The sequence below is a fragment of the Shewanella sp. SR43-8 genome, assembly GCF_014163775.1.
In the GTDB taxonomy this organism is placed as follows: domain Bacteria; phylum Pseudomonadota; class Gammaproteobacteria; order Enterobacterales; family Shewanellaceae; genus Shewanella; species Shewanella vesiculosa.
The window spans coordinates 230,687-288,357 of the sequence record NZ_JACJDX010000008.1 but is presented as its reverse complement, the minus strand read 5'-3'; the positions used below and the strand labels follow the sequence as shown (position 1 = coordinate 288,357).

At 42.0% G+C, this 57,671-nt stretch carries 44 protein-coding genes, 4 tRNA genes and 1 other RNA gene (2 of these 49 running past the window's edge); 21 read left to right on the top strand and 28 right to left on the bottom strand.

The window, feature by feature from the left end; translation table 11 throughout:
* The 6 genes from H5114_RS12690 to H5114_RS12665 form a co-directional block, all read left to right on the top strand.
* Positions 1–10, top strand: partial view of a type I secretion system permease/ATPase gene (locus tag H5114_RS12690; protein ID WP_182697797.1) — the end only. Its footprint begins 2,168 nt before the window's first position; the window shows 10 of its 2,178 coding nt (coding positions 2,169–2,178); its start codon lies off the left edge, out of view; the stop codon is at positions 8–10.
* On the top strand, positions 7–1,389 hold the full coding sequence (locus H5114_RS12685; protein ID WP_182697796.1) for an HlyD family type I secretion periplasmic adaptor subunit: 1,383 nt from the start codon (positions 7–9) through the stop codon (positions 1,387–1,389). The genes H5114_RS12690 and H5114_RS12685 overlap by 4 nt, the downstream gene beginning before the upstream one ends.
* A gap of 22 nt (positions 1,390–1,411) precedes the next feature.
* Entirely contained in the window at positions 1,412–2,824 is a 1,413-nt protein-coding gene (locus tag H5114_RS12680) for a TolC family outer membrane protein (RefSeq protein ID WP_182723120.1), read from the top strand.
* The gene (locus H5114_RS12675) at positions 2,824–3,429 is read left to right on the top strand and encodes an OmpA family protein (RefSeq protein WP_182723119.1); all 606 of its coding nucleotides are present in this window, start codon (positions 2,824–2,826) and stop codon (positions 3,427–3,429) included. Before H5114_RS12680 ends, H5114_RS12675 begins: the two co-directional genes overlap by 1 nt.
* An 86-nt stretch (positions 3,430–3,515) precedes the next feature.
* Positions 3,516–4,166 carry a transglutaminase-like cysteine peptidase gene (locus H5114_RS12670; protein ID WP_182697793.1) on the top strand — a complete coding sequence of 217 codons (651 nt, stop codon included), beginning with the start codon at positions 3,516–3,518 and terminating at the stop codon, positions 4,164–4,166.
* Between the two features lie 7 nt (positions 4,167–4,173).
* A complete protein-coding gene (locus H5114_RS12665; protein ID WP_182723118.1) occupies positions 4,174–6,096 on the top strand; it encodes an EAL domain-containing protein in 1,923 nt (640 codons plus the stop codon).
* A gap of 430 nt (positions 6,097–6,526) precedes the next feature.
* Here H5114_RS12665 and H5114_RS12660 read toward each other — a convergent pair.
* The 4 genes from H5114_RS12660 to H5114_RS12645 all read right to left on the bottom strand — a co-directional run bounded on the left by H5114_RS12660 (position 6,527) and on the right by H5114_RS12645 (position 6,969).
* A tRNA-Pro gene (locus H5114_RS12660) sits at positions 6,527–6,603 on the bottom strand.
* A gap of 59 nt (positions 6,604–6,662) precedes the next feature.
* Positions 6,663–6,739 (bottom strand) — tRNA-Pro (locus H5114_RS12655).
* A 26-nt stretch (positions 6,740–6,765) separates the two neighbouring features.
* A tRNA-His gene (locus H5114_RS12650) sits at positions 6,766–6,841 on the bottom strand.
* A gap of 51 nt (positions 6,842–6,892) precedes the next feature.
* Positions 6,893–6,969: transfer RNA gene (locus tag H5114_RS12645), tRNA-Arg, on the bottom strand.
* Between the two features lie 252 nt (positions 6,970–7,221).
* Here H5114_RS12645 and H5114_RS12640 point away from each other — a divergent pair.
* Positions 7,222–9,846: a diguanylate cyclase domain-containing protein gene (locus H5114_RS12640; RefSeq protein ID WP_182723117.1), complete on the top strand. Its 2,625-nt coding sequence runs from the start codon at positions 7,222–7,224 to the stop codon at positions 9,844–9,846.
* 23 nt (positions 9,847–9,869) lie between these two features.
* On the opposite strand, the gene rep is transcribed toward H5114_RS12640, so the two are convergent.
* Complete coding sequence (gene rep, locus H5114_RS12635) at positions 9,870–11,882, bottom strand: DNA helicase Rep (RefSeq protein ID WP_124017537.1); 2,013 nt, start codon at positions 11,880–11,882, stop codon at positions 9,870–9,872.
* 143 nt (positions 11,883–12,025) lie between these two features.
* On the opposite strand from rep, the gene H5114_RS12630 reads away from it, so the two are divergent.
* Positions 12,026–12,274: a ubiquinone biosynthesis accessory factor UbiK gene (locus H5114_RS12630; protein ID WP_124017536.1), complete on the top strand. Its 249-nt coding sequence runs from the start codon at positions 12,026–12,028 to the stop codon at positions 12,272–12,274.
* Positions 12,275–12,351: 77 nt separating this feature from the next.
* Here the strand turns inward: H5114_RS12630 and H5114_RS12625 are convergent, their stop codons facing one another.
* The 6 genes from H5114_RS12625 to ilvC all read right to left on the bottom strand — a co-directional run bounded on the left by H5114_RS12625 (position 12,352) and on the right by ilvC (position 21,416).
* Positions 12,352–13,488: an alanine--glyoxylate aminotransferase family protein gene (locus H5114_RS12625; protein WP_124017535.1), complete on the bottom strand. Its 1,137-nt coding sequence runs from the start codon at positions 13,486–13,488 to the stop codon at positions 12,352–12,354.
* 424 nt (positions 13,489–13,912) lie between these two features.
* Positions 13,913–15,484 (bottom strand): threonine ammonia-lyase, biosynthetic, encoded by a 1,572-nt coding sequence (gene ilvA, locus H5114_RS12620; RefSeq protein WP_124017534.1) that lies wholly within the window; start codon positions 15,482–15,484, stop codon positions 13,913–13,915.
* A gap of 1 nt (position 15,485) precedes the next feature.
* A complete protein-coding gene (gene ilvD / locus H5114_RS12615) occupies positions 15,486–17,345 on the bottom strand; it encodes a dihydroxy-acid dehydratase (protein WP_182723116.1) in 1,860 nt (619 codons plus the stop codon).
* Positions 17,346–17,424: 79 nt separating this feature from the next.
* Positions 17,425–17,682: an acetolactate synthase 2 small subunit gene (gene ilvM, locus H5114_RS12610; protein WP_182723115.1), complete on the bottom strand. Its 258-nt coding sequence runs from the start codon at positions 17,680–17,682 to the stop codon at positions 17,425–17,427.
* Positions 17,679–19,364 carry an acetolactate synthase 2 catalytic subunit gene (gene ilvG / locus H5114_RS12605; protein WP_182723114.1) on the bottom strand — a complete coding sequence of 562 codons (1,686 nt, stop codon included), beginning with the start codon at positions 19,362–19,364 and terminating at the stop codon, positions 17,679–17,681. Before ilvG ends, ilvM begins: the two co-directional genes overlap by 4 nt.
* Before the next feature lie 570 nt (positions 19,365–19,934).
* Entirely contained in the window at positions 19,935–21,416 is a 1,482-nt protein-coding gene (gene ilvC, locus H5114_RS12600) for a ketol-acid reductoisomerase (protein ID WP_124017531.1), read from the bottom strand.
* Between the two features lie 197 nt (positions 21,417–21,613).
* Here ilvC and ilvY point away from each other — a divergent pair, with 197 nt between their 5' ends.
* Positions 21,614–22,486: an HTH-type transcriptional activator IlvY gene (ilvY, locus tag H5114_RS12595; protein ID WP_182723113.1), complete on the top strand. Its 873-nt coding sequence runs from the start codon at positions 21,614–21,616 to the stop codon at positions 22,484–22,486.
* 40 nt (positions 22,487–22,526) lie between these two features.
* Here ilvY and H5114_RS12590 read toward each other — a convergent pair whose 3' ends face one another.
* Entirely contained in the window at positions 22,527–23,834 is a 1,308-nt protein-coding gene (locus tag H5114_RS12590; RefSeq protein ID WP_124017529.1) for a hemolysin family protein, read from the bottom strand.
* 367 nt (positions 23,835–24,201) lie between these two features.
* Between H5114_RS12590 and H5114_RS12585 the strand changes: the two genes are divergently transcribed.
* The 4 genes from H5114_RS12585 (at position 24,202) to H5114_RS12570 (ending at position 32,358) form a co-directional block, all read left to right on the top strand.
* Positions 24,202–25,725 (top strand): YifB family Mg chelatase-like AAA ATPase, encoded by a 1,524-nt coding sequence (locus tag H5114_RS12585; RefSeq protein WP_182723112.1) that lies wholly within the window; start codon positions 24,202–24,204, stop codon positions 25,723–25,725.
* A 79-nt stretch (positions 25,726–25,804) separates the two neighbouring features.
* Complete coding sequence (locus H5114_RS12580; protein WP_182697785.1) at positions 25,805–26,701, top strand: acyltransferase; 897 nt, start codon at positions 25,805–25,807, stop codon at positions 26,699–26,701.
* Between the two features lie 6 nt (positions 26,702–26,707).
* Positions 26,708–27,610 carry an acyltransferase gene (locus H5114_RS12575; protein ID WP_124017526.1) on the top strand — a complete coding sequence of 301 codons (903 nt, stop codon included), beginning with the start codon at positions 26,708–26,710 and terminating at the stop codon, positions 27,608–27,610.
* A gap of 287 nt (positions 27,611–27,897) precedes the next feature.
* Positions 27,898–32,358: an EAL domain-containing protein gene (locus H5114_RS12570; protein WP_182723128.1), complete on the top strand. Its 4,461-nt coding sequence runs from the start codon at positions 27,898–27,900 to the stop codon at positions 32,356–32,358.
* Between the two features lie 55 nt (positions 32,359–32,413).
* On the opposite strand, the gene H5114_RS12565 is transcribed toward H5114_RS12570, so the two are convergent.
* Both H5114_RS12565 and H5114_RS12560 read right to left on the bottom strand, forming a co-directional pair.
* Complete coding sequence (locus H5114_RS12565; protein WP_124017525.1) at positions 32,414–33,505, bottom strand: branched-chain amino acid aminotransferase; 1,092 nt, start codon at positions 33,503–33,505, stop codon at positions 32,414–32,416.
* Between the two features lie 211 nt (positions 33,506–33,716).
* A complete protein-coding gene (locus tag H5114_RS12560; RefSeq protein WP_124017524.1) occupies positions 33,717–34,082 on the bottom strand; it encodes a RidA family protein in 366 nt (121 codons plus the stop codon).
* Positions 34,083–34,254: 172 nt separating this feature from the next.
* Here H5114_RS12560 and H5114_RS12555 point away from each other — a divergent pair, with 172 nt between their 5' ends.
* Positions 34,255–34,476: a cell division protein ZapB gene (locus H5114_RS12555; RefSeq protein WP_124017523.1), complete on the top strand. Its 222-nt coding sequence runs from the start codon at positions 34,255–34,257 to the stop codon at positions 34,474–34,476.
* On the opposite strand, the gene H5114_RS12550 is transcribed toward H5114_RS12555, so the two are convergent.
* The 7 genes from H5114_RS12550 to H5114_RS12520 all read right to left on the bottom strand — a co-directional run bounded on the left by H5114_RS12550 (position 34,473) and on the right by H5114_RS12520 (position 40,231).
* On the bottom strand, positions 34,473–34,685 hold the full coding sequence (locus H5114_RS12550) for a DUF1107 domain-containing protein (protein ID WP_124017522.1): 213 nt from the start codon (positions 34,683–34,685) through the stop codon (positions 34,473–34,475). The two genes, H5114_RS12555 and H5114_RS12550, sit on opposite strands and share 4 nt — an antisense overlap.
* 581 nt (positions 34,686–35,266) lie before the next feature.
* Positions 35,267–35,884 carry a thiol:disulfide interchange protein DsbA/DsbL gene (locus tag H5114_RS12545; protein ID WP_124017521.1) on the bottom strand — a complete coding sequence of 206 codons (618 nt, stop codon included), beginning with the start codon at positions 35,882–35,884 and terminating at the stop codon, positions 35,267–35,269.
* Between the two features lie 129 nt (positions 35,885–36,013).
* Positions 36,014–37,015, bottom strand: coding sequence for a serine/threonine protein kinase (locus tag H5114_RS12540; protein WP_124017520.1), 1,002 nt, complete (start codon positions 37,013–37,015; stop codon positions 36,014–36,016).
* Positions 37,008–37,328: a DUF3630 family protein gene (locus H5114_RS12535; protein WP_124017519.1), complete on the bottom strand. Its 321-nt coding sequence runs from the start codon at positions 37,326–37,328 to the stop codon at positions 37,008–37,010. Before H5114_RS12535 ends, H5114_RS12540 begins: the two co-directional genes overlap by 8 nt.
* Positions 37,329–37,354: 26 nt before the next feature.
* On the bottom strand, positions 37,355–38,836 hold the full coding sequence (locus H5114_RS12530; RefSeq protein ID WP_182723127.1) for a YdiU family protein: 1,482 nt from the start codon (positions 38,834–38,836) through the stop codon (positions 37,355–37,357).
* Positions 38,826–39,086 carry a hypothetical protein gene (locus H5114_RS12525; RefSeq protein WP_124017518.1) on the bottom strand — a complete coding sequence of 87 codons (261 nt, stop codon included), beginning with the start codon at positions 39,084–39,086 and terminating at the stop codon, positions 38,826–38,828. The genes H5114_RS12530 and H5114_RS12525 overlap by 11 nt, the downstream gene beginning before the upstream one ends.
* 179 nt (positions 39,087–39,265) lie before the next feature.
* A complete protein-coding gene (locus H5114_RS12520; RefSeq protein ID WP_182723111.1) occupies positions 39,266–40,231 on the bottom strand; it encodes a hypothetical protein in 966 nt (321 codons plus the stop codon).
* 358 nt (positions 40,232–40,589) lie between these two features.
* Here H5114_RS12520 and H5114_RS12515 point away from each other — a divergent pair, with 358 nt between their 5' ends.
* From H5114_RS12515 to H5114_RS12505, 3 genes are all read left to right on the top strand, one after another.
* Entirely contained in the window at positions 40,590–40,982 is a 393-nt protein-coding gene (locus H5114_RS12515) for a nitrous oxide-stimulated promoter family protein (protein ID WP_182723110.1), read from the top strand.
* A 64-nt stretch (positions 40,983–41,046) separates the two neighbouring features.
* A complete protein-coding gene (locus H5114_RS12510; RefSeq protein ID WP_182723109.1) occupies positions 41,047–41,985 on the top strand; it encodes a hypothetical protein in 939 nt (312 codons plus the stop codon).
* Positions 41,986–42,126: 141 nt separating this feature from the next.
* Positions 42,127–42,708, top strand: a complete 582-nt coding sequence (locus H5114_RS12505) for a lipid-binding SYLF domain-containing protein (RefSeq protein WP_182697782.1) — start codon at positions 42,127–42,129, stop codon at positions 42,706–42,708.
* Between the two features lie 508 nt (positions 42,709–43,216).
* Here H5114_RS12505 and H5114_RS12500 read toward each other — a convergent pair.
* The 4 genes from H5114_RS12500 to H5114_RS12485 all read right to left on the bottom strand — a co-directional run bounded on the left by H5114_RS12500 (position 43,217) and on the right by H5114_RS12485 (position 48,454).
* The gene (locus H5114_RS12500) at positions 43,217–43,639 is read right to left on the bottom strand and encodes a hypothetical protein (RefSeq protein WP_182723108.1); all 423 of its coding nucleotides are present in this window, start codon (positions 43,637–43,639) and stop codon (positions 43,217–43,219) included.
* Positions 43,640–44,725: 1,086 nt separating this feature from the next.
* Complete coding sequence (locus H5114_RS12495; RefSeq protein ID WP_182697781.1) at positions 44,726–45,328, bottom strand: hypothetical protein; 603 nt, start codon at positions 45,326–45,328, stop codon at positions 44,726–44,728.
* 206 nt (positions 45,329–45,534) lie between these two features.
* Entirely contained in the window at positions 45,535–47,856 is a 2,322-nt protein-coding gene (locus tag H5114_RS12490; protein ID WP_182723107.1) for a YgiQ family radical SAM protein, read from the bottom strand.
* Positions 47,857–48,058: 202 nt separating this feature from the next.
* The gene (locus H5114_RS12485) at positions 48,059–48,454 is read right to left on the bottom strand and encodes an MAPEG family protein (protein WP_182697779.1); all 396 of its coding nucleotides are present in this window, start codon (positions 48,452–48,454) and stop codon (positions 48,059–48,061) included.
* Between the two features lie 163 nt (positions 48,455–48,617).
* Between H5114_RS12485 and H5114_RS12480 the strand changes: the two genes are divergently transcribed.
* The gene (locus H5114_RS12480; RefSeq protein WP_124017546.1) at positions 48,618–49,838 is read left to right on the top strand and encodes a threonine/serine exporter ThrE family protein; all 1,221 of its coding nucleotides are present in this window, start codon (positions 48,618–48,620) and stop codon (positions 49,836–49,838) included.
* A 262-nt stretch (positions 49,839–50,100) separates the two neighbouring features.
* Positions 50,101–51,759 carry a ShlB/FhaC/HecB family hemolysin secretion/activation protein gene (locus H5114_RS12475; protein ID WP_404948348.1) on the top strand — a complete coding sequence of 553 codons (1,659 nt, stop codon included), beginning with the start codon at positions 50,101–50,103 and terminating at the stop codon, positions 51,757–51,759.
* Between the two features lie 224 nt (positions 51,760–51,983).
* Here H5114_RS12475 and H5114_RS12470 read toward each other — a convergent pair whose 3' ends face one another.
* Positions 51,984–54,113 carry a TonB-dependent siderophore receptor gene (locus tag H5114_RS12470; protein ID WP_182697777.1) on the bottom strand — a complete coding sequence of 710 codons (2,130 nt, stop codon included), beginning with the start codon at positions 54,111–54,113 and terminating at the stop codon, positions 51,984–51,986.
* A 471-nt stretch (positions 54,114–54,584) separates the two neighbouring features.
* On the opposite strand from H5114_RS12470, the gene H5114_RS12465 reads away from it, so the two are divergent.
* On the top strand, positions 54,585–55,283 hold the full coding sequence (locus H5114_RS12465) for a dienelactone hydrolase family protein (RefSeq protein WP_182723105.1): 699 nt from the start codon (positions 54,585–54,587) through the stop codon (positions 55,281–55,283).
* Between the two features lie 59 nt (positions 55,284–55,342).
* Here the strand turns inward: H5114_RS12465 and rnpB are convergent.
* Both rnpB and rsmI read right to left on the bottom strand, forming a co-directional pair.
* Positions 55,343–55,696: RNase P RNA component class A (rnpB, locus tag H5114_RS12460), an RNA gene on the bottom strand.
* A 54-nt stretch (positions 55,697–55,750) separates the two neighbouring features.
* Positions 55,751–56,593, bottom strand: coding sequence for a 16S rRNA (cytidine(1402)-2'-O)-methyltransferase (gene rsmI / locus H5114_RS12455; protein ID WP_124017508.1), 843 nt, complete (start codon positions 56,591–56,593; stop codon positions 55,751–55,753).
* Between the two features lie 89 nt (positions 56,594–56,682).
* Between rsmI and H5114_RS12450 the strand changes: the two genes are divergently transcribed.
* On the top strand, positions 56,683–57,671 hold the 5' portion of the coding sequence (locus tag H5114_RS12450) for a penicillin-binding protein activator (RefSeq protein ID WP_124017507.1). 835 nt of this gene lie beyond the right edge of the window; only the first 989 of its 1,824 coding nucleotides appear in the window; the start codon lies at positions 56,683–56,685; its stop codon lies off the right edge, out of view.

Here is a 57,671-nt window from a genome sequence, read left to right as displayed (position 1 = left end):
ATCTTCATGAGTAAATATCTGACAACGAAAGATTTAGAAATGGTCGATGATGTTTATGGCGCCATGATGACCGATGCCCCGTCAGGGCATCGTCTTATTATTTGGTCGCTCGCTGCAATGATGATGTGTTTTTTTATTTGGGCATATTTCTCAGAATTAGATCAGGTGACGACAGGAACCGGTAAAGTCATTCCCTCTTCACAACTGCAAGTTATTCAAAGTTTAGATGGTGGTATTTTACAAGAGATCTATGTTCAAGAAGGTGGATTAGTGACTAAAGATCAACCTTTAGCTCGTATTGATGACACACGATTTCGCTCAGACTTTGACCAACAAGAGCAAGAGGTCTTTGGGTTACAGACAAATATTATTCGCATGCGCACTGAGTTGGACAGCATCATTATCTCTGACATGTCCTCAGACTGGCGCCAACAAGTGAAAATTACTAAGCAAAATTTAGTTTTTCCACAAACAATTATTGATGAAGAACCAGAACTGGTTAAACGCCAACAAGAAGAGTATTCCATTCGACTTGATAATTTAAGTAACCAATTAGAAATTTTAGCGCGTCAAATTCAACAACGACAACAAGAAATTGAAGAATTAGCTTCTAAAATCAGTACACTTACGACAAGTTATCAATTAGTATCTCGCGAACTCGAATTGACTCGACCGCTTGCTCGTAAAGGCATTGTGCCTGAAGTAGAACTCCTCAAACTTGAGCGCACCGTAAACGATATTCAGGGCGAATTACAATCTGTTAGACTCTTGCGCCCAAAAGTGAAAGCCGCTATGGATGAGGCCATTTTAAAACGTCGCGACGCAGTGTTTGTTTATGCTACCGATCTACGGGCACAGCTTAATGAAATGCAAACGAAATTATCGCGCATGAACCAAGCGCAAAAAGGAGCATTTGATAAAGTCAGCAAAGCTGTCATTACCTCTCCTGTTATTGGCACCATTAAAAAGATTAACTTTAATACTTTGGGTGGAGTTGTTCAGCCAGGCGAAGATATTATGGAAATTGTTCCTTCAGAAGATAAATTACTGATAGAAACCAAAATAATACCAAAAGATATTGCTTTTTTACATCCAGGATTACCTGCAATAGTCAAAGTGACTGCCTATGACTTTACTCGGTATGGTGGGCTCAAAGGAACGGTTGAGCATATTAGTGCCGATACGTCACAGGACGATGAAGGTAACAGTTTCTATATTGTAAAAGTAAGAACACAAGAATCCAGTTTAATGAAAGACGATGGTACAGAGATGCCAATTATTCCTGGAATGCTCACTTCGGTTGATGTCATTACAGGAAAAAGATCCATACTTGAGTATATTTTAAATCCAATTTTAAGAGCCAAAGATACAGCTCTTAGAGAGCGCTAAGAAGAACCAGGAGGGTTTTTTAATGACTATTACTACAACAAAACAGCAAAACAAGTTAACTGTTATAGCACTAACTTTGTCAATGCTGATAGCCCCGACAGCTTCAAGTCAAACACTTGAGCAAGCTGTTGCATATACACTAGATACAAACCCAGATCTACGTATAGCTTTTAATCGCTTTAAAGCACGTGAAGAGCAAGTTAATCAAGCTCAATCAGGATACATGCCGACACTTGATATCACAGCGGGTTATGGCTGGGAACAAACAGATAGTCCTTCAACACGTCGCCGAGCGGGTCAAGGTGATGTTGATAGTGACGGTATGATTGATTTAGAACGTGGCGAAGCCGGTGTTAGCATCAAACAAATGCTTTTTGATGGTTTTTATACCAGTAGCGAAGTCGATCGCTATTCATTTGAAGCGAGTGCAGATCAGTGGGCATTATTTTCTGCTGCTGAAGATACCGCATTGGATGTGACAAAAGTCTACTTAAACTACATCCGTAGTGAGCAAGTATTACTGCTGTCTGAAAAAAATCTCGCGAGTCATAAAGAGATATATGACCAAATAAAACAGCGTACTGATTCTGGATTGGGATCAACAGCAGATTTATCGCAAATTGCAGGCCGTCTCGCCCGTGCAAATGCCAATGTTATTTCAGCTAAAAACAATCTACAAGATGCCCGCGCAGCCTTTGTTAGAGTGGTTGAAGCACAGCCTGTTGACTTAATTCTACCTGTGCCTGATGCCGATTTGCTGCCTGAAAGTTTAGATAAAGGGATCATGTTAGCTAAAGCAAAACACCCAATATTAAAATCAGCAGAAAATGACATTAATGCTGCTAAAAAAGAGCGTAGTTCAGCCCAAGCTAACTATTATCCAAAATTAAGTTTAGAGCTTAACGGTAACTGGAATAATGATACCTCTGGTGAAGACGGCTATAGCGCGATTAATAGCCAGAACGTCAATGGCTATAATAATGACTTAGTCGCCATGGTTAGGATGAAATACAACCTGTTCTCTGGTGGTAAAGACACCTCTAAAGACAGAGAGAGCGCCTATAAAATCAATGAGGCAAAAGAGGTCCAACAACGCGCTTATCGTGAAGTTGTTGAAGGTATTTCTTTAGCTTGGAATGCCTATGAAATGTTAGCACCGCAAAAACAGTTTATTCGTGAACATGTTGTTGCAGCAAAACAGACTCAAGTCGCTTATGAACAACAGTTTAATTTGGGTCAACGTACCCTTCTTGACTTACTCGATACCGAAAATGAACTATTTGAAGCTCGTAAGGATTACTTACAAACTGAGTACGATGAAATTGCCGCTCGCTATCGAGTACTAAATGCAACTGGCGATCTACTTGACTCACTTCGAGTAACACGTCCAGGAGAATGGCGTGGAGAGCAGGATTATGAAGGAGGAGTAAAATAATGAAATACTTACTAGTTTTATTCGCATTGATAACGACTGCAGGCTGTTCGGTAACCGATATTGTTGAGTCGAATCCATCTACAACTCAACAATTTGATCTTAATGATAGTGACCGTGATGGCGTGATCATGGCCCGTGAACGTTGCGCTGGTACTGTTGTGGGTGCTGCGGTTGACAACTATGGTTGTGGCAGAATAACAAATATCAATGAACGCCAAGACTTAAAAATTCTATTTAGTAATAATTCTACGGTTATCGAACCTCAATATTATAACCAAATTGAAAAAGTAGCTAAATTGATGGAAACATATCCGACCACAAGGGTGACAATTGAAGGTCATACAAGCAAAGTTGGCAGTTATGAGCTAAATTTAGCGTTATCTCAACATCGTGCTAAAGCTGTCACTGATGTGTTAAAAACCACCTATGGTATCAATCCAAGCCGCTTAACGGCAATTGGTTATAGTTTTGATCGTCCTATCGATAACAGTGGCACACCAGCAGCAGAGGAACGTAATCGACGTGTAATCGCTGAAGTGACAGCTGATGATACTATTCCAGCAATGCGATGGAATATCTACACTGTAGATGAAGAAATTGACTAACGGACATACAAGGCATTGATTCTTTGAGTCGCGAAAGCAGCAAAGTAACCATATCGCTATATAAAAGGGTCTGCCATGTTTTTATTATGGCATCGGCCCTTTTAGTTTCATGTTTATTTGCCGCTCCGACACAAGAGTTAAACCAAGACAAAACCGTCGCTGCATTATCGCAACGCTATGGCGATCGCGCCGGATTACGGGCCAATGCTTGGTTTAATATCGTCAGAGATTCGCAACAACTTGCTGATATAGACAAATTAGAAAAAGTTAATCAATTTTTTAATTTATTTAGATTTATTGATGATCAAACATTGTGGGGCGACTCCAATTATTGGGCATCGCCAATGGAGTTTATTGGTGCCAATGGCGGGGATTGTGAAGACTTTTCAATAGCAAAATACTTTACGCTACTCCAGCTTGGTATTCCTGAAGATAAACTCAGAATAACCATGGTAAAAGCAACATCTTTAAATCAGTATCATATGGTTTTAGCGTATTATGAAAAACCAAATTCAATCCCGCTAGTGCTTGATAATTTAGATAAAACCATAAAGCTGGCAACAAAAAGAACAGATCTTCTGCCTGTTTACAGTTTTAACGGTAAACAATTATGGTTAAACAAAGAAAAAGGTAGAGGTGTGTTAGCTGGCTCATCATCACGCCTTGAAAAATGGACTGACCTTAAACTTAGATTAGGTGTAGATCGCCTACGCCAACCAAAACTCAACATGGAGTAGTAACAACATGACCCTGTTCAGGCAGATCTATGCGTTACTTTTTGGGCTTTTCTTGCTAACAATTGCAAGTGTAGCCTATGTACAATTTTCAGAGACCCAAGGTTTCTTATCTAAACAGATGGAATCTGATCTTAATAATGCCAGCAACTCATTAGGACTGATGCTAACGCCTGTTTTAGAAGCGGGTGATGATGCCGGAGCCGAAACATTAGTCAATGTTATTTTTGAGGGCGGCTACTACCAACAAATTAAGTTAACTTGGTTAGTGGGTGGCAAGCAACAGGTGTGGAATAACGCGGTACAAGTCGACAATGTTCCTCAATGGTTTATTGATCTTAATTTGTTTAAAACAATAAAAAAACAAACTACGATTACTTCAGGTTGGTTACAACTTGCCACGCTAGAAATTACCGCAAATCCAGGTTTTGGCTATCAAGAATTATGGCGGATTATTTCCGACATTATTATTTTGTTTTCGATCTTATTCCTCATTGCCATTATCTGTGCAAGAGTAGGATTAAGCTGGATATTAAAACCATTAAATACCCTTTCTGTACACGCAAAAAAAATTGCTGAGCGCCAATTTGGCCCTGATATGCCAGCACCAAAAACCAAAGAACTCAAAGAACTAGTCAATGCATTTAACAGCATGTCTGCTCAGTTAAAACAAGTATTTAACTCCCTCGACGAAGAAGTCTCTGCATTAAGAAAGAAAAATCTCGTCGATCAGGTATCTGGACTGCCAAATAGACAATACATGGTAAGTCGAGTGAATGGCTGGTTAAGCGAGCCCAGCACTGGGGCGCTTTACTTAGTCAAAATGGATTGGTTAGAAGAAGTTCACAGTAAATATGGTTTCCAAGTTCGTGATGAGACAATTCGTATTCTGGCGGAGAAACTACAGCATCACCAAGATGAAATATCCTCTTCTGTTATTGCGCGGATTGCTGCGTACGAATTTGCCTTTCTTGTTGAAGACTGTGAACACGACCAACTAACTAAATATTTGCAGAGCCTCATACGCACGGTGAATAAAGAAATATCTAAATCTGGCTGCAAACCCAACGAACAGTTTTATATTGGTGTAGCAGAGCGTTTAGGGCAAATGACGGTATCTGATATGCTGGCCCAAGCAGATAACGCATTGCAACAAGCCATTAAAGACGAAAAGGTGTTCCATTGGTTTGAAAACACTCAAAAGCAGCTTTTTACCCGAGAAGAATGGCGCAGTAATTTAAACAATGCTATCAAGACCAGAAACTTCCAATTCCGTTGGCAGCCAATTCAGTTATGTGCCAGAGATGAAATTTGTCAACGCGAGCTATATTGTCAGCTGAAAATAGGCGAAACAACCCTGCACGCAGGTCAATTTATGCCTTATGTAGAATTGCTCTCATTAGGGACTATGCTTGATCGTTGCTTAATTGAAACCATCAATGAAAATCGTTTATTTGAACGTAACTATGAACGTGTTGCCATTAACCTCACCTATCAAAGTATAAGTGATACTGATTTCCATGTATGGTTAAAACAGTTCCTACGAGCCAGTAAATACGCCGATCGTATTTGTTTCGAAATTCCAGAAGCGAGTGTTTATAGCGACTTAGAATCTTGTGAAAATCTGTGTAAAGTCATTAGAGATTCTGGCGCCCATTTTGGTATTGACCATTTTGGTCGTCAATTTGGCTCTATGGCCTACTTACAAAGCTTACGTCCTAACTATGTCAAACTTGACCAATCACTGGCTTACATTGAAGATAATCAACATAACAGCGAATTATGCCGTGCGTTAGTCAATGTTGCTAAGGGATTAGATATTCAAGTTATTGTCACAGGGATCCAGGAAGCTGAACAATTAACAAGGTTTACAGATCTCAGAGTGGATGCCTATCAAGGCTTTATTGCACCACCAGTCAATATAGATCTATAAATTATATCAATGAATTGCTCACTGAAAACTAACCACTCTTTTGAGTGGTTTTTTTATATCTCGGCGATTAGCTCACTAATTGATAGTGGTTAACATCTAAGCTTATGATCTTTAAAATTATATTTTAACGTCTTGCCCAGAGTTCACTTCTAATGGAGTGGCCACAACACATTTAGGTTGATCTCTTGAACCACTGCTAGAAAGTTATTGCTTGGGGGCAATATATCATTAGGCGCTAATACGGCCTATAACGCAGTCTAAGGGGCTCAATAGAGATAGGTAATAAGAGAACAGCACACCGATATTAATGCCCATACAATCAATTAGATTGAGGGTTTATGATGGTTGCTGAAGTAACAATATACCATTGGAATCATTAATCGATTCTAGAAAAACAAAAAGCCACTCATAAGAGTGGCTTTTTTTAAATTGGTCGGTGATAGAGGATTCGAACCTCTGACCCTCTCGTCCCAAACGAGATGCGCTACCGGGCTGCGCTAATCACCGAAATTTACTTTAAACTGTGCAGCAAACCAATTAATCAAGTTAACCTGTTCACTTAAATATGGTCGGTGATAGAGGATTCGAACCTCTGACCCTCTCGTCCCAAACGAGATGCGCTACCGGGCTGCGCTAATCACCGAAATAAATATAAAACAACAAATTGAATGGGGTGACTGATGGGGCTCGAACCCACGACAACCGGAATCACAATCCGGGACTCTACCAACTGAGCTACAATCACCACTGACTTTCAATTCTACTAACCAATACGACAGAAACTGTACTTGCCGAATGGTGCGCCCAGAAGGATTCGAACCTTCGGCCTTACCCTCCGGAGGGGTACGCTCTATCCAGCTGAGCTATGGGCGCTCGCCTTGGTTAGCGAGGCATATAATAGGGATAAAACAGCTTCACGTCTAGCCTTGATTTACTTTCTTTTGACTGACTGACTAACTTTTACGCGTTTAAGGCAACAATTAACCTGTTTTTTATCACTTACGACAATTATTAACCTTGTGTTTACATTTATTTCGCTTGGATCACATTTATATTTATGGTAATTATAATGATTGTTCAACAATATTTGTTTACAGAATTAATAGGATAACGATAAACAAGGGTATGGATACAATCATTAGCCACTCTGAAACCTTTCCTAGGATCGAGCATCTCCAAAAACGGGTCGCTCGTTTAAAGCGTTTGGCTAAAAAATATAAACGTTCTGAGATTATTCAAAACGCCTTACTCGGTATTTCCAATATTGCGACCCAGGTCACTTCACTTGATGACTTTTATCAACGAGTTCATTTACATCTACAACAGCTTATCCCTGCAGAAAACTTTTTTATTGCATCTCAAGATGCTAAAACAGGGCTAACAAGTTTACCTTTTTTTGCTGACCAACAAGATTCTCATCCAACAGAGCTTTACCCAGACCAAGAAATATCGGCATTACTCAATAGTGGTCTAACTGGGTATGTGCTTCGCAATGGTGAGCCTTTGTTATGCGACGATAATAAGTTTAATGAATTGATTGCCAGTGGCGATATTAAAAGCCTTGGCTCGCCAAGTCATCAATGGCTTGGCGTACCGATTAAAACTAAAGACGTCGTCAGTGGTGTACTTGTGGTGCAAAGCTACAACGAAGCCAATACTTACGGTGAGTTAGAATTAGAGTTAATGGGCTTTATTTGCCATCATATTTCAGGAGTAATGGAACGGCTTGAGCATCATCAACAACTTGAGCAAGCCATTGTGGAGCGCACTAAAGAGCTCAGCCAAGCGTATGAGAAGGTTAAACAAGAAGTCACTGAGCGAGTTAAAGCGGAGAAATTGCAAAAAACACTGTTTGAAATTGCCGATTTATCTGCATCCAACGTGCTTCAGCAAGATTTTTACTTACGGCTCCACGCTATTATCAGCCAGCTCATTCCTGCCAATAACTGTTTTATTTCGTTAATTGACAAAAATAATATGCTGTCGTTTCCGTTTTATGTGTCGCAAATGACGGCTGAATATCCTGCCTCTCGCCCAATGCAGGATGGATTAACCGAATATATTCTCCAACATAAATTACCGCGATTATTTTCAGCTAAAGATATCTCGACCATGGTTAGTCTAGGTGAAATTTACGCTAAATCACCAGAATTAAACAAAACCGATAGAATGCATCAATGGATAGGTATTCCGTTAATCATTAATGGTGAAGTAGCTGGGGCATTAACCATTTATAGCCTAGATGACGCCCATATTTATCAATTAAAAGATCTTGAACTGCTGACCTTTGTGTCGCAGCACATGGCTAATGCGATTGAACGTAAACTCGCCGCTGAGTCACTGAAGAATAGCCACGAGCTATTAGAAGATAAAGTTGTTCAACGGACCATGGCGCTTGCAGAACTCAACAACAATCTCCAAAAAGAGATTAATCAACGCCGGAAAATGGAGGATCAATTATTATATGATGCTCAACATGATGGCCTGACAGGGTTACCTAACCGTAGCTATTTGATGGAACGTTTATCACAAGCATTAAAGCACTTACGTCGTCATGGGCTAGATCAATTTGCATTATTATTTATCGATCTTGACCGTTTCAAGGTGATCAATGACTCTTTTGGTCATCTAGAAGGCGATCGTTTTTTAATTGAAACGTCACAACGCATAAAATCATGTATTCGCGACAACGATACTCTGGCTCGCATGGGCGGTGATGAATTTGTTATATTACTGGACTCAATTAATGCCACAGAAGATGCCGTCGAAGTCTGTGAGCGTATTTTACAAACATTATCTATGCCATATCAGTTAGCCAAACAAGAATTCATCTCTGGTGCGAGTATAGGGGTGGCTTTTAGCGGACGTAATAAGCTAGTGACCAGTGAATCTCTTCTGCGAGATGCTGACGCCGCAATGTATCAAGCTAAAGCAAATGGTAAAGGGTGTTTCGTCATTTTTGATAACAAGCTGAGCGCGAAATCTAAATTACAACATGACTTAGAAATTGAATTTAAGCAGGCGCTCGAGCAACAGGGATTTAAGATACATTATATTGAAGTGGTCGACTTTAACACTGGTGAGATTATTGCTATTGAACCACAAGTTGAATGGCATCATCTAAAACAAGGCATTATTGATCACTCAAAAATGAAACGCTTGGCGGCACAATATCAGCTAACACTGAATTTAGATGCTTATATGTTTGCCCACTTAAATGAACATTTCCAATCAATTAAGCAACGATATGGTACCAATATTGATCTGCACTTATCGATTAGCAGTCAACATATTAAAAATAAGTTTGTGTTACGCAATCTCAAAAATACCATCAAAGGCAGTAATATCGATTTACTTAAACTGATATTATTTTTTAACGAACAAGCCTTAATGCAAGACACCGAAAATCATATCAATGGCTTCGAGCTTATCTCGCAACTGGATGTGCAAATCGGTATCGATGGCTATGGTACAGGTTACAGCTCGCTCAGTTGCTTAAGCTTCTTACCGATTAAAGCATTAAAGTTAGATGAAGACATCAGTAAGCACTTACTCAATGATAAACAGTTACAATTAGTCAAAGCTTACCAATTGACGGCGCAAACACTTAATTTCGACATGTACGCCACTACCATTGACACGCAACAACAAGTAAGACAGTTTTTAGAACTTGGTTATATGCGTGGTCAAGGGCGAGCAATCAGCAAATTATTTAACGAAAAAAAAAAGCCCCATAAGTCTTGTGCCTAATCAATAGGCCAACCTAATTAGCACTACTTTTTAAACATATCGCGTATGTTGGCAATATGGCTTTTACTGGTTTCCACACGCTGCTCTTCAGTTTGAACTGGCTTACGGTTTTCCCAGATTAAGTCATCTTGTGGTAACTCAAGTAAAAAGCGACTGGGTTCACAGCGCATCGTCTCACCAAATTGGCGGCGCTCGCGACATATCACAAACCATAATTCACGCTGCGCTCGCGTTATCCCCACATAAGCCAGACGCCGTTCTTCATCGACATTGTCTTCGTCAATACTCGACTGGTGCGGTAAAATTCTCTCTTCAACCCCCACCATAAATACAAAAGGATATTCCAGTCCTTTAGAAGCATGTAAAGTCATTAACTGTACTTGATCGCCACCTTCATCCTCGCTATTACGTTCCATCATGTCGCGCAGGGTTAATCGAGTAACCACTTCCGGTAGCGTCATCGGTTCATCTAACTCATCACCTTCGAGCATTTCGGTAACCCAACGATATAATTCCGAAATATTTTTCATCCTCATTTCGGCCGCTTTAGCGCTGGTACTGGTTTCGTACAGATAATCTTCGTAATTAATTTTGCGGATCAGCTGTTTAATCGCTTCAACCGGCTCTCCACGAGTTGCTAGCTCACCAGTATCAACAATAAATTTGCCGAATTGATACAGCGAGTTGACCGCCGCGGGTGCAAGGTGATGATTCAATTCAACATCAAAAATCGCTTCAAATAGCGAAATATGCTTTTGATTAGCAAAATTACCCAAACGTTCCAGCGATGCAGGGCCGATACCACGTTTAGGCAAGTTAACCACCCGCAAAAAAGCATTATCATCGTCAGGATTCACCACTAAACGTAAATACCCCATGATGTCTTTAATTTCTGCTCGGGAGAAAAAGGAAGTACCACCACTGAGCTTATAAGGAATGCGGTTGGTCATGAGCGATCTTTCGAGTAAACGAGATTGATGATTACCTCGGTATAAAATGGCGTAATCACCAAATTTAGTCCGCCCAACAAACTTATGCCGAATGATCTCTGCCACCACTCGCTCAGCTTCCTGCTCTTCGTTAGCGGCTATTAATACTCTTAGTGGCTCACCATAAGCTAACTCACTAAATAACGCCTTATCGTAAACGTGAGGGTTGTTAGCAATCAAAATATTGGCAGCACGGAGAATTCGTTGGCTTGATCGATAGTTTTGCTCTAGCTTAATTAATTTAAGCTTAGGAAAATCAGTTCCTAGCAACACCAGATTTTGCGGTTTGGCGCCACGCCAAGAATAAATAGACTGATCGTCATCACCTACTACGGTAAAACGTGAACGCTGACCCACCAACAGTTTCACTAATTCGTATTGGCTAGTATTAGTATCTTGATACTCATCCACCAGCAAGTATTGAATTTTGGTTTGCCAGCGGGTGCGCACCTCTTCATTCATCCGCAACAATAAGGTTGGAATTAAGATAAGATCATCAAAATCGAGCGCATTATAGGACTTCATATGCTGAGCATATCGTTGATACAAGGTAGCAAATAATTGGCTTTGCTCATCTTTTGCCATACTGATTGCCTGCTGAGGGATCACTAATCCCCCTTTCCAGTTCGATATGGCTGATGCCAAGGACTTGATTAAATCTTTATCGTCATCGAACTCATCTTCAGTCAGCTCTTTTAATAGCGCGAAGGTGTCTTGATCATCAAACAAAGAGAAACCCGCCTTAAGCCCAAGCACTTTATGCTCACGCTTAATGATTTCGAGTCCTAAGGTGTGGAAGGTAGATATCCATAATCCACGGGCTTCTTTGCGGCCCATAGACTGAGCCACACGCTCTTTCATTTCACGCGCGGCTTTATTAGTAAAGGTTACGGCGGCAATATTGCGGGCTTTGTAGCCACACTTTTCAACTAAGTAAGCAATTTTATTAATGATAACTCGTGTTTTACCACTCCCCGCGCCAGCAAGCACTAAGCATGGACCCGACACATAATGTACGGCTTCATTTTGCCCTGGATTGAGTTTCATTAATTATTACACCTTACTTAACGTTAAACGAAGGCGGATCATAGCAGAATCAACTGGTGACGGTTAACGAAAAATCACAGTTAAGGTTTGGAAAAGCGCTCACCTCGGTTACAATTAACTCAATATATCAGTAGGGGATCATAATGATTAATCCAAAGAAAATTGAAGAGCTCGCTAAACAACTTAGCGACAACTTACCTAGCGGTGTTAAGCAGTTTGCAGGGGAATTTGAAGAGCGCAGCAAGCAGCTATTACAAAACCAACTGATGAAGCTGGATGTGGTATCGCGTGAAGAGTTTGAAGTGCAGCAACATGTGTTACTGAAAACCCGTGAAAAGCTGGAAGCATTACAAGTACAAGTCAATGAATTAGAGAAAAAGTTAGCTGATTAGCGACTAAATAATCTCTGAAAAATCATAAAAAATGACGCTCTAAAGCGTCATTTTTATGATGATTCAACAATCAATGTTTATGTTAACGACTCTTCTAATGCGTGTAAGCAAAGGGCGACATTTTCACGACGAGCACTGAAGCCCATCAGGCCGATACGCCATGCTTTACCTGCTAAAGCACCTAGCCCAGCACCAATTTCTAAATTATATTCTTCCAATAAATGCTTACGCACTGCAGCGTCATCGACACCGTCTGGAATGTATACTGTATTGAGTTGCGGTAAACGCGACGACTCTTCAACCACAAATTTAAAGCCTAATGTTGTTAGCCCATCACGTAGTAACAAGTGCATTTTTCGGTGTCTTGCCCAGGCATTTTCGAGCCCTTCATTGGCAAGTAAACGTAAAGATTCATGCAGAGCATATAAGGCATTCACTGGCGCAGTGTGATGATAACTGCGTTTAGCACCAGCACTATTGCCCCAATAACCCATGACTAAGGTTTGATCTAAAAACCAACTTTGTACTTGGGTAGTACGGGCTTTAAGCTTGGCAACCGCTTTAGGTGAAAATGACACAGGCGATAAACCGGGGACACAGGAGAGACACTTTTGGCTGCCAGAATAAATGGCATCAATGCCCCACTCATCCACCAGCAATTCAACACCACCCAATGAGGTTACGGCATCAACAATACTGATACAGTCATGTAATTGCGCTAAGGTGCACAAGGTTTTCGCATCAGACAGTGCACCTGTTGAAGTTTCGGCATGCACAAATGCGAGAAATTTTGCATCAGGATGCGCCACGAGTGCTGCTTCAACTTTATCTGGGCATACAGGTTCGCCCCATTCATTGTCGACAACAACTGCTACACCGCCAACTCGTTCAACGTTTTGACGCATGCGCTCACCAAACACCCCATTACGACATACGATGACCTTTTCGCCTGGCTCAACTAAATTGACAAAACAGGTTTCCATACCGGCACTGCCTGGTGCTGATACCGCTAAAGTCATTTCGTTTTTAGTTTGAAAAGCATATTGAATTAAGCTTTTGAGCTCATCCATCATGCCGACAAATAATGGGTCAAGGTGACCGATAGTCGGCCTTGATTGTGCCGCAAGCACTTCGGGATACACATCAGATGGGCCTGGGCCCATTAAGATTCTGCGCGGTGGCATAAAAACTGGAATTGTTGGCACGGGTAACATCAATGTCTCCTTAAAATGAGGTCTAAAATTCATAACTCAATATGAATCTGGAAAAATTTACCCTACATATAAAGCAAAACATACCAATCAGTTGCAGCAAAATAAATCAACATTCACTTGTTGGTAATCGTTTCTACAGACCCACGAATATTTTTTCGTTTTAGGCGTACTGACAATACCACATTGAGGCACTAAATCACCTAAGAAAGGTAGTTAACCTGAACTAGGGATAACAAACGCCTCCCAAACAGCCTTTTGTCTTGCTAACGGTGTTGAATTAACTTGCCATAGACCCGCTATTGACGCGCAATTCGCCTTGTTAGTAAAACAAATGACAAGTTTGATAGTGATAAACGTCTAAGCCTATGATCTTTAATATCATATCTTCATCTCTTATCCCGATTTCAGGTCAGTTAAAAATGAATTATGATTTTGCTTTCGCACTATTTAAAAATAACTGATAAGCCGGACTGTGGGTTTCTTCTTGATAAACGAAACCGAGCTCCATTAAAAATTGCGCAAACGCGACGTCATCTTTAGCCGGTACTTCAAAACCGGTTAACACCCTACCAAAGGCTGCACCATGGTTACGGTAATGAAATAAACTGATATTCCATTTGCTCTGTAAAGTGGTTAAAAACTTCAGCAATGCCCCGGGATGCTCAGGAAACTCAAAGCTAAATAAGCGCTCTTCTAATGGCTCAAGTGGGTGACCACCGACCATATAACGCACGTGTAATTTAGCGGTTTCATCTTGGGATAAGTCTTGAACTTCAAAGCCTTCAGACTCTAACTTAGCAATGATCTCACTGAGTTCTGCTTGGCCGCCAGTGAGACGAATACCCGCAAATACCACTGCAATATCACGACTGCTAAAACGGTAATTAAACTCGGTCATCACTCGTTTATCAAGTAACTCACAAAAACGTAAAAAACTGCCTGGTTTTTCAGGTATTTTAACCGCTAATACCGCCTCTTTTTGCTCAGCTAATTCACAACGTTCAGACACATAACGTAAACTATGAAAATTGACGTTAGCACCACTGAGAATAGCCGCTACTTTTTTGGGGGCATCGATAGAGTCACCCTGTTGCGCCATGTACTTTTTAAGCCCCGCAATCGACAAGGCTCCAGCGGGTTCGGCTATCGCGCGGGTATCCTCAAAAATATCTTTTACTGCGGCACAAATTTCATCAGAAGTGACGGTAACCACTTCATCAACGTATTCACGCGCTAAACGAAATGGCTCAGTACCAATCCGCTTAACCGCTACGCCGTCAGCAAACAACCCCACTTGAGCCAAAGTTACTGGTTCATCAGCTTCGAGTGCCGCCTTTAAGCAAGCAGCGTCTTCGGGTTCAACCCCAATGATCTTAACTTGCGGCATCACAGCTTTGTAATAGGCCGCAATACCGGCAATTAAACCACCACCGCCAACAGGCACAAACACGATTTCAATATCGCGTTGTTGTTGTACCATTTCTTGAGCAATAGTGCCTTGTCCGGCAATAACCGCTTCGTCATCAAATGGGGCGATATACACCCGTCCTTCTGTTGCCGAGAGGTTTTTGGCATAGTCATTGGCTTGATCAAACGCCTGCCCATGAAGGACCACATTGCCACCTAAGCGTTTCACCGCATCAATCTTAATATCTGGCGTGGTACTAGGCATTACAATTACGGCATCAATACCGCGACTGGCAGCAGACATAGCTACCCCTTGAGCGTGATTGCCCGCTGATGCGCACACCACACCTCTATCGCACTCATCTTGAGTTAACGCTGCGATACGGTTGTAGGCACCACGTATTTTAAACGAATGCACAGGCTGCATATCTTCACGCTTTAAATACACCTGACAACCAAAGCGAGCAGACAATTTATTCATGCTCGACAATGGCGTCACTTTAGCCACATCATAAACAGACGACAGCAAAATTTTCTGTAAATAATAATGCGCTAAATCTAATTGAGTTTGAGACGCCAAAGCCAACATATTACCCCTCCAGCTTAGCGCGATCGCGAACGGCACCTTTATCAGCACTGGTGGCCAATAATGCATACGCCTTAAGCGCTAATGATACATAACGTTCACGAGCAACCGGCTTCCAACCTAGCGGACCTTTGGCATCCATCGCAGTGCGACGCTGAGCAAGCTCTTTATCGCTGATATTAAGCTGAATGCTACGCTTGGGAATGTCGATGGCAATTTGATCGCCGTTCTCGATAAGTGCAATGGTGCCACCTGACGCCGCTTCTGGTGACACATGACCAATCGATAAACCTGAAGTACCACCGGAAAAACGCCCATCGGTAATTAACGCACATTTAGTGCCTAAACCACGTGATTTTAAGTAGGTTGTTGGATAGAGCATTTCTTGCATACCCGGGCCACCTTTAGGGCCTTCATAGCGGATAACCACTACATCACCTTCAACGACTTCGCCACCGAGAATACCGGCTACCGCATCGTCTTGGCTTTCATACACTCGAGCGCTACCAACAAAGGTTAAGTTAGACTCGTCTACCCCTGCGGTTTTCACAATACAACCATCAACGGCCACATTACCTGACAATACGGCTAAGCCCCCTTCTTGGCTAAAGGCAAACTCACGCGAACGAATACAGCCATTTTCACGATCATCATCAACACTGTCCCAACGACAATTTTGGCTGAATGCTTTCGTGGTGGGAATACCAGCAGGGCCGGCACTAAAAAAGCGGATTACATCTGGATCGTTAGTTTGTTTAATGTCGTACTTAGCTAAGACTGATTTTAAATCACCACCATTGTCTGCGGCCACATGCGGTACATCGTTATGGATTAAACCTGCTCTATCTAACTCGCCTAAAATCCCCATTACCCCACCAGCACGGTGAACATCTTCCATATGATATTTAGGCGTTGATGGTGCAACCTTACATAGATGAGGCACTAAGCGCGATATGCGATCAATATCCGCCATAGTAAAGTCAATTTCCGCCTCTTGCGCTGCGGCGACTAAATGCAACACAGTATTAGATGAACCGCCCATGGCAACATCTAATACCATGGCATTTTCAAATGATTTAAATGACGCAATATTACGTGGCAAGGCAGTTTCATCATCATGCTTGTAATAACGTTCAGCCAGCATCATCACCCGGCGACCTGCTTCTAAAAATAATTCACGACGGTCTTCATGAGTTGCAAGCATTGAGCCATTACCCGGTAAAGACAAACCTAAGGCCTCGGTCAAACAGTTCATTGAATTAGCAGTAAACATACCTGAGCACGAGCCACATGTAGGGCAAGCACTGCGTTCAATTTGCTTGCTGTCTTCATCACTGACATTAGAATCTGCACCGGCAACCATGGCATCGACTAAATCAAGTTTAATAATTTGATCAGATAACTTGGTTTTACCTGCTTCCATTGGGCCACCGGACACAAATACCACTGGGATATTTAATCGCAGCGCTGCCATTAACATGCCTGGGGTAATTTTATCGCAGTTAGAAATGCACACTAATGCATCGGCACAATGAGCGTTGACCATATATTCAACACTATCTGCAATTAACTCACGAGACGGTAAGCTGTACAACATGCCGCCATGACCCATGGCGATACCATCATCAACGGCAATAGTATTGAACTCTTTGGCAATACCGCCCGCCTCTTCAATCGCGCCAGCAACCAATGAGCCCATATTCTTTAAATGTACATGACCCGGTACAAACTGGGTGAACGAATTGGCAATGGCAATAATGGGCTTACCAAAATCATTTTCTTTTACGCCAGTGGCACGCCATAGTGCGCGGGCGCCTGCCATGTTGCGGCCTTCGGTACTGGTTGCTGAACGTAATTTTGGCATTGCAAATATCCTTGTTTAATGTGGGGCGCGTTACCGATTTGATCATGGATAACGTTCTAATAAAGAGTGATAAAAAAGCTTAACTGTTTGCTGCTTGATCCAGTGACACTGCTGGCAAAACTTTACAATGCATCACATCAATGAGTTTATCTAACTGGGTACTTAACAATTCAATGCCGCGTTCGGCCTCAACCCATAAGTCGACCGCCATGCTGGTGTCGTCGTTGATGCGCACCTGCATTTGAGTGACTTTAAATCCACGATGGCGAGTCACACGGAGCACGCGTTCAAGTACCTCGGGGCGTTGCTGAACGGTTATTTCTAATGCATGCATCATGTTTGCTTCTCCATTTGGTCCATCATGTCACTATTGCTCGCACCTGGCGGTACTAAAGGCCATACGTTAAAAATATCATCAATCGATACATGCAGCATGTAAGGACCGCTACTGTTTAACATATCATCTAATCCTTGCTCGACTTGATCCGCACGCGTAATGGTTCGGCCAGGGATATCAAATGCCGACGCCATAAGGACAAAGTTAGGGTTATCAGATAAGTCTGTTTCACTGTAACGTTCTTCAAAAAATAGCTGTTGCCATTGCTTAACCATACCCAGTTTTTGGTTATCAATCAGTAAGATTTTCACCGGTAATTTACGGCGTTTAATGGTGGTTAACTCTTGGACATTCATCATAAACGAGCCATCACCAGAGACAGTAACCACAGTCGCATCAGGGCGTGCGACTTGGGCACCAATGGCAGCAGGTAAACCAAAGCCCATAGTGCCTAACCCTGCGCTGGTTAAATGATCTTCAGGGCGGCGGAACCACATGTGCTGTGCAACCCACATTTGATGCTGGCCGACATCGCAAGCAACTACGCTGTCTTCCGGTAATTTATTGGCTAAACGACGTAACATCGCTGGCGCATAAATTAAATCACCTGGATGGTGATAATCCCATTGATGCTTTCGAGACAACTCCTCAACATCTGCTTGCCACTGACCAATATCAAGCTTATCTGCTACCGCCGCAGTTAATGCTGGCAACACTATGCTCAACTCGGCGGCAATGGCGACATCCGCTTGGCGTAACTTGCCAATTTCGGCGGCATCGATGTCTAAATGCAATACTTTGGCATTACAAGCGAAACTGGCAAGGCGGCCAGTAACCCTGTCATCAAAACGTGCACCGACAACCATCAATAAATCACATTCTTGCACGGCAAGGTTGGCACCTTTACCACCATGCATACCCAACATGCCTAAATAACCTTTAGTCCCATGTGCAATACTGCCCAAGCCTTTTAACGTCGCTACCGATGGGATACCCGTGGTGTCGATGAACTGACGTAAATGCGCAACAGCACCCGCCATCCCCACACCACCGCCAACGTATAACATAGGTTTTTTAGCCTGCTTAATTAACTCTGCAGCTGCATCTAAATCGCTTATCTGAGGTTGTAACTCATCAGCAACGCTTTGAAGCGGTGTTCTGTATTCTAATGCCGCAAGTTGGATGTCTTTTGGGATATCAACTAATACAGGACCAGGACGTCCTTCTGCAGCGATTTCGAATGCGCGATATAACGTTGGGATTAACTCGTTGATGTCGGTGACCATAAAGCTATGTTTGGTACATGATAACGACATACCTAATACATCGATTTCTTGAAATGCGTCAGTACCAATAACACTAGTAGACACTTGACCGGTTATGGCAACTAATGGCACTGAATCAAGTAAAGCATCGGCAAGTGAAGTGATGAGATTCGTGGCTCCTGGACCTGAGGTGGCAAAGCACACTCCGGTTTTACCACTGGCGCGGGCATACCCTACAGCAGCAAACGCAGCACCTTGTTCGTGACGACTAAGCAAGTGTTCTACCGGACCGCCATAAAGGGCATCGTAGATTGGCATAATCGCTCCGCCAGGATAACCAAATACGGTTGTCACACCATGTGCTGCTAGTACTTTGATTACTGCATCCGCGCCGCGCATTTTCTGTCCTGCTTCCATATGTTGCTCTCTACTTCGTCAATGGTTCTGCTGCTCTACTGTGTGGTTGTTTTTCTTTAAGCCTAAAACTAAAAAACCCCCGGTCCTTTCGGAGCGGGGGTTTTTGCAATCTGTTTGACTCTTAGGTCAGTCTAGTTGCCAAACGCCACCCCCGCTGTGACTTAATAATCACTACGGTAATAATTACGAGAATGAGCATGGCTGCATGGTTTAGCATGTTTTAGACTGTATCCTAAGTTTCTAGTAAATAATTTGTTTAGTTATGTTCAAATAACGTTACGGTATTACTAACAAGTACCATAAAAGATTTACTTAGCACAACTAATAAATTGTCTTTATAAAAAAAATTCAGCTTCCCTGCCGAGACAATGCAAACAACAACAAAAACTTAACCTATGAGTTCAACGACATAATCAAGTTGAACTCACTCTAACTATTTGTTTTCCCCACGCCTCAATCAGGAGGATAAAGGCGTTTCGATTGATGCCTGTCCGACAACGGAGCTGTATTTCCAGCCAAAACTCTGAACAGGTACAACATCAGTTCAATTAAACACTTGGTAATTAGTACTTAGTTCGCTTCCACAATGCCTTTCATGTCGGTCATGTAACCGCGTAATTCTGCGCCAATGAATTCAACGTCGGTATGACGAATTTGCTCATTCACTTCAATCAAACGTTTGTTATCAACACCATTTGATGAAACATCCAGCCCTGCACCTAAATATGCCGCTGGCATGGCATTCACATAATCACGTAACATTGGCACGGCAGCATGGTTGAACAAGTAACAACCGTATTCTGCCGTATCCGAAATCACTACGTTCATTTCGTATAAACGCTTACGTGCAATAGTATTCGCAATCAAAGGGGTTTCATGTAACGACTCATAGTAAGCAGACTCTTCAACAATCCCTGCGGCAACCATGGTATCAAATGCCAGCTCAACACCGGCTTTGATCATCGCCACTAAGAAAATACCTTTATCGAAGTAGGTTTGCTCATCAATATGTTCAGATGACACTGGCGCATTTTCAAATGCGGTTTCGTTAGTTTCCGCTCTCCAACGCAGTAAGTTAGCGTCATCATTTGCCCAGTCTGCCATCATAGTGCGAGAAAACTCACCGCTAATAATGTCATCCATGTGTTTTTCGAATAATGGCTTAAGGATAACTTTTAACTCTTCAGCCATATCAAATGCTTTGATTTTTGCTGGGTTAGATAAGCGGTCCATCATGTTGGTAATGCCGCCGTGCTTAAGTGCTTCGGTAACCGTTTCCCAACCTTGTTGAATTAACTTGCCGGCATAACCAGGTTCAACACCGTCAGCGACCATTTTCTCGTAGCCTAAAATGGCACCCGTTTGTAACATGCCACATAAAATGGTCTGCTCGCCCATTAAGTCTGACTTAACTTCAGCCACAAACGAGGACATTAATACACCGGCACGGTCGCCACCTGTTGCACTAGCATAAGCCTTAGCAATGGCTACACCGTCACCATTAGGATCATTTTCTGGATGGACAGCAATCAAGGTCGGTACGCCAAAACCACGCTTATATTCTTCACGAACTTCTGTCGCTGGACACTTAGGTGCAACCATAACAACAGTAATGTCTGGACGAACTTGCATGCCTTCTTCAACAATATTGAAACCATGTGAATAAGATAGCGTAGAACCTTGTTTCATTAATGGCATAACCGCATTAACAACATTAGTATGTTGCTTGTCTGGTGTTAGGTTTAACACTAAATCAGCTGCAGGAATAAGCTCTTCAAAGGTGCCGACTTTAAAACCATTATCGGTCGCTTTTTGCCATGAGGCACGCTTTTCAGCGATCGCTTGCGGACGCAAGGCAAAAGAAATGTTCAGCCCTGAGTCTCGCATGTTTAAACCTTGGTTAAGGCCTTGTGCGCCACAACCTAAAATAACGATATTCCAATCTTTAATATATTGGCAACCATCACTGAATTCAGTACGGTCCATAAAGCGGCATTGTGCTAGTTGAGCTAATTGTTGACGTAAATTCAGAGAGTTAAAATAGTTAGCCATCTGATACCACCTTTAAAATTTAATAATTTGGGACTCAACATCTTATAAGTCAGCGACCTTAAGCGTTGTGATTGAAATCACTATAGCGCATGCATATGATTGCTTAAAATGATATATTCGGGACGTCACGTTGCAATTAATGCAACATGGACTAATGAACCTCATACTCAACTGAATTTGTGCTTTAAGGTACTGTTATGGATATTCGCTCACTTAAATTGTATTTACACTTGTGCGATAGCCTGCATTTTGCCAAAACTGCAGAGCAATCTCATGTCAGTCCCTCGACGTTAAGCCGTGCTCTACAGCGTTTAGAAGAAGAAGTAGGCAGTAAATTGTTCGAGCGTGACAATCGCAGTGTCACTATTACCCATGCAGGCATTGAATTTAAAGGTTTTGCGGAGCAAACTTTAGCGCAATGGACCCAACTACGCAGTCGGATTGATCCCAATCAGCAGGTGTTACGCGGTAATCTTAATCTGTATTGTTCGGTGACCGCAGCTTACAGCCATTTACCGGCACTGTTAGATCGCTTTAGACGTGAACATCCCCATGTAGACATCAATCTCAACACCGGAGATCCGGCAAATGCAGTCGGCCAAATTCAAAAGAATCGTGCTGATATTGCCATTATTGCATTGCCAGAGGTGCTCCCCAGCAGTTTGCATTTTACCCCGATTGATAAAGTACCGATTTCTGTCATTGCACCCACAATACAATGCCAAGTTCAGCAATGGGTCAATCAGCCAAAAATTGACTGGGCTAAATTACCTTATATCGTACCGGACCATGGTCCCGGCAGAAAAAGAATCGATTTATGGTTTAAGCAGATGGGGATTAAACCCAATATTTATGCTCAAGTATCCGGTCAGGAAGCGATTGTCTCTATGGTCGCACTCGGTTGTGGGGTTGGTATTAGCCCAGAAGCGGTGATCCACAACAGTCCGGTGCGAGAACGTATCCAAACCTTATGGTCACCGGTGCCGATTCCTCCTTTTGAATTAGGCTGTTGCTGCAAAGAAAAACGCACCAATGATCCAATCATTAGTGCGTTCTTAGACATCATTTAATCGTACCGAGGCGACTTAGGCTTAAGCGGATAGACGATACTTAAGGTAGAGGTGGCATCTCAATATCTAAACGAGTAACCAGTAATTGGTCCACTTTATATGAATCAATGTCGACTACCTCAAACTTATAACCCGCGTAATTGACAAAATCAGTCCGTTTAGGAATTTTGCGCAACATATACATCATAAAACCAGCAATGGTTTCGTAATTTTGATTATGCGGAAAGGCTTCAATATTAAAAGCGCGCATCACATCAGTGATAGGCGTCACACCATCGACTAACCAAGAATTGCCATCACGAGCCACTATTTGCTCCTCACTTTCGTGTAATGACCACGCCCCCATCACGGCGCTTTGTAAGTCATTAGTGGTCACAATGCCGACAACTAAAGCATACTCGTTCATGACCACCGCAAAGTCGGAACGATTATTCTTAAAATATTCCATCGACTCAGACAAGGTCAACGTATCAGGAATGATCAGACAGTTATGCACTAAGGTACTGCCTTTTAGGGTGATGTTCTCGCCGTTAATCACCCTAATGAGCAACTCTTTGGCATCAACAAAACCTTTGATCATGTCCAGTTGGCCATCACAAACAATAAACTTGTTATGTGGATTCTTAGCAATTTTTTGTTTGATGACTTCTTCACTATCTTGCAGTAAGAAATACACTAAACTTTCACGCGCCGTCATTGCAGAGGTTACCGATACCGACTGCATTTCAAACACGTTCTCCATCATTTGCTGCTCACCTTTATCCATTACACCAGCTTCAGTACCTGCGGTCATCATGGCGTAAATATCATCATGAGTAACTTGATCGTTTCGCGCTGTAGGCACTTGCAACAATTTAAAAATCGCGTTGGCCAGGCCATTAAAAATCCACACGAAAGGTTTTAACACTTTAATACACAAAATAATCGGCATCACAAAAGTGACCGCGACTTGCTCAGGGATCACCATGGCAATCCGCTTCGGCATTAAATCAGCAAATAGAATGAATAAGGATGTAACTGTGATAAATGAACACACAAAACTCAGTTGTAAACCCCATTCGTTGCCTAATAAAGGTAACAATAGTTGTTCAAAATGAGGTCTAAAAGCAGACTCTCCAACGATACCGCCCATGATCGCCACCGCATTGAGGCCGATTTGGACAACGGTAAAAAAACTACCGGGATGAGCTTGAAGTTTCAGCACTTTGGCTGCACGTAAGTCGCCCTCATCAGCCATTAATTGCAGACGAATTTTACGCGACGCCGCAAGGGCAATTTCGGACATAGAAAAAAAACAACTAATGCCGATGAGGCACAAGATGATGACTAAATTATCAGAGAGGCTCATAGTTTACCTTTACCTGAATACTAGCCAAAATATCAGGAATGTATGGACATATCATTGTTACAAAATGGGTAAATGTAAAACCAAAGCGATTGATTTAAATAAAAAATCAATAAAGCTAATGATTCAATACAAATAGAAATAACGACAGATGGAATATGATTATAGCGTTTCACAGCAAAAGGCCTATTGATTAACAAGCCTCTCGTACTATAAAGCCGCGGTATTCTACTCAACATCAGTGATTTAAACTAGCGTGCCAGCATAATTATATCTGAGTTATTTGGGCTTTATCACGCAAAAAAACACATCGCTGCTAGACTATAATCACGTGTTGATTTGTATATTATTCAAACAAAAGGAATTGTTAATGGCGATTGCCTGTGTATTTACCCGAGCGAGTTGCGGTGTAGAAGCGCCGAGAGTCACAGTTGAAGTCCATTTAAGTAATGGTTTACCAGCATTTAATCTGGTGGGATTGCCAGAAACGTCAGTTAAAGAAGCTAAAGAGCGGGTCAGAAGCGCGTTAATTAATGCAGGATTTGAGTTCCCGCAACGACGGATCACTGTCAACCTAGCGCCAGCAGATTTACCTAAGCAAGGCGGTCGCTATGATTTGCCTATTGCCGTTGGGATTCTCGCAGCATCAAATCAAGTCCCAGCCAAAGCATTACATCAATGTGAATTTGTCGGTGAACTGGCTCTTTCCGGTCAAATTCGCCCTTGCAGTGGCTTGTTACCTGCCATTATTGCCGCCCGTAACGATCAGCATCATTTCTTTATGCCTATCGAAAATCGCCATGAGGCAGAGCTCGTTGGCTATCATCACAGTTATTTTGTCGCCCACTTACAAAACTTAGCTGCATTTCTACACGGTCAAGCACAATTACCTTTACTCGATACTCTCCCCGAGTGGATTGAAGAAGAGCCGCAACAGCAATCATCACTTTGCATGAGCGATGTCATTGGTCAATATCAAGCCAAACAAGGATTAGAAATCGCAGCTGCCGGGGGACATAACATGCTATTCATAGGCCCCCCTGGCACAGGAAAAAGCATGTTAGCTAATCGAATTATCCCACTATTACCCAAACTCACCTACGATGAGGCCATTGAAGTGGCTGCCATTCACTCTGTCGCCGGATTACATATTAAACCACAAAGTTTCCTTAACCGCCCTTTTCGCTCGCCGCATCATACGTCATCATCGATTGCGCTTATTGGTGGTGGCAGTCATCCAAAACCTGGGGAAATATCGTTGGCTCACCGTGGTATATTATTTCTTGACGAAATAGCTGAGTTCCCTCGAAAAGTATTAGATTGCCTGCGAGAGCCACTAGAAACCGGTCAAGTTGAGATATCACGCGCAGCCGCTAAACTGACTTTTTTGAGTCGATTTCAACTCATCGCGGCAATGAACCCCAGCCCCTGTGGCGATACGGAACGTACTCGTTCTACCCCTGATCAAATTCAACGTTACTTATCACGTCTATCGGGACCTTTTTTGGATCGTTTCGATTTAACCGTTGATGTACCCAAACTGCCAGCTGGCACCTTAACCCAACAACATCAACCCAGTGAGTCCAGCGTTGAAATCGCTAAACGGGTTAAACAAGCACGCGATCGACAACTCAACCGGTCTGGAGTATTGAATAGTGAATTAAGCCCAAAACAACTCAAACAAGACGGCGGGATAACTCAAGCAGATTTGGCTTTTTTGGAGCAAAGTGTGGTGAGTTTAGGGTTGTCTGTTCGCAGTTTTCATCGTATTCAACGGGTATCTCGCACCATTGCCGACTTACAGCAATCACCAACCACCGAACGCAGTCATATTGCTCAAGCCCTTGGCTATAGGGCAATGGACCGATTACTGGCAAAATTGAATCAGCAATAAGCGTAATTTAACCTATCGTATTGATTGAGCAAAACAGCGACTACGAGTAACATAGCACTCCGTTTAATAGGAGATACAAATGTCGCTGCTTTCGAAAATCAAAGGTTCAATCGCATTCTTATGTTATGTCATTAATACCATTTTTTGGACCATCCCGATCTTAGCATTTAGTTTTGTAAAATTGATCCCTATTGGTATTTGCCAAAAAATCTGCAGCTATATTCTTGATAATTGCGCCACAGCTTGGATTAGCGTCAATACCGTCATCGAAGCTATTTTTCATCCGATGCGTATTCGCGTTACAGGTGATCAATCATTTTCGGAACAAGAGTGGTATATGGTTATTGCTAACCATCAATCCTGGGTCGACATCCTCATTTTACAACGAGTATTTAATCGCAAGATCCCCTTTTTAAAGTTTTTCCTAAAACAAGAACTGATTTTTGTGCCCGTACTAGGCTTGGCTTGGTGGGCATTAGACTTTCCTTTTATGCGCCGTTATAGCACATCACAATTGCGCAAAAACCCTAAATTGAAAGGGAAAGACATTGAAATCACACGTAAAGCATGTGAAAAATTTAAAACTAAGCCTGTGAGTATAATGAACTTTGTTGAAGGTACGCGTTTTACTGCAGCTAAACACGATAAACAAGCATCACCTTTTCAACATCTTTTAAAACCTAAAGCTGGTGGTATGGCGTTTGCTCTCTCAGCCATGGGTGAACACATTAACAAGCTGGTTAATGTCACTATATATTACCCTGATACGGTACCCACATATTGGCAATATATCAGTGGCGGGTTGTCTGAGGTGAGAGTCGACATCAAAATCACTGATATTCCTCAGAAGATGCGAGGTGATTACCTAAAAGATCGTGAGTTTAAAATTGAATTTCAAGAGCAGCTCAATCAGCTTTGGCTTAAAAAAGATTTACAGTTACAGGAATTTTCTTCGCAAGCAAAGCAAGAGGTATAACAAGGAATGCTGTCTTTTCTACCAGGTCCGATACTGTTTATTATTAGTCTGTCACTATTGATCATCAATACCGCAATATGGAGCACCTTATTGACCATTGGTGGGGTGGTAAAATTATTACTGCCTTTCTTGCCCGTTCGTCGACTGTTAACGCGAATAATGAACCGATTCATGTGGGCGTGGGCAACATGCAATGGTGGTATTTTATATTTAATCTCAAATATAGAATGGGACGTCGAAGGTCTAGATAAACTTGACCCTAATGGCTGGTATTTATTGATCAGTAATCATGTTAGTGGTTTCGATATAGCAGCCCAAACATACTTATTGCGTAACCACATTCCAATGTTGAAATTCTTTTTAAAAAAAGAACTCATCTATGTGCCCATTATGGGTCTAGGTTGCTGGGCACTCGATATGCCATTTATGGATCGCACCAGTGCTGCCAAACTGAAAAAAAATCCTAAATTAAAAGGCAAAGATCTTCAAACAACCCGCAAAGCTTGTGAACGATTTAAGCACATGCCGACATCCATTATTAATTATGTCGAAGGGAGTCGGTTTACCGAAGAAAAACGCCTGCGTCAAAACTCACCTTATCGCCATTTGTTACGTCCTAAAGCGAGCGGTATCGCTTTTACACTTTCAGCAATGGGCGAACAATTTACCGGACTGCTCAATATCACTTTAGTGTATCCAGAAACGTCAGAAAAAGTATTAGCCAATGTCATGCATGGGCGCACTAAAAAAGTGGTTATGCGTGTTGAAACGCTACCCGTGCCTAAAGTGGATTCAGAAATTTACTTTTCAAGCCCTGAAAACCGTGTCGAATTTCAGCGCTGGTTAAATCAGCTCTGGTTAGATAAAGACCAGCAAATTGATGACATAATAAAAGTTTACCAACAGTAATAGGGATATTGGATAGGTTTAATTGTCAGAAAGTCGACAAATGACGATTTTCTGTTGCGTTGAGCATGTAAAACTGTCAGTTTTAGAAATAAAATAGTTTTCAGATAACTCAATTGATAAAATTAGTTAACAACTGAATCTGCAAAGCTTAAATTAGCATATCATTGTTAACATAATTAAAATTTTTCGCAGCCTTCCAATGAAATGTTTATAGGTGAAATTTGAATTTTCGTGCCTTAACGCTTGCAACACACTGGCTAATTTTGGTCATTACATTGAGTTTCTCAGTGTCTGTTGCAGCGCAAAAAAATGCTCCTTATGACAGCCTAACTGAAGTAAAATTTGAGCACTTTGATACCAAGGATGGCCTAAATCAAAACTCTATTACTCGCCTTTTCATGGACAGTGCGGGAATGCTATGGATAGGTACTCAAGACGGTCTGCACAGTTATAATGGTGTAGACTTTAGCTTGTATTTGAAACAACAAAAAAGCACTAACTCTATTTCAGGCAATTTTATCACTGATATTTTGCAGTCACCTGACGGCGATTTATGGGTCGGTACTCTCAATAATGGTCTCAATAGGTTAAATTTAACCACAGGCAAATTTACTCAGTTTAAAAAAGCTCAAGGCTTGCTAGATCTTCAGGTGACCAAACTTGATGTTATCGGTGATACCCTTTGGATCGGCACACGTTCAGGTCTTTACATTCTCTCGCTAAAAACAGAAAAAATAACCTCCGTTAGCCTAGGCAATAACATTGCTCCTGAAATTACCAGTATCGCTAACATCGACAATAAGTACATTGTTGTCGGTACTCAAGCGCATGGCATATTTGCCATCGACAGTAACACTATCATTCGACTTGATATTCCGGTCAATATGACAGTAAATCAAATTAAATCGAGCTCAATCTATTCAGTTTGGTTAGCGATTAATAATCAAATTTGGCGCTACAATCTTGATACCCATGAAAAAGAACTCATTTGGACAAATGAAAATAGTTACGGATACAACCGTAATATTGCAGACTTTGTGGTGATTAATGCCAATCAGATTTTTGCTATCGGCAATAACAATGGCCTTTTTCAGCTGGATTTTTTTGATGAACAATGGCATAGCAGGCATTACAAGTATAATCCGCAAACCCTCAATACCATCAGTGCTAATAATCTGCAAAACCTAATGCTTGATCCAAATGGCACCTTATGGATTGGCACTGGTTATTCAGGAATTGATAAACTCTCTCTTACCAATCAATATTTTAGCCATCTCTACGATTACCAAACTGATACCCCAGGCATGGCAAACATGATCCGGGCTATTTTTCGCGATAAGCAGCAACGCCTTTGGGTTGGTACTGATGGTGCAGGGCTTAAATATTTAGCTCCTAATGACCATCAATATCACTATATTAATGAATTATTTGCTAAAACATTAGCAATACCAGCAGAAGAGTTATCGTTTGTAGTACACGACATAGTGCAAGATAACCAAGGTTTACTGTGGTTTGCCACAAATATAGGACTGTTTACTCTCGATAACAACAACACCCTCAAACAAGTAAAACCTAACAATGAGCAATTTAGTACCGATACCAAATTTCGCAGTTTAACCATTGATGACAAAGGCCGTTTATGGATAGCAAGTTCACAGGGGTTATATTTCATCTCTGAATATAGTCACACTATGATGGCTTATAACTTTGGCTTTCAAGATGACTTTTCACCCTATAAATACCAGATTATTAAGCTCTATTTTAGCCAAGGTTATTTATGGCTAGGCACCATGGGCGGTGTCGTTAGGCTCTCTGCTGAAGCGCAACAATTAGTGTTGTTAAATCACGACCCAGAAAATCCTTACAGCATTAGTGATAACCGTGTTAGAGACTTTTTACTGGCCGATAACGGTGATTTTTGGGTAGCAACCCATGGTGGTATAGACAAGCTAACGATTGAATACGGTACATTTAAATTTGAACGGATGGACGTTAACGCGGATAACAGTAGCAATACGGTTTATGCCATTTTAGAAGATGACGCTCACGATTTGTGGCTCAGCACTAACTCAGGGATTTCACGATTTACTCCAAGTACTCAGAGCTTTATTTCCTATAATAAATTCGAAGGTCTACAAGCTAACGAGTTTAATGGTACTGCCAAATTTAAAGAGGCGAATGGCGCCTTATGGTTTGGCGGTATTAGAGGGCTTAATCAGTTTAACCCCAGCACAATTCCCACTCAGAGAGCGGAGAATAAACTGGCGCTAACGAAATACACCGTAGGTGAAGACCAGCATCCTATTCTCGACTTAAGCCATGCACCTCACATTGTCATGCCTTATGAACAACAACTGATCAGTTTTGAAATCGGCTCACTCAATTTTAATTACCCTGGATTAAACCGTTTTAGTTACTTTTTAGACGGCTATGATAGTGATTGGCATGAGTTATCTAACGGCAATGACATCACTTATACGAACTTGCCGCCGGGTGAGTACACCTTAATGGTTCGCCATGCTTTGGGAACCAATAGATACAGTCAATATACACTAAATGTAAATGTATCAGTCATCCCGCCTATTTACATGACCAAGATGGCCTATGCACTTTATACCATATTTGGGTTATTTATTATTATTTGGATTTTTTCGACTAGAAAGAAAAAACGAGCTAAACAACGCGAGTTTGACAGCAGTATCCGCGCATCTGAAGAGCGTCTCAAATTAGCGCTTTGGGCTTCTGGCGACGGTATGTGGGATTGGAATATTAAGGACGATAAAGTTTATCGCACTAATATGATTGAGCCGATGAATTTATCATTAACAGATCAACTATTGATTAAAAATATTGATCCAGAAGATAAGCCTCGGGTTCAACAACTGCTTAACGAGCATCTCAATGGCGACAGTGAGTTTTTTGAAGCTGAGTACCGTGTTGAAACCAAACCCGGAGAATGGGCTTGGGTACTAGACCGGGGCCAAATCGTTGAACGTGATCACAATAATATTCCCATACGGATGGCGGGAACACATAAAGATATTACGAGTCGTAAAATTACCGAAAATGAACTTAAACTGTCATCACAAGTATTATTCAGTATGAACGAAGCCGTTGTCGTCGGCGAGTTGGATTACCAAATCCGTTCAATCAACCCTGCGTTTAGCCGTATAACCGGCTTTAAACACCGTGATGTTGTTGGTAAGCACTTCTTATTTTTGACCATGGGTAAGCAGTCTCGAGAATTTTATAATGCTGTTGAAACCCAACTACTAAGACACAAACATTGGGCTGGTGAAATTCATATTCGAACTCGCGACCGACGCGGTATTCTTGCATGGTTAGAGATCAACCAAGTCATCGATAATAAAGGTGAAACCAGTCACTTTGTTGCAGTATTTACTGATATTACCGCACGTAAAAAAGCTGAAGAAGATTTACGTGTATTGGCTAACTTTGATCCACTGACCGGACTGCCTAACCGCACTCTGTTTCAAGACCGACTAAATCAAGCAGTAACCAAAGCCCATCGCGCCAATAGTATCGTGGCATTATTATTTTTAGATCTCGATCGATTTAAACATATTAACGACTCAATGGGCCACCATATTGGTGATTTGCTGCTTAAAGCCGTCGCCCATCGTCTACAAAATGCTGTACGAGATGGCGACACGGTTGCTCGTTTGGGCGGAGATGAATTTACCATTATTTTAGAAGGCGTGGCTAAAACTAAAGCGGCCACTATTATTGCGGAAAAAGTGTTACATGCCTTTCAAACCCCATTCTTACTAGACGATAAAGTACTGACGATCTCACCGTCAATTGGTATCAGTTTGTATCCTGAAGATGCTAAAGATACTACATCGTTGATTAAGTACGCCGATACAGCCATGTATCATGCTAAATCATTGGGGCGAAACAATTTCCAATTCTATACTGAACAGTTAAACCAATATGCAACCCGCTATGTTCAATTAGAAGCAGGGCTAAAAAAGGCGATTCAAGACAACGAATTATATTTGGTTTATCAACCTAAATATGATGTTAAAACTGAAAAGATTATCGGCGTTGAAGCCTTAATGCGTTGGGAGAGTCCAGAGCTAGGGCTTATTTCGCCAGTTGAGTTTATCCCGCTGGCAGAAGAAACGGGCATCATTAACCAGATTGGTCACTGGGCGATTAACCAAGCCTGTAGTCAATTGGCACAATGGCATGCGCTTGGTTTTGAGCATATCTCTGTCGCGGTAAACCTTTCGGCTAGACAGTTAAAAGCCGATATAATTTCTATCATAGAGGTCGCATTAGCCGTCTCTGGATTACCAGCAAGCGCCCTAGAGCTCGAATTAACAGAATCAATGATCATGGGCAATCCTCAAGATTCTGTAGCAATATTGGCGCAATTAAAGGCACTAGGGTTAACTATTGCTGTTGATGATTTCGGTACTGGTTACTCTAGCTTAAGCTATTTAAAGCGCTTCCCTATTGATACCTTGAAAATTGATAAAGAATTTGTGCGTGATATCACTGAAGACCCTGATGATGCCGCCATCACTAGCGCGATTATTACTTTAGCCCACAGTTTAGATCTTAACGTTGTTGCTGAAGGCGTAGAAACCCAAGCACAATTAAATTTCTTACGTGAAGGCGGTTGTGATCAAGTTCAAGGCTTCTTACTCAGTAAACCCTTAAGTGCCGATGACTGCATGACTTTATTAACATACGACAAAACTGACACTCGTCATTTTTAAGATAAAATAAAAGCTCCCAAGGGAGCTTTTATTATTATGAACATAATAAGCTAAACTATGGAGCAACGCGCTCAATACGCTTTACCCAGCCTGCTGGTGCAGGAATATGGCCTTTTTGTAACTCAGTAAATACTTTATAGATACGTTTGATATTAGGCCCAACATTACCATCACCGACTGTGATAATGCGTCCATCCTCAAAAATATATGAACTAACAGGTGATACTACTGCTGCGGTACCAAAACCGCCCGCTTCAATAATTTCGCCAGACTCAATATCAGCAACAAACTTATCTAACATTACAGTTTCTTGCCTCACTTCACATCCAAGTAAATCGCCCAACTCAAGAATCGATTGCGAGGTGATTGACTTTAAAATCGTATCGGTAAATGTCGGAATAATTACCGTACCGTCTTTTAAAATATGAAAATGGTTCATTGCGCCAACTTCTTCAATTTGAGTGTTGGTTGAATCTAGATACAGCACTTGCGCAGCACCATATTCAGCTGCCGCTTTGCCTGCACGTAAAGAAGCGGCATAGTTACCCGAAGCCTTTGACGCTCCCGTGCCACCAGAAACAGCACGGTGAAACTTAGTCGTGATTAATAAGCGAATACCATTATTAACCCCAGAAGCATAATAAGCACCAGATGGGCTTAACATGACGCAAAAAGTGTATTGCTGGCTTGGGCTAACAGACAAGCGATCTTCAGTGGCAAAAATGAAAGGTCGAATGTATAAACAGGCACCATCTTGCTGCGGGAACCACAAACGATCAACATCAATAAGGGCATTAATCGCCTTTACTTGCATCGCTTCATCGATATTTGGAATACACACAATATCGGCAGAACGATTCATACGCTCAGCATTTTTATTTAAACGGAAAGTATAAATCTCACCGTCTTCATGCATAAATGCTTTTGCACCTTCAAAAATCGATTGACCATAATGCAATGTCATTGCACCTGGCGCCATTTCAAAAGGACCATAAGGCACTATGCGCGGATCGCACCATTGACCATCACGGTAATCCATTAAAAACATGTGATCAGTACGAAGTCGACCAAAACCAACATCACCTTCTGGTTTAAAGGGTTCTGTGCGGCGCTCTGACGCTGATTTTAAATTATATTTTATGTCCATTGCATACCACCTTAAAAACTGAGCTTGCAGACTATGGAGGCTAGAGATTAATGTCAAGTCGCAGCCATATATCCTAAATCAAAATACGTCAATTGAACGTAACAAGCATCAATATATTTATTCAAATTGCAACAGACAAACTGTCAGTGCATGTCTGATTTTCATCGCGCGCTAATTAATCAAAGTGAATCCATTAAGGCTAATCACTGACTTAAGGCAATAACTCGTTTACCACAGCGGCAATCACTGATATTTCAACTAAGTATTCCGGCTCCGCAATCGCAGCTTGCACACATGCTCTTGCAGGAGCATGGCCCACTGGCAACCAACTATCCCATACTAGGTTCATAGCATCGTAATCTGTCATGTCTTTGAGGTAAATAGTCGCGGATAAAATATGATCGCGTCGGCTACCAGCTTGTGCCAGTAAACGATCAACCTGTTCAAGCATGCTCGCCGTTTGAGTATTAATGTCTGCGTACTTATCATTTGCAACTTGGCCACACAGGTAAACAGTATCATTATGGATCACAATACTGCTCATTCGCTCACTGACATCGTGTCGAGTAATTATCATAACTAAGTCTTTTATTACCATAGAGGGCAGATGAAAATAGCGCGATCTCAGATAAAGTACAATATAGTACGATTTATTGAATATATTTTAGCCACTTAGTTTTAAAGGCTATTCCTATAGGCCTTGTCACTGCTAGAATCGGGATTCCATCCAGAAACGTATAGGACTCCCCATGAGCCTTGAATTATTGTCCCAACTGGAAAACAAAATCCAGGCAACTCTCGAAAATATTGAGCTACTAAAAATGGAGCTTGATGAAGAGAAGCAAAAGAATGAAGCATTAGTATTACAGCAGCAAGAATTGACACAAAAAAACCAACAATTGCAGCAGGACCTAAACTCTTGGAGTGATAAGGTCAACGGCCTTGTTGGTTTATTGAATAACGAAATCTAAATGGATTGATACTGCTTTGATTGTGTTTCAATCAAGGCATTTAGTTCGCTGATAGCCTGCTTAACTTTTGGCAGGCTTTTTTTCGTCTGTAAAAAGCGGCCCTTATCAAACTCAAGTAACCCTAAGTCTTTTACCCAGATAACACCACTCAAAAAAATCCTCGCATGCTTAACAATCAATTTAGGTGCATACACAGGGAACCTTCTCATACGATTTCCTCCAACAAGATAACATATGTAAATTGCGATGAAATAACGACAATAAGTTATGTATAACTCGACAGATAGAAGTCTAAAGCATCGATAAAACCACTTAACACGACTATTCACTTTTTGTTTAGTTTTCTAGTTGAGCCACTACAAGGTTAATGTCAAAAGATTAGACCACGTGCCCGCGGAAGAGTTTCATCAATACGCTATTTTTTATTGGGTTGATCAATCCAAAAATAAAAAACGACACTTTAATGCCGCTTGCCAATATTTTGACGCCATGTTAGGATCTTTAATGTTACTCAGGGTAAAAAAGAGTTATTTAACTCATCTCCGTATCGTCTTTTATAGAGATACGGTTTTTTTTTGCCTGACACTTTTTGCTTACGGCCTTTTGATTAACGTTTTTGCCGCAACGTAATACTCGCTACCCACCACAATACACTCCCTATAAATAATGCGACCAAGCAGCTCTTTTACAGGCGAATAAGTGACGACTAGCCCTTGCCAGCATTTAAATCACAAATATTCAGGCAACAAAAAAGGAGCCTAAGCTCCTTTTAAAATATCAGCAGTTAACACTACTTTTTATTCATAGACGTTAAGTAATATGCAATATCAATTAACTCGTCATAAGATTTAATTGAGCTTGTTTCAACACGATATTTACCATTAACAACCAATGAAGGCACACCTGAAATTTTCGCATTTTCAGTATCACGCTTCATTTTAGACATCTTGGCATTCACCATAAATGATTTTGCTGCGGCATCATAAGCTTTACCATCTATGCCATTAGCAATAAATATCGCTCTGATATCATCAGGACGGGTGAACTGCTGACGTTTTTCATGGATAGCGCTAAACAAAGCTGCTTCCATTTTTTTCTCAACATTAAGCTGCTGCGCAACTGCAAATGCGCGAGACATTTCAACACCCATTTCACGACCAATAAACTCAACATGTTCCTGATTAAAGCTTACGCCTTCAGGTAAAGTCGCTTCTATTTTAGGCACCACAGTTTTAGAAAAATTAAAACAATGTGGGCAGTAAAAGGAGAAAAACTCAGTAATTTCTGGCTTGGCAGTTTCAGGGCCATCACTAATCACAGTGTAATGAACACCTTCTTTATAATCGGCAGCCATCGCAGCCATCGGCGCTAGCAAGAGTGCAGCAGCCATCAGTAATGCTTTTTTCATTTTACTTCCTTCTAATAGGCAAAATATAAATACGCTGGCTCTATCATAGTCTAGCGTTAGCCTGTAACTCAATTGCTAGCTAATTGTATTTGTAACTAAATACGATTAGGTAGTGATTATGAAATATTGTTAATTAAAACTGGGTAAACTCAGCGGAGGTTCATTGAGCGTAGATAACTGCTCTTTAAACGCTAGCGTTTGTTGTTCCCAGTACTTTATATCACCAAACCATGGAAAATTCATTGGAAATGCTGGGTCTTGCCAGCGTTTGGCTAACCACGCATTATAATGCACCATCCTGAAAGCCCTTAACGGCTCAATCAGAGCCAGCTGTTTAGCATCAAAATCACAAAACTCTTGATAGCCTTCTAATAAAATATCAAGTTGCAACAACTGTTGATGGCGATCACCAGTTAACATCATCCACAAATCTTGTATTGCTGGGCCTTGCCTTGCATCGTCTAAGTCAACAAATCCGGGGCCGTCTGGGGTCCATAAAATATTACTAGGGTGCAAGTCTCCGTGCAGGCGTATAGGCGTAAAACGATGTTGCTGCCATATCTGCTTGGCTTTATCTAAGACCTGCTCAACTACGGTAAAAAAAGCCGTTTGCATCGCGCTTGAAACCATATCACTTTCACGTAAATAGCGATAAGACTCATCTCCCAAAATCTCCGGCGTTAGCGATTCACGGTACTTAAAAGGTTGTGTTGCACCATACTGATGAATTCGCCCAATAAAACGGCCCACCGATTCGAGTTGATCTAAATTATCAACTTCAAATGCCCGGCCACCAATAGAGGGGAATAGTCCAAAACGATAACCTTGATACTCAAATAAGGTTTTACCCTCGATAACCACAGGAACAGCAATAGGAATATCTTCGGCCGCTAAAGCCAAGGCGTAATCATGTTCTTCTTGAATTTGCTCATTACTCCAACGATGTGGTCGATAGAACTTGACCACATAGCGCCTCCCTTGGTCGCAACGGAACTGATACACTCTATTTTCGTAACTGTTTAGCGCTAATAATCCCGTCTCAGGGAAAATACCAATGCTTTCAATGGCATCAAGAATGAGATCGGGTCTCAGTGCCTGAAAATGAAATTCTGCGCCAGTACGGTTATCCATGTATGCCTTCTTTAGTCGTTTGAATATGTGGAGCAAGTAGCGTTAACAAAAATGCTAGTACGTCTAGTTCTGCAGCGCTATCGGTAGATATCCAACAAATATCACCATAAAACTCATAATGTAACCATAGAGGACTGCCTTCAAAGTTCAGCAACCATTGGTGGCGATCTGCGCCCCATTGGCGCTCACGGATTTCGCAATCAAGTGCCGCCGCCAGCGGTTCTGCAAATCGTTCAAACTGCTCAAAATCCACCTCAGCTTTAATAATAAGACTTAATGCTGCGGGATCTAATTGGGCTGACAATAATTTCATAAATTAACTCGACTAAAATAATTCAATTAACTGCTGCAAGACATAATTAGGCCTTGCCCCCATTCTGGTGGGCGTTTAGCAAAATCTTCCATCTCGGGCTGTTCGTCAAAAGGACGACTTAACAATTGTTGGAGTTGCAATAACTTACTGTTATCGCCACTTTCTTCTATATCAATAATGGCCTCTTGCGCGAGGTAATTACGCAAAATGTATTTCGGGTTAACACTATTGCGATCACCTTGCCACGCATTGACATCTGCCACTTCACCCACTCGCTTTTGATAAGCTTGATACCAAGTATCAAAGCCTGCAAGATCGACCATATCATCACGTAAAGTACAATAAGAGCTACTCGGGTCAATTTGACCCACACGACGTAAACTATTGGTGTAATCAAGTTGATTCGCTTCCAGTAAAACAGTTAACTGCCCCACGAGCTGTAAATCTTGCTGATCCAGCTCAGCTTGAGCCGCCTGAGTGCATGTATTTGAGTTAATGCTCGCTTGAGGCAGCCCTAATTTGGCGCGCATTAGGCTTAAATACTGGTTAACTAATTCAGTTTGATAAGTATTTAATGCCGCAATTAAATCATCAGCATCAATAATGGGCGAGAGTGCTTGGGCTAAACGTTTAAGGTTCCACAGACCTACTCCGGGCTGCTGGCCAAATGCATAACGGCCCTCGTGATCAGAGTGGTTACAGATAAAGTTTTCTTTAAAAGTATCTAAAAATGCAAAGGGGCCAAAGTCGAAGGTGTCACCGAGTATCGACATATTGTCGGTATTCATTACCCCGTGAGCAAAACCAATGGACTGCCAATGGGCAATCATTTTTGCAGTAGATTGCACCACCTCATAAAACCACTGCTTATAACCCGCAGCATCGGCGGATAAGTGGGTAAAGTGCTGCTGAATCGTAAAATTCACTAATTGAGTCAACTTACCAGCATCACCGCTTTCACTGTGAAAAAAATATTCAAAATGACCAAAACGAATATGACTTTTAGCCAGGCGTACCGTAATAGCTGCTGTTTCTTGGCTTTCACGCCATACAGGTAAGTCGGAACCGATAACGGCTAATGCGCGGCTTGTGGGCACATTAAGCGCCGCAAGCGCTTCTGATACTAAAAACTCGCGCACCGCAGAGCGCATTACTGCCCGGCCATCACCTTGGCGAGAGTAAGGTGTTGGGCCGCCACCTTTTAACGCGACATCCCAAGCACCATTAGGGCCAATAGCTTCACCTAATATAATTGAGCGACCATCGCCTAATCTGGGAGTGTAACCGCCAAATTGATGACCACTATATACTTGCGCATAATAACTGGCGCCAGGCGCGGCATAGTTAGCCGATAACTGCATCAGCAATTCATTATTAGGTTTTTGTAATCCAATCAGTTTCGCGGCGTCATCACTCCAACCAAGCCAATGAGGATTGCTGATGGGTAGCGGATAAACTTGTGAATAAAATCCGTCTAATTGTTCAAAAAAATCTTGCTTAAAGTGCATCATATACAGCACCAACAACCTGACTTTTACATTGTAATTGCTGTTGTTCATTTACCTGACACTGTTCACCACAAGCAAAAGCTTTCTCTGCTGGCAATGATGATGCCTGTAAGCGTAACATTCCTGCACCTTTAGCTTGGCATTGTTCTAATGAATTGTAATAACCAGAAATATGCTCTTGCAGGACAATTTGCGTCGGCACAGGCGTGTGGTCAGCCACATAAAATAAGGTCCATTCTGGAGTACGCATACACCCGCCAAGTAAGACAAGCGTGGCAGTTATCAGCAATATTGTAGTCAATGTACGGGTCATTAATATCATTTTAAACCTTAAAATCATTGGATCTGAAGCAACAAAAAAGCGAACCAAGGTCCGCTTTCCTTTTGAATATCATACCTGATATCCATGCAACAGTATTGATTAGCCTATTAGCTCGCTTTAGCTTTAGCTTTTTCGATGCGTTTTATTCGCCCTTCAAACCCAGTGACAGTTCCATCAGTTAACTGGTATTCAAGTGCTTGCTGGCACACCTTAAGCGCTTCATCAAATTGACCAACATCATTTAACAAGGTTGATAACTGCATAAACGCTGGCGCTTTGATATCGTCAGTATTTTTTTGAGCCACATGCTGCTGATGCAGTGAGCGATATACCTCTAGATAGGTTAACTGCAATGCTGCGCCATATTGGCAATAATCAGCTTGCTTACGCATTTTATAACAATGGTTAATCACACTGACTAAACCATCATGCTGACCTTGAAGATCTGTGGCATTGTTGGCTACTTCAACCTGCTGTTGCAAACTCTCACTAGCCCAATCGCCTTTAGCTGACTCCAAACTCAATCCTCCAGCTTGGAGAGTCGACACTGCAGTCGCAGATGTGTCCACGGATCTAGTTTCAGCATGAGTCAAGCTCTCTGGAGTTTCAGAATCATTTGGCTCAGCATCTGGCTCGGTCGTGAGTTTTATGTTTGGAGTATCGACGGGTGAAGCGTTCACTGATGGACTCTTAGCATGACTCAAGGTATCTGTAGTTTCAGAATCATTTAGCTCTGCATCAGGCTCGGTCGTGAGTTCTGCTTGTTGGGTATCGACAGGCGAAGTATTAGCGGTTGTACTTGGTTCATCGACCAATGTAGCCGATGTGCTCTGAGGGGCATTAATTACAGAATCGCCTAAAACGGCATCAGCTGCCGGTTTATCTAATTCCTTATGCTCTGCATCAGTCGTATCGGTAGCGGCTGGCGATGACGGTTGAGCAACTTCAGATGATGACGAATGCGCAGCGGCATTGCTATCGGTTTTATCAAGTTCTTGTTTTGCCACTGCTTGAGTGCGTCTGTATAGGTACAGAGCAATTGCAACCAATACGAGCATTAAAATGATCTTCATTAGGCTTCCACCTTGCTGATTAAGTGCCATAACACACTATTTGTTCTCACTCACAACGACATTTATTGTGAGGTAATGTAAAGGGTTAATGATAGCGCGCTGTTTTTTTAAGCATCTACCATTATTATTTCAATGTACACTATAAAAGCGACTATTTATCTATTTTAATCTGTAAAAAGGCATACATAGCCGATCATTTGAGCACTGGTTCAATCTTTTTTGCGATCTTAACCTCATATAAAGTTAATTTTGGGCCGAATATCAAAGTTAACCACACTCAGTTTGTCAGCTGTTATCATCGAGCTTACACTGCCAATATCAGACTATTTTACTAAGGTATTAAATCGAGGATAACCTTATGGCTGAAGCAGAATTATTGAGTGACCAATTACTCTATGAGTTTCGCACTATGCAAGCTATGGTGGAAATCTACTGTAAAGTGCACCACCCACTCAAACCAGCCAGAGATGTGTGCCTACAATGTAGTGAGTTTCTAAGCTATGCCAACACTCGTTTAGATCGTTGCCCCTACGGCCAACAAAAACCAACGTGTAATAAATGCCCAGTGCACTGCTACAAACCCCATATGAAACAAAGAGCCCGTGAAATTATGATGTTTGCTGGGCCAAGAATGTTATTACCACATCCCATTATGGCGATTAAGCATTTACTTGCTGAGCGTAAACCTGCACCAGGTTTACCACCAGAAAAAGCCTCAAACAGACATTTTCGCAAAGCTGAGCAAGGTTAACAATCGTAAACTACTTGCTTTGCAGAAAGTAGGTTAGTATTCACTGTCGTCCAAGAGAGTGAAAATGAACCAATTTAACGATTTATTTATTCAAACATACTGGTGGCTTTCCTTACTCGGAGGCATTCATTGCCTTGGAGTGGGCGTGTATGTTCATTATATTTATCAAAGCAGCACTCGCAGCCATAGCCTACTCGCGGGAATATTTTTACTCATCGGTTGTTATTTTTTAACCGGGTTGCTAACACAAGAAACAGCTCCAATACCAATCCATTTGGCCCTAACGTTATTCATTCCAATCTATTTTTTACTCATGCCCATGCTGTATTTATATTGTAAAAGCAGCTTAACCGAACAAGACTACCAACCACTGATCATTAAACATTTTGGCGGGGCTATTCTTGCTGCCTTAGTCACCAGTTCAGCCATCTTGTTTCATATTCGTATCGCCCCTAAAAACTTACAAAACACTATTACATCACTCGCTGAGTTAAACACGATTAACCTACTAGCAGTCATTTTACCCCTATTATTAATGCTGCAAACCATGGGTTATTCTTGGGCGATTTATCGCTTGTTATCACGCTATCGACCACAATATTTAGCCAGTAGGCAACCTAACTTACAAGTTATTCGTTTTCGCTGGTTAAGCGTATTAACCATAGGTATTTTGATTAATTGGGTGCTGCGAATTGTATTGGTATACTTACCATTTTACTTAGGCGATTCAGTATCCTTGTTAATTCAAGCAGTAACTCAATTAAGCCTTCTATTCACAGTCTATGTGTTTGCCTTGTATGGTATCCATCAAGTCACACGATCAGCCTATTTGCGCGGTGCACTCAACGCCAGCAGCAAAGATGATACGTCACACTCGCAACTTAAAGCTCATTCGCTACTAGACGATGAAGAAATCACCTATTTACAGCAGTTAATGACCAATAAAGATGGACGCGATACCAGTCAATACGCGACTAAAAATAGCAGTGATAAAAAAGACTAACGGCGCATGTCTCACGTTAACATTATGCTTAAAAGCGTATTGCGAGTAGCCGAATATAAATGTTTATTAACGCACGCTATGTAAGGGTTATGCTACTCTAAGGCCAGTTTTATCATGACAATATAGTCACCGAGGTTATTTATGAAACGTTCAATTAGCTTAGTGTTTTCTAGTTTTCTTGTGTTATTAAGCTTCGCGTTTTCAGCTCCTAGTTTTGCTGACGAAGCAGCTTATAACGATGCAACTACCAATTTTAAAAAGGCCAATGAAAGCCGACATTTATTTGATTCAGCTTATGGTTATGCAATCTTCCCCAGTGTCGCCAAAGGGGGTATAGGTATTGGTGCTGCTTATGGTAACGGTCGAGTGTATCAGGCAGGCTCGTACATGGGTGATTCTACATTAACCCAACTATCAATCGGTTTTCAGCTAGGCGGCCAGGCCTATAGCGAAATAATCTTCTTTAAAGATGCCAAAGCATACAATGATTTTACTAGCGGCAGTTTTGAGTTTAGCGCTCAAGCGTCAGCAGTAGCGATTAACCTTGGTGCTAATGCTCAAGTTGGCACCACAGGTAATTCTGCGGGTGCAGGACAAGCTGGCAGTAACCATGCTGCGACTGCAGCCTACATCAATGGCATGGCGATATTTACCGCCGCTAAAGGTGGATTAATGTTTGAAGCCGCCCTAGCAGGTCAGTCATTTACTTTTGATGGTAAGTAACCGCGACGAGTCTTAACACTCTTAAGTACATAACATTCAGGCTGCCATTGGCAGCCTGAATTATTTTGAATAAGTGGTTTTTAAGGTATGGCCTGTGGCCACTAACGCTTAAGATCGCAAGGTTCCACCCTGCACGGGCCAAAAGAGGATCAACAGCAATCCCCTCTTGGATCACCCCTGCCGTTCCGGCAACATTTTCGCTGTTTAACCAAACAACGGCAGCGAAAAAATTGCAACGGAAATTTATCCAGCTTGAAACCTCATTTGAATCCTGCCTCGGCCTTATTCAAAAATGCTAACGCTTCCGATGGGGCGTCCCTTCCCCTCGAAAGCTAGCTCGCCATCCATGGCTAGCTCACGCTATTTTCTTCAACGTCCTCAAGTTCAGAGTTGAATTTATCCATTTTTAAGTAGAGACCAGATCGCTTTTTGGACAGAAATGAGTTAATAGCGAGCACTGTAAAAGGCGGTAAATAGTTGGCTAAAACTTGCAAGGAACGAGCACAAGTTAACTACTTTGCTTAATAGCCTTTATTAAATTTTTTGGATCGTTTGTACCCAGAAAAACAGTTGTGCCATCTTTAAGTTTTAATTCAACAGCCGTTAGACCAGAAACATTATATAACCATCCAGTTGAGATTAACCGAATTCCAAGCCCGTAGTACCATTTTGTTCTTATCTCTTGCGCCGACTCAATTTCAGATATCTTTATTGATTTATTCCAAAATTTTGGACCAAAAAACCATTTTATCTCTCCATCTTCAACTTTGATTGTTAATGCTGAAAAAAGAATTGAAACCAAACCTACAATTAAATACGCAAATCCAATAGGTTCGGTAGGTTGAGTTACCGAAGCAAAGATAAGCACTAATGTTACAACTCCCATAACAGAAATCATCGCGATTCCAAGCTGAGTGTTTTTATACTGCATGACAAGCTCCTTTTACAGTTAATGTTTTAGTATTTATGCGTTGCGCTGTTTGCGACGCATAAATCGCTTATTAGACTTGGGCGATGCCATATCAAACTTTAATCGGTATGTTTTATGCTATAGAAATTCGCTGTTTTACAGTAGTTTTTTGTACAACTTTGTATCTAATCACCTTTTCTAATTACATCTTTTAAGAAAGGTTTTCGATTTTATAGCTTTTATATTGCCCGGTTATGAGTTTCTCCAAGATATACCTTACTGACACGTTTTGGGTCAAAAACAAGTTAGCATTTAACTTAACATTCGTACCAAATGAAGCTAAATCGAAGAGATAGAATGATCCAGTGTAGATGCGACTGAGGGTATCGAAAACAGGGACGTTTTCGTTAAGCGGCCATGGATGGCGCAAAGCGTCCCGAAGCAGTATCTGCACATAAGCCCACTGCAAGTGATTGACTACATTGAAGGTAAAAGCTTCAAACTCATTTAACCAATACCCACTCAGCTAAACACCACTCAACCAATCATAAAAAATACCAAACCTTCATTCGTAGGCCAACAAACTTTGGGGGCACAAACGAGTTAGTTTTCTTGACTTGGAAATGGACCGATTCAACTCTGAACTTGAGGACGTTGAAGACTCTTTATAAAAGAATGCGTGAACCTGACTGGACATCAGACTAGCTTTCGCGGTACAGGATGTACCATCGGAAGCGTTAGCATTTTCACTCCTTATTACAAGATGGGCCGAAGCAGGATTCAAACGAGGCCGAAAGCTAGATTAGTTTCCGTCGCGACCTTTTCGCTGTTCAGAAAATGTTGCCGGAACGCTGAGGGTTTGCAAAGGGGTACAAGCGCTTTACCCATTTGCTCTGGTGTGGGTGAAGCGCCACGACGTTAGTGGCCGCAGGCCATAAATACAAAAGTGCAAAAGTACAAACCTGGATCCCTGCTCACGAACATTACCGGGATGACGATTAAATTAGCCTGCGTAAGAAGACAACCTACTAACTTACTCTGGTATGGGCGAAGCACCACAACGCTAGTGGCCGTAGGCCATGCCAAACCGATAAACCTACCAAAAACCTATTTATATCCCCAAGGGGCTGGCGGTAATGCAACTGGTTGAGATAAATCAAACTCAACTTTAAAGTCGCGATTTTCTCTGGTTAACCGATAAGTAAAAGTATTGGCTTCAATCATCATTTGCCACTCGTTAGTGACCGATTGCGTTAAGCCATGTTGCTTAAAGTTGGCAATAGATTCATCGTCTACTGGAAACGTTTGCAAGTTGGCTGTGCCAGTATCACGGGTCTCTCCACCATACATAGTCACTTTGTCATCGCTGCCATCTTTATGGCGATGATCATGCTTTAAGCGCAATCCGGTATCGGTTTGAGTTATCACCCAAGTGCGAGAGTGATCATCGCCAACATGAAATGGAATACGCAGCTGATGATCGGTGCATTCTCTTACATGCATAACTAATGGTTTGCCACTAAAGCCATCTCCTTCACTGCCACCAGCAGTGATCTTACCGGCAAAAGCTTTACCACAAAGAGCGCTAATCGCTTCAAAAAATTGCTGTTGCTGTACCGAGTTTGCGGCATAAGCAGGATTAACCAACATAGTGCTACCACACAGTAATACCCCACTAAGGTATCCGCTCAGCCTAATTAACGTTGGCATAATGATCATTCCTTGTTTATCAAATAATTAGATTTTAAAACGATTAAATCGATAAAGAGTCATAGTGTAAAACACTTATCACTATTCGCTACAGTATTAGCGACAGTATTAGCCCACATTACCTTGTTATTGAATCTATTGCTGCTAGAAAAACAAAACCCGCAAATGTTAATGCGGGTTTTATGACAATAAGTTAACGTGTTAGCTTACTTAGCGTATTTAGACTTAGTCGCCCAAGTGGTCGCTTTAGCTGGACGCTTAGCGCCCTGGCTTTTGGGTGCTTGCCCATTTGCCGCTTGACCCGAAGCCTTAGCTGGAGACTTTGGTTTCTGCCCTACTGGCTTAGCACTGCCTTTATCCGCTTTAGTGTTACCTTTACGGTCTTCAAACTGATCGGCAGAAAAACGGGTCATCGCCTTTTGGCCGCCTTGTTCTTTTGCTTTAAGCGACGGCTTTTGGCCCCACTTCACTTTAGTTTGCTCGTTACGCGTTTCTGGTGGTACCAAATGATTTGGACCATTACCAATTAACGACTCTTTACCCATGGCGACTAACGCTTCACGGATCATCGGCCAGCCGACAGGGTCGTGGTAACGTAACAAAAATTTATGCAATTTACGCTGGCGGCCTTTTTTCGGCACTGTCACTTGTTCACTGTCATGTTTAATGTTTTTCAGTGAGTTAAGTTCGGTATGATAAATAGTGGTCGCATTGGCCATCGGCGATGGATAAAAATTTTGTACTTGATCCAATTTAAACTTCTGACCTTTTAACCATAATGCCAAATTGACCATGTCTTCATCGGTAGTACCAGGATGCGCCGAAATAAAGTACGGAATTAAAAACTGCTCTTTACCCGCCTCTTTAGAAAACTTATCAAACAGCTCTTTAAACTTGTCATAGGTTCCCATACCTGGCTTCATCATTTTACTGAGTGGGCCTTCTTCGGTATGTTCAGGGGCAATTTTTAAATAACCACCCACATGATGTTTAGCTAACTCTCGAATATATTCTGGGTTTTCGATAGCCAAGTCGTAACGTACACCCGAAGCGATTAGCACTTTTTTAATGCCAGGTACTTCACGCGCCGCTTTGTATAAGTCGATGGTATGTTTATGGTCGGTGCCCAGATGGCCACAAATAGACGGGAACACACACGATAAACGTCGGCAGGTTTTCTCTGCTTTCTCACTGGTACAACCTAAACGGTACATGTTTGCCGTTGGGCCACCCAAGTCAGAAATAACACCGGTAAAACCTGGCACTTTTTCTTGAATGTCTTTAATTTCTTTGATGATCGACTCTTGCGAGCGACTTTGAATAATTCGCCCTTCATGCTCGGTAATCGAACAGAATGAACAACCACCAAAACAACCACGCATGATATTGATTGATGTCTTAATCATGTCATAAGCTGGAATTTTTTCTTTGCCATACATCGGATGCGGGATGCGTTGATACGGTAAATCGAATACCGCATCCATCTCGTCAGTGTTTAATGGCCACGCTGGTGGGTTTACCCATACACCACGGTTGGCATCATGTGGTTGAAACAAGGCACGGGCACAACCCGGATTTTGCTCTTGGTGCAAAATACGCGAGGCATGGGCATACAAATACTTATCTTCGCTGACCTTGTTATAGGCAGGAAGCAGCACATAGGTTTTTTCCCATGGCTTTGGACGCGGCGGTTGCACGCTAATGGCTTTGGGCGCATCGTTATCGAAAATCTTTTCGTCTGTTGGGCCAGATAAATTACTGCAACCAACATCATCAGCACCATATGGGCTAGGTAATGGCTCAATTTTATGTAATTGGTCAATTTTGCGTGAATCCATGCCGCGCCAACCGGGCATAGGTTCTTTGCGCATTGTTGCGGTACCACGAACATCGTCAATATCGCCAATGGCTTCACCCGCAGCAATACGGCGTGCAACTTCCATTAATGGTCTTTCAGCATTGCCGTAAATTAAAATGTCGGCTTTGGCGTCAAAAATGACACTGCGACGGACTTTATCTGACCAATAATCGTAATGAGCAATACGGCGTAAGCTGGCTTCAATGCCGCCAATCACAACCGGTACATCTTTAAAGGCTTCTTTACAACGCTGAGTGTACACGGTTACCGCACGATCTGGGCGTTTACCACCAATATCTCCGGCAGTATAGGCATCATCATGACGTAACTTGCGGTCTGCTGTGTAACGGTTAATCATCGAATCCATGTTGCCAGCGGTTACCCCAAAAAACAGATTTGGGCGACCCAGCTGCATAAAGTCTTCTTTGTTTGACCAGTCTGGCTGCGAAATAATACCCACACGATAACCTTGAGCTTCTAACATTCGCCCAATCACCGCCATACCAAAGCTAGGATGGTCAACATACGCGTCGCCAGTCACGACAATAATATCGCAACTATCCCAACCTAAAATATCCATCTCTTTGCGAGACATAGGTAAAAAAGGTGCAGTTCCGTAGCATTCAGCCCAAAACTTTGGATAATTAAATAACGTTGACTCAACTTGCATGTATATGACCTACATAAATGGGGAAAACCAGTCTAACTGATCCGATGACAACATCAGCCTACAGCTGAATTTAACGGACGCGGAGTATAGCAGTACAGCGACACTAAGTGTGACTAAAAAAACATCAAAAGTGAAATATTTTTATCCTTTTATAACCTTGTAAAACACATGGGAATATTGCTATTCCCTTATGCTTTCAATGTTATAACCCAAGAAAGAAGCCAATATTAGCGACCGCTAAGGTTAATAGCACAATCCACGTGATTAATACGCCCCAAAAACGGCCAAAATGATAGCCACCTTGACCTTGATTTAATCCAATAGCATGTAATAAGCGCGCCACAATCCAAGCTGTGCCCAAACAATGTATCAAGTAAACTGGCATGCCATTTAATTCAGCCAACGCTAACAAAATAAGTACTATGGGTGCATTTTCAATTAAATTGCCATGCGCTCGAATCGCAATCGATAATCCTTGGTGACCACCATCACCGATACCTATTTTATTTGCGCGACGAAATTTAACCACTTTGTACGATAATGCTAAAACCAATACCGCCGTTAAACCCGCGTATAAACCCGATATCATCAATGTCATGTGTTATTCCTTGAGTCGACTATATTATTGTTATTACATCAATCTTTAACATATTGATGCTATACCAACATTTTGGATCAGTTTGGCTGTAAACACACGCCTTAATCGGTTAATATTCGCGCCAAAACTAGCTCAACACCCTAACAAGAGTGACTATCGCCCAGTGGATAATCAGGATTTTTTAGAAAAACGCCGATTTATTATTAAGTTAGGAAAATACTTACATAAGTTTGGTACGCCTGCGTATCGCTTAGAATCCCACTTGCAAACGGTATGTAGCACGCTCGGTATTGAAGGTTACTTTTTAATATCACCGACTTCGATGACTTTTGTACTGCAACACGATACTGAACAAGAGTATAACCATGTCGCTCGCGTCAAACCTGGTGACCTCGATTTAGGTTCATTAGCACGCACTTTTGAGTTAGTGGAAGAGCTTAGTTCTGGCCAGCGCACTCTGCAAGAAGCGTTAGAGCGCCTAGAAGAAATCGCCAATAAACCCAATCCTTATGGCCATAAACTCACCTTATTAGCTTTTGGCTCAAGTGCGGGTGCCTTTGCCATGTTAATGGGTACTGGTTGGCATGACGTTTTTTGGTCGGCTATTTTAGGCTTACTGGTATACAGCCTCGTTTTTTGGGCTGAACGTTCAAAACGTATTGCAGAAATGCTTGAGCCTATGGCGGCGGTCGTTTGCGCTATCTTGGCAACAGGGATTGCGCAATTTGACCCGAGTATCAATTTACCTGTGACCATTTTATCGGGGATTATTATTTTTGTTCCTGGTCTTGCGCTCACGCTTGGCTTAGCGGAGCTTGCCGCCCGCGACTTAATCTCGGGTACTGCACGTATCATGGATGCAGTCATGCAGTTGTTTAAACTGTATTTTGGTGCAGTGCTTGGCATGACCATAGGGAAAGCGATATTTGGCGAAACCATTTATGTCGAACCGATACCACTGCCGCGCTGGGCGATTTGGTCTGCTGTACCGCTATTGTCTATGTCACTGGTGATTATCTTTAAAGCACGCTTAAAAGACTCTCCTTGGGGCGTGTTTGCTGGCATTGTGGCCTTTTTCTCTGCCATGCTCGGCGGTATCTACTTAGGTGAATCTATTGGCATTTTTGTCGGCGCGCTCGCGGTAGGTATTTATTCGAACCTATACGCCCGTTGGATGAAGGCACCAGTGTCGATTGCGTTACTCCAAGGTATTGTTATTCTTGTTCCGGGTAGCAAAACTTATATCGGCTTAAATGCACTTATCTCAGGTGAAACGATGCTGAATCAAGCCCATTTAGGCTCACAAATATTCCTCATTTTTATGTCCTTAATCGCAGGACTCATTTTTGCCAACGTAATCGTACCTCCTCGCCGTTCCTTGTAAGCCTCCGATTATTATATTTCAAACAGCATAAGGGCATGATATATACAGCCCTTATGTTGTTAACAATCTAAATACCCTTATCTTTTTAGTGGCTAAATGAAATATTTATTTAAGCTACATGTTTGACTATGATGTTATTCAGGTATGATACAAAACAAAGAGGCAACATAATAATTTCATATTAGAAACAATTACCCTTTGTTGCTGACCTCTTAAAAAACATAACAATAAAAATAAGGACGAAGCTATGCCAATCATATTTATGGCAGCATTTATTTTCTTCATCCTGCTGACTTCGCAGAGTGTTCAAGCTGAGGTTGCAGCCACTCAGTCACAGCTAACCGCCAACGATGACTCTGACATCAATGAGCAATCGACAACTAATAAGCACCTGGTTGATAAGGTCGCTAAAATCGTTATTGTTAGTCACCCTATTTTTGATGAGTCAGCACCAGATGCTATCTTTTTACATCGCTGGGCTAACTATTTGCACATCAACACCAAAGAATCGACCATTCTCAATAGCTTAAGCTTTGAACAAGGCGATAAGATCACCGAGAAAGATCTGCAAGAAGCGCAGCGATTGTTGCGTTACGAATCTTATATTCGCGATGCTAAAATTAATATTGCCAGAAAAGACCCATTGGCAACCGATAATGTTGAAGATGTGGTGTTAGTCGAAACATGGGATAACTGGTCATTATTACCCACGGTAAGCTTGAGCAAAAATGGTGGCGACACTAAATATTCTTTTGGTATGAAAGAAGATAACCTACTGGGACTAGGGGTTAAAACCAAAATAAAATACCAATCAAGTGCCGATCGTACCGGTTATAAATTAGCTTTTGATGCTCCAGTAAGATGGCTTAAACACGCGAATGTGTCGGTTGATTTTTACGACAACAGTGACGGTCAAGCATCCTCAATTGCCTTTAATAAGCCCTTTTATACCCTCGATAGCCAAAATATGTATGCAGCGTCGTGGTTAACCGACACTCGCATTGATACCATTAGACAAAATGGTCAAGACATTAACGAGTTTGAGCATGTTATTGATTATGCAAACTTAGGTTATGGTTGGCTAGTCGATAAACAAGCGGATCAATTGCATCGTATCAGTGTCGGTATTACCCAAGACCAACATCAATTCAATAATATAGACTTATATCCTCAGTCACCATTACCTTATGATCGTGAATTTATGTATCCATGGATCAGCTACGAATATGTCCAAGATCAATTCACAGTCCTAAATAATATTCACCTGATTAATAAAAACGAAGACTTTAATTTGGGCTGGCATCATAGGGTCAGTTTAGGGTTAGAAACCAATGACGTCGCTGATAATGCCGATCTCGGCTACCACTTAACCATGCTAAGTACCCGTGGCTGGCAAAAAGACAATCAATTATTGCTCATGACTATCGATGGCCAGACCGATATTCAAACGGGTCAACAGGACTTTTATAATGTCGGTTTAGGGGCTGAATTTTTCCATCAAATTAGCCCAAAGTGGACGGCCTACTCAAAGGCCCGCATTGCCACTTCGCACAATAATTACCTTGACCGAACTTTTGCCCTTGGCGATGAAACCGGCGTGCGCGGTTACCCTAATGACTATCAACATGGTGACAACCACTGGTTACTTACTGGTGAGATCCGTTATTACCCTAATATTAACTTATATCAACTGGCCGAATTAGGCTGGGCAGTATTTGCTGACATTGGCGAAGCAAGCGGCGGCACAGATCAGCAAAATGAAGTCAATGGCCCTATCGGCAGTGTTGGCATCGGCGCGCGCATTTACTCCCCTAAATCAAGCTACGGTAACGTAGCCCATGTTGATATTGCCGTCCCTATCACCACAGGTAATGACATCAATGCCTGGGAATTTAGATTCCAAGTTAAGGACCATTTTTAAAGCGGTAGGTAGACCGTTTAGTTACGATAAACTTTCGCAAAGTAGTCAGCACTAAATGCTTTATGTGCTGCAATATAGACTTGGTGACCAAAAACGGTCTCAACTGGTGGCCACAAAGCCAGCTTGTAAAGCAGCGGCTTAACGAAAAAAGGAGTAAACAATAAATTGTTCACTCCTTTTTTATTCAACAACACGTAAATACTACTGCAACTAACCGTCTTAGTTTAAAAGTGATGTGATACCTGCAACACCACTTCTCGTGGTGCACCAGGGAAATGCCCATTACGTTCAGAGAAACCGCTCACGGCATATTGTTTATCAAACAGGTTTTTCACATTTAACTGAAATTGCGTATCTTGCCACCGAGTTGTCCAGCTCATATCAAACACAGTATAAGGCTTAACACGCTGCGCATCCGCGCTGATTTGCTCACTAACATAGTCGGCACCTAATGCAATAGAAGACTGCAAACTGTCAATCTCATAACGCGTCCACAAACCCGCTTGATGTCGCGGCGCATTAATAAACTTAGTGCCATCGGCATAAGTATCGCCCACATCGCCTTGAGTAACGCGGGCATCGTTGTAGGCATAATTGGCCATAATGGTCCAGTCGGCAGTAATATCGCCCACCAGAGTAAACTCAACCCCTTTACTTTCGACCTGCCCTAAACTAACCAAGGCAGGGATACCATCATCAAGACCGGTATAGTCAGGGTTACTCATGGCAACATCTTTTTTGGTAATTTGATACACAGCAACCGTGGTCATCATACTACCGTCAAACCACTGATTTTTAATACCGAACTCAACCTGCTCGCCCATTTCCGGATCTAAACTCGCGTCTTTACTTGCAGTTTCTTGATCGCCAAGGGAGGTCGGATTAAAACTTTCAGCGTAGTTAATATATAACGACGTATCGGTGGAGTATTTATAAACAACACCACCACGCGGTGATACATGGCTATCACTAAACTCAAAGCCAGTTTCTTTGTCAAAATCGTTAAAGTGATCGTAACGTAGTCCCATCAACAACAACCATTTCTCGCTTAAACTAATTTGATCTTGAACATATAAACCCGCGCGTTCGGTTTTAGTGCCATCACGATGTTGATCTTGTAAGTTATAAGTTGAAGGATCTGTTTCACCGTAATTAAGATCAAAAATGTTGAGATTAGCCACACCGTCAGCCTCGTAACGGGCACGCCAATAATCATAATCGCTGTTTACGTGATGATAATCTGCCCCAAATAATAAGGTTTGCTCAATATCAGTATCTAATCGATATACAAAATCTGACGTCACACTCACTTCTTGGTTAGCGCGATATTGTTTACGATATTCACGTTTAATGGTTTTATCATCAATATTGGCTTTACCATCGCCATTCACATCAACCCAACTTTGTGATTCGTGATACCCCTGAACGCGCTCGTTATCCAGATAACGCACTGTGGTATTAACACTCAACTCATCGCTAAAGTGATGTTGTAAGTTAGCTTGTAATATTGTTGCTTCAAGGTTTTGATAGTCGGATTTTTCATTCGCGTTATAGCTTGGATCCACTAAAAAATTACCCTCATCGTCAACGGGAACGCCACGTAAACGATTACCGCCTAAGTCTTGTTTGATATAATCAATGGTGGTTGTGAGCGCTGTATCATCGCCAAGTTGAAATAATAACCCACCGGTCAACTCGGTGTTTTCAGAGTCTGCATTATTACGAAAGCTGTCTTTTTGTTCATAAAAACCACCTAAACGATAGGCAACTGAATCTGTTAAACCACCTTTAGAATCAATTGACCCGCCCATACGATCGTTATCACCAGTGGTTAATGTCACTTCAGTATCTTGGACAAAGCTCGGCTTTTTATTGACATAATTGATCATCCCGCCAGGTTCTCCACCACCGTATAACGCAGCAGCAGGACCTTTTAACACTTCAACTCGTTCAATATTAAATAACTGCGGTACGCCGAATCCCGAAAAAGGGTCGCCTCTTACACCGTCATAAAACACATTGCTGTCATCACGAAAACCACGAAAGGTCACTCCCGAGTAACTGTAAGTGCTTACCCCCGCAATAGAACGATATAAGTCGGTGATTTCACGTGCCGCTTGGTCAACAATCAACTGTTCATTCAGCACCTGCACCGACTGTGGTAAATCCATAATATCAGTTTCAACTTTGGCACCAACAGACGTAGAAGATTCACGATAAAAGGTCTGTGCCCGCCCCATGACAGTTATTTTCTCAATTGACTGATTCGAATTCACAGCCGATTCATTAGCACTGACACTCAACGCTGGTAATAGTAGGCTTAACACCCCAATATTCGTAACCTTCAAATGCATGACACTTTACCTAGTAACAATCCATCGCTATAAAATTGCGTGCAATATAGCATCAAATACTAATGGCAACCATTCTCATTCAATAATTTACATTTGTGATATTTTGTTAATTATTATCCAGCACAGAATATTGCTAGCATGAAGTCATTGCAGTAGGTTGAGCATGCAGCAGTCAATAACAGCCGTTGTTATTCTTTGCATTAGTGTGAGAGTAAATTGAGGAGGTGTTAATTGGTCAAACATGCTATTGGCGACGTATAACCCCCTTTTCAGAATCAGATTATTGAAGTATAAACACACCTATTCGTTTGCAGCACAAATGGTTAATAGCAATGATTTTATTGAAATTATTATAGATAATGGCCTTCAATAGTCGTAAACAATAAACTGAGATATCAGCATATAAACACATTGTTCTCAATTGGCGCTAACATATATAGCCTAGCTAAATTCACCTAAACAGAGGTTCACATGACACAACAATGGATTACTATTATTCCTGACCAACCTTTTGCCGGATACCTGAGTTTACCTCCTACAGGCACAGGTCCAGGTCTGGTTTTACTTCAAGAAATTTGGGGAGTGAATGAACACATTCGTGCCGTTGCCGACAGCTATGCGCAAGCTGGTTTTGTGGTTTTCGCTCCTGACGTGTTCTGGCGACTCACTCCACGACTGGATTTAAACTATGATGACGCAGGTACCCAAAAAGCCTTTGAGTGTTACCAAACTCTGGATGCCGATCAGGCTGTTAGCGATGTTGTGACGGCAATTGATTTCCTTAAAACACGCCCAGAGGTCAATGGAAAAATCGGTATTATTGGCTACTGCCTTGGCGGTCAACTGGCCTATCGCAGTGCGGCTGCAAGTGCAGACATCAGCGCAGCTGTATGTTATTACGGTGGCGGTATTGCGAATTATTTAGATGTTGCGCCGCAGCTTAAGCAACCGATTATGTTCCATCACGGTGTACATGACGAACATATTCCAGCCGATGATGTTGCTAAAATTAAAGCAACGTTTGCTCATCACACTCATGCACAATTTTATGACTACCCTGCAGGACACGGTTTTAACTGTTGGGGACGTTCAGGAATGTATCATCAACCATCCGCGGCTTTAGCTCAGGGACGTTCACTGGCGTTTCTTGCCGAACAACTCTGCATTTAACCCCCAGCTGTCTGTAACATAAAAGGCCTCACATTGCTGTGAGGCCTTTTAGTATAAAGAGGTTGAGTTGGCCGATAAGCCGGGTCCTGTCGTGGACAGTTATTCATCTAGGCCTGCAATCGCTCACAGGCTCAAGCAACCTACCCGGTTCCAACGCGAGCAGCGCCATGCGGAACCCTATTTGGTCTTGCTTCGGGTAGAGTTTACCTTGCTACGGACTATTGCTAGCCGCACGGTGCGCTCTTACCGCACCCTTTCACCCTTACCATCTTAGCCGAGGCCAAAATGGCGGTCTCCTCTCTGTTGCACTTGTCGTCGGTTCACACCGCCCAGGCGTTACCTGGTACCCCGCTCTTTGAAGCCCGGACTTTCCTCCCCGTACTTACGTACGCGGCAACTGTCTGGCCAACTCGGCGCGGATTATAGCCTAAGCAGCGCAACAAACCAATGCCAAAGCGACCAGCTTTTTATAAATCCAGTTCTAAACCATATTTATATAGGGCATTTTTCTTTAAACCATGAATTTGCCCAGCTATAGCTGCGGCTTTCTTAAGCGGTAATTCTTCACAAAGTAACTTTAATGTAGCAACTGCAACCGCTGGAATACCTTCTTCATCAGTTAATGTAAAGCCATGGCACATAATGACCATTTCGCCTTTTTGCTGATTATCATCGGCTTCAACCAGTGCCAATACTTCAGCAGCGGTACCCGATAAAAAGGTTTCGAAGGTTTTAGTGACTTCACGAGCCATCACTATTTGTCTATCTTCGCCTAACACCTCAACAATAGCAGCAAGGCTATAAAGAATACGGTGAGGAGATTCGTAAAATATCAGCGTACGAGGATCTTCTTTAAGAAATTCAAGCTTATCGATACGCGCTTTTTCTTTGGAAGGTAAAAAACCTTCAAAACTAAAGCGATCAGACGGTAACCCTGATGCACTTAGGGCGGTAATGGCGGCACAAGCGCCAGGCAGTGGCACGACTCTGTGGCCAGCTTGGCGAACATGATTAACTAAATGATAGCCAGGATCAGAAATTAATGGCGTACCCGCATCAGAAATAAGTGCGATTGATTTACCTTCATTTAACTGTTCAACTATCCATTGCGCTCGGTCACGTTCATTGTGATCATGTAATGCCGTTTTACGGGTTTCAATACCAAAGTGACTCAGCAGCCTTCCGCTATGGCGTGTGTCTTCGCAGGCGATTAAATCAACCTGTTGCAGCACCTCTATTGCCCGAGCGCTGATGTCGCCAAAATTACCAATTGGGGTGGGAACAATATACAGCGCGACCATTTGGTCCATAATTACCTCGATAATGAATCTACCTGAGTCTTTCGCCAAGCGTAAGAGCAGGTTAAACTAGTGACAGCATCTTACCAGAGTGAAGCCAAGTGTTAAAAAGACTGAATACTACAAAATTCGTGTGCGCGTTGATTTTCTCTGTATTGGTGGTCGGTTGTGCCGCCAATAAACAGCAAGATAATATTGACGCAAGTGCATCGCTCGTTGCCGCTGAACATCCAGCTAAAGTTTATTTAGCCCAAGCAACGAATAGCAGTTTACCAGAAAAGCGTGATCGTTATTTATTACTCGCCGCTCACGCTTATATCAATGACGGAAACTTTAATTCTGCCGCTAAAGTATTAACCTCAATGCAGAAGTCGATGGTGACCGTTCCCTCGCTTCAAGCTGAGCATATATACCTGCGTGCGCGCATTGCAGAGAAAACCAATAGCAGCCAAGCTGCGCTGGATATATTACAGTATCCACCTCATTGGCAGTTACCGCGTTGGCAAATGGCGAGTTATCACCAATTTAAAGCCAAGCTGTATAAGAATACTCAACAACCAATTGATCAAGTTAAGCAATTAAGTCTGTTAAGTAATTACTTACCAAAATCTGAAACCTCTGCGATTAATAATGTCATTTGGAAGCTTCTACAGCCTTTACATGAAGAAACAGTGCAGTCGTTTATGCGCGATCAGTCTAATCCGATTTTTGCGGGTTGGTTACAATTAACCTATATTGCTAAGCATTATGCGGTTGAACCAACTCAATTAGTGCGTTATTTAGGTGAATGGCAGCGTAATAACCCTAATCATCCTGCGGCGATGAAATTACCTGCAGATCTAGAACAGGCACTCAATGCTAAGCCTTTTAGACCGCAAAATATTGCGGTGTTATTACCATTAAGTGGTCCACGTGCTGTGGTTGCTGAGCCCATTCGTCAGGGGTTAATGTCAAGTTACCTGTCAGACTATGACGCCAATGTATCAATTAACTTTTATGATACTCAGCAAGGTGTTGCTGCCGCTTATCAACAAGCCGTTGCCAAGGGAGCGGAATTTATCATTGGGCCATTATTACCCAATGAAGTTGA

Excerpts from the sequence above, each read along its gene's own strand:
- H5114_RS12510 (WP_182723109.1), top strand. The coding sequence starts at position 41,047 with ATGAACCAATTTAACGATTTATTTATTCAAACATACTGGTGGCTTTCC.
- H5114_RS12520 (WP_182723111.1), bottom strand. The coding sequence starts at position 40,231 with ATGAAGATCATTTTAATGCTCGTATTGGTTGCAATTGCTCTGTACCTA.
- ilvY (WP_182723113.1), top strand. The coding sequence starts at position 21,614 with ATGGATATTCGCTCACTTAAATTGTATTTACACTTGTGCGATAGCCTG.
- H5114_RS12535 (WP_124017519.1), bottom strand. The coding sequence starts at position 37,328 with ATGAAATTATTGTCAGCCCAATTAGATCCCGCAGCATTAAGTCTTATT.
- H5114_RS12575 (WP_124017526.1), top strand. The coding sequence starts at position 26,708 with ATGCTGTCTTTTCTACCAGGTCCGATACTGTTTATTATTAGTCTGTCA.
- H5114_RS12530 (WP_182723127.1), bottom strand. The coding sequence starts at position 38,836 with ATGCACTTTAAGCAAGATTTTTTTGAACAATTAGACGGATTTTATTCA.
- rep (WP_124017537.1), bottom strand. The coding sequence starts at position 11,882 with ATGAAACTCAATCCAGGGCAAAATGAAGCCGTACATTATGTGTCGGGT.
- H5114_RS12490 (WP_182723107.1), bottom strand. The coding sequence starts at position 47,856 with ATGCAAGTTGAGTCAACGTTATTTAATTATCCAAAGTTTTGGGCTGAA.
- H5114_RS12475 (WP_404948348.1), top strand. The coding sequence starts at position 50,101 with ATGGCAGCATTTATTTTCTTCATCCTGCTGACTTCGCAGAGTGTTCAA.
- H5114_RS12485 (WP_182697779.1), bottom strand. The coding sequence starts at position 48,454 with ATGACATTGATGATATCGGGTTTATACGCGGGTTTAACGGCGGTATTG.
- H5114_RS12525 (WP_124017518.1), bottom strand. The coding sequence starts at position 39,086 with ATGCGTACTCCAGAATGGACCTTATTTTATGTGGCTGACCACACGCCT.
- ilvC (WP_124017531.1), bottom strand. The coding sequence starts at position 21,416 with ATGGCTAACTATTTTAACTCTCTGAATTTACGTCAACAATTAGCTCAA.
- H5114_RS12680 (WP_182723120.1), top strand. The coding sequence starts at position 1,412 with ATGACTATTACTACAACAAAACAGCAAAACAAGTTAACTGTTATAGCA.
- H5114_RS12500 (WP_182723108.1), bottom strand. The coding sequence starts at position 43,639 with ATGCAGTATAAAAACACTCAGCTTGGAATCGCGATGATTTCTGTTATG.
- H5114_RS12465 (WP_182723105.1), top strand. The coding sequence starts at position 54,585 with ATGACACAACAATGGATTACTATTATTCCTGACCAACCTTTTGCCGGA.
- ilvG (WP_182723114.1), bottom strand. The coding sequence starts at position 19,364 with ATGGAAGCAGGACAGAAAATGCGCGGCGCGGATGCAGTAATCAAAGTA.
- H5114_RS12670 (WP_182697793.1), top strand. The coding sequence starts at position 3,516 with ATGGCATCGGCCCTTTTAGTTTCATGTTTATTTGCCGCTCCGACACAA.
- H5114_RS12545 (WP_124017521.1), bottom strand. The coding sequence starts at position 35,884 with ATGAAAAAAGCATTACTGATGGCTGCTGCACTCTTGCTAGCGCCGATG.
- H5114_RS12540 (WP_124017520.1), bottom strand. The coding sequence starts at position 37,015 with ATGGATAACCGTACTGGCGCAGAATTTCATTTTCAGGCACTGAGACCC.
- H5114_RS12580 (WP_182697785.1), top strand. The coding sequence starts at position 25,805 with ATGTCGCTGCTTTCGAAAATCAAAGGTTCAATCGCATTCTTATGTTAT.
- H5114_RS12585 (WP_182723112.1), top strand. The coding sequence starts at position 24,202 with ATGGCGATTGCCTGTGTATTTACCCGAGCGAGTTGCGGTGTAGAAGCG.
- H5114_RS12640 (WP_182723117.1), top strand. The coding sequence starts at position 7,222 with ATGGATACAATCATTAGCCACTCTGAAACCTTTCCTAGGATCGAGCAT.
- H5114_RS12470 (WP_182697777.1), bottom strand. The coding sequence starts at position 54,113 with ATGCATTTGAAGGTTACGAATATTGGGGTGTTAAGCCTACTATTACCA.
- H5114_RS12675 (WP_182723119.1), top strand. The coding sequence starts at position 2,824 with ATGAAATACTTACTAGTTTTATTCGCATTGATAACGACTGCAGGCTGT.
- H5114_RS12630 (WP_124017536.1), top strand. The coding sequence starts at position 12,026 with ATGATTAATCCAAAGAAAATTGAAGAGCTCGCTAAACAACTTAGCGAC.
- H5114_RS12550 (WP_124017522.1), bottom strand. The coding sequence starts at position 34,685 with ATGAGAAGGTTCCCTGTGTATGCACCTAAATTGATTGTTAAGCATGCG.
- ilvA (WP_124017534.1), bottom strand. The coding sequence starts at position 15,484 with ATGTTGGCTTTGGCGTCTCAAACTCAATTAGATTTAGCGCATTATTAT.
- H5114_RS12505 (WP_182697782.1), top strand. The coding sequence starts at position 42,127 with ATGAAACGTTCAATTAGCTTAGTGTTTTCTAGTTTTCTTGTGTTATTA.
- ilvD (WP_182723116.1), bottom strand. The coding sequence starts at position 17,345 with ATGCCAAAATTACGTTCAGCAACCAGTACCGAAGGCCGCAACATGGCA.
- H5114_RS12625 (WP_124017535.1), bottom strand. The coding sequence starts at position 13,488 with ATGTTACCCGTGCCAACAATTCCAGTTTTTATGCCACCGCGCAGAATC.
- H5114_RS12665 (WP_182723118.1), top strand. The coding sequence starts at position 4,174 with ATGACCCTGTTCAGGCAGATCTATGCGTTACTTTTTGGGCTTTTCTTG.
- H5114_RS12555 (WP_124017523.1), top strand. The coding sequence starts at position 34,255 with ATGAGCCTTGAATTATTGTCCCAACTGGAAAACAAAATCCAGGCAACT.
- H5114_RS12590 (WP_124017529.1), bottom strand. The coding sequence starts at position 23,834 with ATGAGCCTCTCTGATAATTTAGTCATCATCTTGTGCCTCATCGGCATT.
- H5114_RS12685 (WP_182697796.1), top strand. The coding sequence starts at position 7 with ATGAGTAAATATCTGACAACGAAAGATTTAGAAATGGTCGATGATGTT.
- ilvM (WP_182723115.1), bottom strand. The coding sequence starts at position 17,682 with ATGATGCATGCATTAGAAATAACCGTTCAGCAACGCCCCGAGGTACTT.
- H5114_RS12515 (WP_182723110.1), top strand. The coding sequence starts at position 40,590 with ATGGCTGAAGCAGAATTATTGAGTGACCAATTACTCTATGAGTTTCGC.
- H5114_RS12495 (WP_182697781.1), bottom strand. The coding sequence starts at position 45,328 with ATGCCAACGTTAATTAGGCTGAGCGGATACCTTAGTGGGGTATTACTG.
- H5114_RS12560 (WP_124017524.1), bottom strand. The coding sequence starts at position 34,082 with ATGATAATTACTCGACACGATGTCAGTGAGCGAATGAGCAGTATTGTG.
- rsmI (WP_124017508.1), bottom strand. The coding sequence starts at position 56,593 with ATGGACCAAATGGTCGCGCTGTATATTGTTCCCACCCCAATTGGTAAT.
- H5114_RS12565 (WP_124017525.1), bottom strand. The coding sequence starts at position 33,505 with ATGGACATAAAATATAATTTAAAATCAGCGTCAGAGCGCCGCACAGAA.